Here is a 57,671-nt window from a genome sequence, read left to right as displayed (position 1 = left end):
TGAGCAATTCCATTTTCCCGCACATAGTAGAATAAATCTTCCATTTTGTGTGTGATGGTTGCGATGCTGTTAAACTGCATCATTGCAGAAGAGCCCTTGATGGTGTGCATGATTCGGAAAATTTCGTCAATGCTGTCTGAATCAAAAGAGCTCGCCTGTTCGCAGCGCAAAAGGATTTCATCCAAATGCGTTAAAAGGCCGTTGGTTTCAAACAAGTAAACTTCCAGCATAGATTCCATATTGTTGTCCATTAATAGCCACCGCCTATATTAAAGTTCAAAAGTTCTAAATGAAAATTCAAAATATCATTTCGTCTTTCTCATTTTATATATCGGATTGATTCGCGAATAATTAACTTTTTCCCCACGATTTCAACAATTTTAATTTTCGAGGTACCCGCATATGGCAGATAATCTAAGAATTACTACCCCAATTCCGGGTGGTGAAAACGTAAACAGGCTAAGTCCATCCAAGCCAACCGAACGCTCGGTGGTGAATCCGGCTTTGGTCCCCCCCGCCAACACCGACAGGCAATCCGGCCAACAAAATAATAATCTGGAGTTTTCTTTTTTGCTGAACCGCAATTCTGTGTTCAGTAAATTTGTGCAGCAGCTTGGAAAAACACCAGATCTATCTCAAAGCCTGGGAAAACTGGCTTTTGAAATTTTTAACCGGGCCAGCCAGACAGAAGCGGGCAGTTCCGTTTCCGAAGCGCTCAAGCAGCTTTCTCAGTCTCTGAACATGGGGCGAGAGGACATTGTGCGCAATCTGTCCTTTCAGGGCAATCACCGCACCCAGTTTAACGGCCCGCTGTTCCAGATGCTTCGCCAGGTTTCCGCTCAATACCCCGAAAGCGGATTCAACGAGCGGGTTTCTCAGTTTTTAAAAGCATTTAATGCTTACACCGGAGCCGAAAGCACAACCCGTGCCGTGATTCACCAGTTGGAGCAGCTCAGCACCCAGATTCCGAATCCCCACAGCGCTCAGCTTCGTCAGCTGACGGAAGAACTGACCGCCGAGCGGCCTTTGGATAATCTGAATCAAAACCTAAAGGTATTGAAAAATAAAATCATTCCTTTTTTAAGCAGATACATTTCTGTCACCAATGATTTTGGAAGGGCCAGAAACACAATTACTTTTCTGGTACACGATCTGGCACGCCTAAATATCAGTTCCCGAGAAGAACTGGCAGAAAAATTTACATCGCTGCTGGATTTCTGTAAATATGATTTGAATTTTTCGCCCCACAAGCTCAATGAAATGACCTCAGTCTTTTTGGAACATATGAGTCAGGCAGAAACTGCGCCTGAAAACAAGCTGTTTGATTCGATCATAAAGCTTTTAACGGAAAACGGAGCAGGAAATTCTCAAAGAAGTCAGGAACTTTATCAAAATACAGTTTCCTCTTTGCTGATGGATAACAGTGTTTACATGCCTTTTCACCACCTGTTCTTGCCGCTGAATTTTCAGGGGAAATTTTTGTTCGGTGAAATCTGGATTGAAAAAGAAGAAAGCAAAACATCGGGCGATGGACGCGCTTCTGACGAAAAAAGCCGGCAAATCATTCTGACCTTTGATATTAAATCAAAAGGATATTTTGAGGCTCTGCTGACCTTATCCGGAAAAAAAATCAGTGTGCTGCTGAATTGTCCGGCTGAATTTTCAGGGGAAACCAAAGAAATCAGCGCAGCAGTTACCGATATTTTTGCCCGCAACGGCCTGGAACCGGAAAAAATTGAACTGACCACCGGAGACGCCCCTTTTGCTACCAGGATCATTTTAAACAAAGTACAGGAAAGAAGGCGTATGATCGATGTCTCAGTATAATCAAAAGCAACATGCGGCAGCGCTTCGTTATTCCACGGATTCCGGACGCGCACCCGTGGTGGTTGCTTCGGGCGCAGGCTATACCGCCCAGAAAATCATCGAAATCGCCCAGCAAAGCAACGTTCCCGTTTATCAGGACGATGCTTTGGCCTCTTTGCTTTCTCAACTGGACGCAGGAACGGAAATTCCACCGGAATTGTATCAGGCAGTGGCAGATTTATATTTGTATTTTTTAAATTATGGAGAAAAATCACCGGAAGACTCTGAAGCCGCTTTGGCTGCCGGAACTGCCCAAAATATTTCTCTTCCTGAATTTTCAGAAAGCACAGAGGATAAATAACGTTTTTTTCTGTAAAAATCTTAAATTTTCTTTCTGGTATACCGATATATATACTGAATAGACCAATGTTTGATACTCGGTCTTTTCCTTGTGATACAAATTAACCGCCGCTACGGCAGCGGAAGAAGTGGTGGAATCAAATGAATAATACTTCAAATCTGATTTCTTCCCAGGAAGAAGAGAAACTTGTAAAATCAAATCAAGCTGAAAAATATCTGACCTTATATATTGACGGTCAGATTTTCGCCATCCCCAGCGGACAGGTGGTGGAAATTGTGCGTATTCAGAACATCACACTGATGCCAAAGCTTCCCCCCTATGTCAAAGGGGTGATCAATTTGCGCGGAAAAATTGTCCCGCTGATTGATCTTCGCCTGAAACTGTCAAAACCCGCTTTGGAGTACAACGACCAAACCAGCATTGTGGTAACCCAAGTGGACGATGCTGTTATCGGCCTGATTGTGGACAGCGTGGATGACGTTACGGACATTTCAGCCGCTGACGTGAACGAAACGCCCTCTTTGGGACGGGAAAAGAACAACGATTTTGTCACCGGTATTGTCACCCTTGCCAAAGGCCCGGCCTTGTTGCTGAACCTTAACAAAATCCTGACGGAAAACGAAGATTACCAGCAGCTGGAAAGAAAATCGCAGCCGGAAGAAGACAAAGGATAAAAAAATTGGGAACCGATAACTTCTATGTGGCTTAACCAAAACATATGAATCTTTAGCTCACCGGCTTAGCACAAACCATCCCACATAACAACCATATTGAAAGGGTGACATAGATGGAAGATACCATTGATACCATTGATTTTTTAGAAGAAGACAATCAGGAAATCGAAGGGAAATATCTGACCTTCTGGCTCGAAAGCCAGCTGTTCGGCGTTCCGATTTCTGATGTTGTACAAATTATTGGGATGCAGGAAATCACACCTGTGCCCGATTCCCCAGCTTATGCCAAAGGGGTCATCAATCTGCGCGGGAACATCATTCCCCTAATTGATATTCGGCTTCGTTTTGGCAAACCCAGCTTGGAATATGGCGAACGCACCTGCATCATCGTGACCAAACTGGAAGAAAACTATATCGGTTTCCTGGTGGATTCCGTGAACGAAGTGTCTGTAATTGAAGACGAAAACATCTCTGCGCCGCCCGTAGTTGTTTCCGGCCATAGTGCAAATGCGTACCTGACCGGTGTAGGAAAGCTGCATGACAAGGTCGTTCTTCTGGTCGATCCAAAAAAAATATTAAACAATGAAGAAATGCAACAGGTTACGCAAGCGCTTGATCATTTGTAAGCAATGATGTGGACAGATGCCAATCATTGCCTGTGATACCTATGGAGGAGAAAAGAAAACATGCTGAAAAAACATTCTTATGCTACAATTAAAGCCGAACTGCTGGCCATCACTTTGGGCACAGCGCTGTTCTGTTTCTTGATGGGCGTTCTTTGCGCCGTTTTATTTGCCAAGCAACTGGTCATTCCGGCCATATTGGTTTTGGTTGTTTCGGCGGCCATTGTTATCACACTTGTCTGGAAAATCGCAACTATGATTCAGAATGCAGTCAGTATGATGAAAGATTCGATGAGCGGGCTGGCACAAGGAAATTTTGATGTTTATATCGACTATGATTCCAACACTGAGGTGGGGGAAATTTGCCGATTGATAAATGACACAACTCTTGCTTTAAAGACAAACATTCAAAGCATTTCCAAAGTACTTGATACCATTGCCAGCGGTAAAATCAACATTGTCGATCATCATGAATATTCGGGTGACTTTGCACGTATCAAAAAATCCATGAATTCCCTGACCCAGATTTTGGTCAATAACGTCACCTCAATTTCCCGTTCCTCCAATGAAGTGTCCAACGGCTCTGAACAGGTGGCCAGCGCCTCTCAGGCTTTGGCGCAGGGAGCTACCGAACAGGCCAGCTCTATTCAGGAATTGTCCGCTACTATTCTGGATGTTTCAGAGCAGGTCAAGCAGAACGCTACCGATGCTTCTGAAGCAAACAGTGCTTCGGCCATAGCGCAGGAGAAAATGCATAGCGTTGCACTGGAAATGAAACGTATGCTGGACGCTATGGCGGATATCTCAAAGTCATCTAACCAAATTAATAACATCATCAAAACCATTGATGACATTGCACGGCAAACCAACATTCTGGCTTTGAATGCAGCTGTTGAGGCAGCAAGAGCCGGCGCGGCGGGCAAAGGCTTTGCCGTGGTTGCCGAAGAAGTCCGGAATCTGGCCAGCAAAAGTGCAGAAGCTGCGAAAAACACCACGAGCCTGATCGAAGGTTCTATCACGGCAGTAGAAAAAGGGAAAAACATTGCAGACCTGACCGCAAAAACCATGCGCGAAGTTTTAGATGCCAACAGCAAATCCACCGAACTGGTAAACCGCATTGCAGCTGCTTCTGATGCGCAGGCCACAGCCATTAGCCAAATCAGCCTTGGTGTGGATCAAATCTCTTCTGTGGTACAGACAAACTCCGCCACTGCGGAGCAAAGCGCTGCTTCCAGCCGAGAAATGGCAGATCATGCAGGGGAATTACAGCGTTTGGTGGAATACTTCTCTTTAGATGAAGTGGCAGCCGAATAAATTGTAACCAAAACAAAGAAAAACACAGCGGGGAGCTCAGATCCCTGCTGTGTTTTTCTATTGCAAATTTACTTATTCAATGACTGGATCATCCTCTTCTTCGGGTGATTCCAAATCATCCGTTGCAATGTTACAAGCATTTTCGATTACCAAAGATAAATTCTCTCTGCCATAATACAAGTCCAAAACTTGATCCGGTGCGCTGAGAAGCCGCACCAGCGGGCGCAAGGGGTGACAGTCGTTTTGGCCCACCACAATGGCAATTTCCCCATTGCTTAGCTTAACACAGGAGCCCACCGGATAGGGCGAAACCTTTTTTAAAAAAGCTTCGACAATGTGAACATCAAAAGCCGTGCCGCTGCCCCCCATTATGTATTCCAAAACCTCTGTGGGAGAAGAGGGCTTTCGATATGGCCTTACAGACGTAAGCGCATCATAAACATCTGCCACTGCAATAATCCGGCCAAACAGAGGAATCTGTTCCCCCCTAAGCCCATTGGGGTAACCAGAGCCATCATATTTTTCATGATGGGTCAAAATACCCGCACAAACTGTTTTATTGGCCAGCTTATGTTTCAAAAAAAACTCAGCCCCTTTATAAGGATGCTGTTTTACTACTTCGTATTCTTCCGGGGTAAGTTTTTCGGGCTTTGCAATGATTTCAATGGGAATTGACATTTTCCCAATATCATGCAGCAATGCACAAAGGCCCAAATCGTACAGTTCTTTGGTTTTTAGCCCCATGGACAGACCAATGGCAATGGCAAGGATAGACACTCCTAAAGAATGATTATAGGTATAGTCATCATAAATTTTTAAATTTGCGATGCTCAGTTCTATATTTTTATTGTGCTTTAAAGCAGTAACCAGTTTTTTAGAGATATTAAGCGTTTGATTAATGTGGCTGATATTAATATTTTGAGCATTTTTATCGAACATGTCAAAGACATTTTCAAGGTTCGATATGGCCTCTTCCTTTAACTCCCGTTTAATGGGAGAAGGGGGCTGCGGCAGCCTTTGTGTCCCCTGTTTTTCATCGGAATGGATATATGCCCCTAACACCTGCAGTTCGCTAAGCTTTTGAATGTACGCGCTGGTCAGAATCTGCCCGGAACGCAACATGGCGACTTTACAAGTCTTGTAATCATATAAATATACGTCCCGATCCAGCTTCATACCTTCTTTCAGCTGATCGATTGGAACAAAATTCATGTGCTTCCTTTCCTTCTTGCTATAATAGCTTTAAGCAATAGTACAACAAAACCTATTTATCTAGTTTACAATATTAATACTGGAAATGCAATTGTTATTTCAGCAAAATCCTGCAGCAGATTCCATATATTTTACTAACTTTTTTTCTAAAATGAACGATATATAAATTAAATAGACTTATTAGGTGATCAGGAGGATTCATTATGTCTTATTTATCGACGAATTCCAGCACTTCCTCTTCGTCTGCTTACGCAACCGCATCTGCTTCTAAACGCATGAGCGGCCTGATGTCCGGTTTGGATACGGACGAGCTGGTCAAACAGTTTACCATAGGCCTGCAGAATAAAATTGATTCTCAGCTTCAGAAAAAACAAGTTGCTTCTTGGCAGCAAGAGGCTTACCAAAGTGTTATTAAAGCGGTATCGGAGTTTCAAACCAAATATTTTAACTCCACAACCAGCTCAAGCAGCATCTTAAATGCCAGCTTTTTTAACACCACATCGATTATCAATAATTCCCCCTATGTAAACGTCAGCGGATCCGCTGCTGCGGCAAAGAACATGAAGATCTCTTCGGTCAACCACTTGGCCAAACAGTCTTCGTTTTTGTCGAACCATAAGGTGTCTAACCAAAAAATTCAAACGGGAGAAGTCAAAGCCGAGTGGGAAAAAAGCACCGTTACCGGCGCCGCTCTTTCGTTTTCTTTTGAAGGCAAGGACTATACCCTGACTGTGGGAAAAGACGGCGGCACCACAACCCTTGATAAAGTCACCGAGCAATTGAACGAACAATTAACAGAATTGGGACTAAAGGATAAAGTCAGCTTTGAACTATCCTCCGATCAAACCTCTGTTACGCTCAAAAGTATCGGGGACAGTTCTGGTTCCAGCATAAAGGTCAGCGGTGGTTCAGAAGCTTTGCTGAAATCTTTGGGAATTGCCAAAGATGCTTCCGGAACAGAGATTACCGGAACCACAGATGCAACCGCTCTGTACACAAATACAAACTTGGATGAAAGTTTGGCAGGTTCCACTTTGACATTTAATTTAAATGGGCTTTCCCGAACAGTTTCGTTCAACGAAACCGAACGCAGCTTATATGACACACCCGAAAAGCTGGCTAATTTTCTTCAAACTAAGTTAAATTCCAGTTATGGCTTTACCAGTGAAACACCGGAAAAATCAATTAAAGTTTCGAACGATAACGGAAAGCTGTCTTTTCAGGTGGTTGGTTCCGATGGCAAAACCAGTACCGATACCGATACCTTCACAATCGTTTCCTCCAGCAAAAGCGGTGTGCTGGGAATTAACGGTGCGCTGAAGGTTTATGCCGGGGAATCCAATCGGCTCAACACCAATAAAACACTGAAAGACATCGCTGTAAACCTGTCTGACAGCGGCTTAACCCCTTCCGCACCTAAAGATCCCGAGAATCCCCCGGCTTCCAGTGTCTATCGGATTGAAGTCAACGGCAAGGAATTCGAGTTTGAAGAAACAGAATCCATTGACTCCATTCTGAAAAAAATCAATAATGATCCGGAAGCGAACGTGACCATTACTTATTCCAATACACTGGATACCTTCCAAGTGGTGGCCAAAACAGGCGGCGCAAGCAGCAAAGTAAATATTGTGGACAAAGACGGCGGCACCTTGGCCAAAGCCTTGTTTGGCAGCAGCAACATTGATGTGCAAAACGGTCAGGATGCTGAAATTATGGTTAGCTTGGCCGATGGCCTGCCTGCACAGAAAATTACCAGAAGCAGCAACAATTTCACACTGGATGGTGTGGACTTTGAGCTTTTGAAAACTACCCCCACAAAAAACGCAGACGGTACGGATTTTGAGCCGATTACCTTTACCCCTCAGAATAAAACAGATGATTTGGTTACTAAAATCAAAGATTTTATTGAGGATTATAATAATATTTTAACTACTGTTAACACCTTCATTGATGAGAAAAAGCCCACAGACGGAAAATATTTGCCGTTGACAGATGCACAAAAGGCTGATATGAGCGAAAGCCAAATCGCCTCTTGGGAAAAGAAAGCAAAGCAGGGCCTTTTATTCAATGATTCCCTTCTGAACAGTTTTGCCTTGGATTGGCGCCATGCGATGACCGATCAAGTCGCTTCCCTCAGCTCTGCTTTATATGAAATCGGCATTGCGTCCACCAAATACAGCGAAAAAGGAAAACTGACCATTGACGAGGATAAATTAAAAAAAGCACTCAATGAAAATCCCGAAAAGGTCGCTTCCCTGTTTACCGGCTCAGACGGAATTGCCACACGAATGCAAGATGTCATGACCAAATATACCAAAGACAGTTTGGTTAATACCGGACTTTTGATCACAAAAGCCGGCAGTACCACCAGCGCGGTGGATCAAAGTGATTTGGCAAAAAAAATGAGGGATTATGACACTCAGGTGAAAGAACTAAAAGTTCGTTTAAGTTCTCAACAAGAAATATATTATAACAAATTTACAGCTTTGGAGAAGTATATTTCTCAAATGAATACTCAGGCCAGCTTTTTCACTTCCTTTACTTCCACCTGATGATTAAAGCCGAGGTGTATCATGCAAAGTAATGCTATTCTTCAGTATAAACAGCAATCCATATCCACTATGTCACGCGGGGAACAATTGGTTCTTTTGTTTGACGAGGTTTTAAAGAACCTGCATTATGGATCCATGCTGCTCAAACAACAAGATTTTGAAAATTCCGATAAATGCACAACCAAATGTAAAAATATTTTTCAATATCTTTCTTCTGTTTTGGATCATAAATATTCCATTTCTAAAGAATTATATGATTTATATTATTTTTGCAATCAGCAAATCATCCGTGCAGAAATTCGCCGAGATGCTCAACTTCTGGATGATCTGGTCCCCTTGGTAAAGGAAATGCGTGAAACCTGGGTACAGGCAGAAAAGCTAATCCACATGAAAAAATAAGGGCTTACAGAAAAGATGGGAGAATATCATGTTGACAAAAGACATTTTGGAATGTCTGGAGCAAAAAAGAATTCTGATGGAACAAATTTTAAATATTACCAAGCAGATGGAAGTACAGGCCATGGAGGAATCCATCCACTTGGGCGATTTGCTGGATCAGCGGGGCCTTTTGATGCAAAGAGTCGATAAATGCAACCTGTTGATTCAATCCCGGCTGGAAGAACAAAACCCACAGGATCAAGAGCGGGTTCGCGCTGTGCTGGCACAGCAGATTCCCGAAGAAAATTGCACCCCTGATGAACGGCATGCAATGCTTTTGTCTTTAGAAATCACCCGTTTGTTTGATCAGGCCGCAGCCTTAAACCGTTCTGCGCTTGATCTGCTGCATGTACAATATGAGGATGTCAAAAAAAATCTGGCGGATTCAAAAGAACCAGGGAATCAAAACAATATGTTCTCCTTTCGGTAGAGAAGTAAAAACCAAGCAAGGCATGAAACCCTCATGCCTTGTTTTTCATTTGCAAAACGTGTAAAATGATAGGAATATAATTGACAACATAAAGAAAGGATGTCGGAAATCTAACATGATTTTTGATATGCATATTCATATTTTTCCGGATTTTTTAGCGAAAAAAGCTCTTTCCGGAATCGGTGAAACCAGTCATTTGCCGCCTGTAACCAATGCCACTCTTGCTGATACCCGCAAAAAACTAAAAGACTGGGGAATTTCTGGCGCAGCGGTAATGAATATTGCCACCAATCCTTCCCAGCAACAAAAAGTAAATAATTGGGCAGCAGAAATGCAGGATGACTTTTTTTATTGCTTTGGCTCTGTTCATCCGGACGCACCGGACGCTGTGGAAGAACTGGAGCGAATTAAAAAGATGGGACTACATGGTATAAAGCTTCATCCCGATTACCAGAATTATTTTGTAGACGACAAAAAGATGGATCCGCTTTATGAGGCCATGCAGGCTCTTGAACTTCCGGTGACCATTCACGCAGGGTGGGATCCGGTTTCTCCCGATACCGTGCATACTCCGCCAAAAAATCTGGCGAAAATCGCACGCAGATTCCCCCATCTTTCCATCATTGCAGCGCATTTGGGCGGAATGGAAACCTGTGAGGAAGCCGAAGAACATCTTCTTGGCCTTGAAAATGTGTATCTGGATGTATCGATGTCCTATCTGTTCTGCGAACTGGAACAGGCAAAACGGATGGTTTTAAAGCACGGCACCGATCGTGTGCTGTTTGCCAGCGACTGCCCCTGGAGCCTGCCCGCAGATCAAATTGACTTTATGAATAGAATGAATTTACCTGACCATATTATGGAGGACATTAACTGGCGAAATGCCCACCGTTTGCTGGGCCTGACCGAAAAAAAGCCGGGTGAAGCATTGGAATCGCCGTATTAAAAATTCTTTAAGGAGTTTTTCCAATGAAACATATTTTAGTGACCGGAGGAGCCGGATTTATCGGAAGCCATACCTGTGTGGAGCTGCTGCAAAACGATTATTCTGTTATCATTGTGGATAATTTTATTAATTCTTCGCCGGAAGTATTGGATTCCATTCACCGCATCACAAAAAAAGACTTTGCTTTTTATCAATGCGACCTGCTGGATGAAGACAATTTGAGCCGGGTTTTTCAAGAACATTCCATTGATGCGATCATCCATTTTGCCGGACTCAAAGCCGTTGGCGAAAGTGTCCGCCAACCCATTCGCTACTATTTCAACAATGTATCCGGCACATTAAATCTGCTGCGGCAAATGGAACAGCATGGGGTCAATCGGCTGGTATTCAGCTCCTCTGCCACGGTATACGGCGAAAATAACCCAATCCCCTATCGTGAAGATATGCCCACCGGGCAAACCACGAATCCCTATGGCACCACAAAGGCGATGATTGAGCAGATTTTACAGGATCAGTGCAAATGCAATTCCCAATGGGGTGTGATGCTTTTGCGTTACTTTAATCCCATCGGCGCCCACCCCAGCGGCCTGATTGGTGAAAACCCCAATGGGATTCCCAACAATCTGATGCCTTATATTACACAGGTGGCCACAGGAAAACTGCCTTATCTGAACGTCTTTGGGAATGATTATTCCACGTCAGACGGCACCGGAGTGCGGGACTATATCCATGTCTGCGATCTGGCTCGGGGACATGTAAAAGCGGTAGAATCTCTTTTTGACGAAGGTGGAACCAAAATTTACAATTTAGGAACCGGCCGCGGAAGCTCTGTATTAGAAGTGGTCAAAACCTTTGAACAGCAATCGGGAGTCCCTATCCCCTATCAGTTTGCGCCCAGACGCGCCGGGGATCTGGCGGAATATTACGCTGATGCTTCCAAAGCAGAACGGGAACTGAACTGGCAAGCCGAATATAGCCTTGCTGATATGTGCCGTGACTCTTGGAACTTCATTCAAAAGCAAACCCCAAATACCACCGGGGAGTGATCGGCATGATAGAACACCGTATTTCGCACAGTTGTGAAGGAATGGACTGGAACGCGCTGACAGAGTTAATCCGAACAGCCGGTTTAGCTTGCCAAACACCGCAGATTTATCAAAAAGCGTTTCATAACAGCTATGCCGTTGTCTTTTTATGGGAAAAAGAAAAACTAATCGGCTGCGGCCGTGCCTTGTCAGACGGCACAGTTCAAACGGCTATTTATGACATTGCACTGCTTCCCGAATATCAAGGCTTTGGTCTGGGACGAACAATTGTAGAAGAATTAATTCGGCAAACACCCGGCTGCAACTTCATTTTGTATGCTGCTCCCAGAAAAGAGTCTTTTTATCAAAAATTGGGATTCAGCCGCCTAAAAACCGGAATGGGATTATTTGTAAATCCCGACAACCTGAGACACCGAGGAATGCTGGAATAAAGGCCATCCCGCACAAGTGCGGCGATGATCCGTTCATGAAAGAACCCATCCAATGCGTTAAGCAAAGGATGGGTTCTTTCATGAAAATATTGGAAAATCAGTCACAGACCACCATCGAAGATTGTTAGATAGCATCTTAAAGCGAAACATGAGGTGAGTCCAATGGGATTATGATAGGGTGAAAAGTTCCCCTTTCATGTAAGTGTTGGTGACAACTGTTGTGCAGATAGCAAACTGAATTTCAGGTGGGTGTACAGTGAAAACAAACAACAAAAAACGCAATGCCGTTATCGCTTTGATTACTGCTGTCTTATTGGTTTTGTCTTGGGGTGTCTTTCAATACCGGCAAATGTCAAATGTAACATTTCAAATTTTTTATCCGGAGGACACTTTTCCAAGCAGGCAATTCCAAAATGTTTTAAAAGACAGTCTTTTCGACCGGAGTGCTACCGAATTTTCTGAATTTTTAAGCCGGTTGCAGTTTCTCCCCGGTGACGATAAATTTTATGAGATGGATTTGGATTATAATAACCATATTGATATTACAGTGGACGACAACTCTGAGTATTTGGTAAATGATTATTTCGTATTCGAAAAGCCCAGCCGATACATTATTGTTGACGTGCAGGAAACTTACCCGGATCGATATGCCGTGGCAGAGGGAGATCAATACGATTATCTTCACCAAAAGCTGTCAGAAGGACGGGAAAAGTTGGGCATCCCAAGCGTAACGAGTCAACAGTGATCCGCTTTTTGAAAGTTTCTTCTTTGAAACGGCAAAATCTCATGATACATTTCAATTCATTCACAGCGAGGGGAATTCACAAGTTCCCTCTCACCATGAATAATCGAACCATCCCCGTATAAGTGCGGGGATGGTTCTTTTTTTACTTCTGGAACTGTTTTACCAATTGGTTTCCGTATACCGCAGCGCCTGTAATCAACACGCCCTGAATGATCGAATTTGCGGAAAGTCCCAGCACACCCACTGCCCCGGCCACTCCAAAGGCCAACAAAATCAGCGGAATATACTTGTCCGGAATTCTTTCAGACCCTTTTATCATTTCACCTAAAATATTCAGCACTGGAATTAAAAGCAATCCTTGTTCGGCAATCAATTCAATAATACTCACACTAACACATCCATTAAGAGGCTGATAAATTTGACCCCCAATGTCATTGTATGCAGCCGATTCGGAATTGGACAAAGTGTGCTTCTATCTGGAAATTTTGTCGTTTTTTTACAGAACCCCCTTATTGTGACAACCTAAATCGAGCACAACGTTTCAGCTTTGAGAAGGTTCTTCGGCGTAACCATATCAGTGGCATCAGACAAAAAAACAGCCCTACCTTCCCCAAGGAAGAACAGGGCTGTTAAGAAATGGAGAATTTCGTTTTGCTGTTAATGGTTTTGATAATACAAAAATCGGCTGATGAGGCCAGCCAACATAGAAAGTGTGGCCATTTCCGTCTGATTCCAGATGCGGTTGACAAGCACATCGTCACAGCCGATAAAACCACGGAACCCCTGTTGATCATATAAAGCGCTGTGCAGCGTAGAAAGTGCGGTTGGATTATGCAACCGAAAAGATTCATCTTCCCCCAACTCTTGGGTGTCGCAGCAACAGAACAAACCACATTCATCAAAGCGCTGATTGTGAAAACCAATTTGCTCATAAGGAACACTCTGCACCCGGCTGCTGATCTGTTCCACATGGTCTGCACACCATTCACAAGTAATGGTGCATCTGCCCCGATCGGGTGAACTTTCTGCTAAATACACCCGGCTGACCCTCAGAATTCTGCCAATCAGCTGCAACAATGAGTCCATGTGGCTGGATTTTTTACCTGCTCGAAGAAGCTCTTCTGTCGCTTGAAAAACCAATTGAGAATCCACGCGAAAATTTTGAGACATATCCTGATGGATTGCACTGATCTGCTCTTTATCCTCTTCCATCCCAAACTCAATCGTTTCAGAATGAAATACTACACTGTTTTTTCCCTGACGTTTAGAAACATACAGTGCTCTATCGGCTTTATGAAACAGTTCCTCATAAGTCGAGCCGTCTTCCGGGGCTACCGAAACCCCTACACTGGCGCTGAGCAAATGCCCCACATTAGAAAGAATCTCTGCCTGGCGGAATACCCGACAGACCTCTTGGGCCTTTTTTCGAATCGCGTTCCGATCCTGTTCCCCGCGCAAAAAAACCAAAAACTCATCGCCGCCGATGCGCCCTACCACACCCGCATTTGAAAACTTCTCCATTAAAATCCGAGAAATTTCAATCAGAACCGCATCGCCGCACAAATGGCCGAAGGTGTCGTTAATTTCTTTAAAATTATCCACATCAATGACCAGCAAAGCATGGTTACATTCTGTTTCATAAGACAAATATTGCCGAACCAGCATTTCGGTCATCGTTTTATTATAAAGCTTAGTAAAAGGATCTCTTTGCGCCCGATCCACCAACTCAAGCATATCCTGCTTCTGACGGTTTATATTAACTGCTTTGCCCACTACCCGTTCCGTTTGTCCGCCGTCGTTTGTAATGACAGCACCAATCAGATGATACCAGTAATACCGGCCGTCGTCGTGCAAAAAACGCAGGATGGTATTGGTAATTTTCACATGGTTCCTCAGATTTTGGATCACATGAAGAAAGATGGGAACATCCTTTTCATAGATTCTCTTTTCGATTATGGCTTTTTTGCTATATTCCGTTATCACAGACGACTGCCCGGTAACACTGCCATAATAATCCGACAAGTGAAGGGTATCAGTACCAACTTCATAGTCAAACACAAGGTCTTCCAAGATGCTTTCCTGCACAATATCCCGCTGGTCTTCCTTCACCTCATGCATAATCATCCGGTACACGGTGCTGTCTGTCAAAACCATTTGAATTTCATATTCCTGATCTGTTTGACCCGTCACCGATAAATTTGCCGTAATCCAAGTCACTGAACCATCTTTGCGCCGAATTTTATATTCATCTGTTACAGAATTTTGAATGCCCTGAGAAAGCCAATCTTGAATTTTGAAAAATAATTTTTGATGGTTCTCTACAAACACCGTACAAATACCCATGGATGACCGAGGCAGCTGCAAATATTCTTCTTTGCTATAGCCAAATAGACGGTAGTACCCTTCGGAAGCATCCTGAAGAACAAATCTTTTTTGATCGAAAGTGACCACTGATACTCCGCCGGCTATCACATCCATCAGTGCATCCAACCGCCGCCGCGAAGATTTCCACATGCGGCATTGAGTAACACCCTCTGTAATATCCAAAACCGTGCAGGACAAAGAGTGCTTTTCCCCAACCACACCATATTCCAATACCCAAAGAACCCGGCTGTCTCGCGTAATAACACGATATTTGGCATGAAAATAACCGGAGGATGCAACCTGCTCTTCCACAGAAGAGCGCAGCAGCTTCCGATCCTCCGGATGCACTAACTTATAATAATCTCTTTGGAACCGATCTTCCAGCTCCTGCAAGGAATACCCAAATAAAGACAAGCAGGAATCGCTGATTTCTAATATTTTTGAACAGAATCTTTTATTTCCCGTTTCTTTTCGAACCATTACGAAACATTGGTTCCAATTGTCAGAGAGTGGAGGACGCAGCGTCAAGCCATTGATTTTGTCTTTTTGCCCATAGACCATAAAAGACCGTCTCCCTGCACTTTGCCATTTTCACGGCTGCCAAAGTATATGATAATACTTAGAATTATAACTGATATCACTTTTAAATACAAGTTTCTCTCTTTTACGCAAGAGAAAAAAATCGGATTTTATTCCCAAATGTTTCGTTCATTCTGTACAATATGGATAAAAAGAATAGAACTATTCCTAAATTTATTCTACTTTTTGGTCTTTCTCTCTTTTCGCAATTCTGGAGCGGTAAAAGAAGAAACCGCCAACCAAAAAGATAACAATCAATACAACTAACGTAACGTGAGCATACAGATCAATATAATCTGCAACTTTTTCCCAAGAGGCCCCCGCAAAAGCCCCTAAATACACCAAAACCATATTCCACAAAAAAGTTCCCGCTGTGGTATACATCAGAAAAATCCCCATAGACATCTTTGTCATTCCGGCAGGAATAGAAATCAGGCTGCGAATAATGGGAATAAATCGACAGAAAAATACGGTTAACCGGCCTTTAGTCTCGAACCATTTCGCTGCGCGCTCCACATCTTGACGCTTAAAATGAAGAATTTTGCCTAACCGGCCATCCAGCCAGCCTTCAATTCGTTCCGGCGGAAAAAAACGCCCAACACTGTATAAAATCAATGCACCGATTACCGCACCCACTGTGGATGCCACAATCACTCCCCACACCTTCATATCCGTATAGGTGGTCAAAAAACCACCAAACGTCAATATCACCTCAGAAGGAATTGGCGGAAACACATTTTCAATTGCTATTAGCAGCATTATTCCAATATATCCAAACTGATCCATGACTTGAATAATCCATTCCTGCATGTAAACTTCGCTCCTTTGATAAATCCCTGTACTCCAGTTTTTTGAATAACAAATGGTCATAAGAAACAGGCGCAGCCGTTTTTCACGGCTACGCCGTTCTATTATTATAACAGAAACCTTGTGGACGTACATGACAGGAATATGAATTTTCCCGTCATTCTTCCTTTATTTGCCCTCATTACTGGAAGATTCCGGCACAGACAATTCCTCTTGGCTCTCTTCTGCCTCGCCGGTGGGATCCGGCATGATGATAGGGGGCACACTCATCACTTCTTCTTCTGTGATGCCCTTTTCGTCTAATTTCAGTGCTGTTTCCTGACGAAGCAAGGCATAAAAAACAGAGAACAGCGGAACCCCCAGCAAAATGCCGCCAATGCCGAACAAGTTGCCACAAATTAAAATCGCCAGCATCACCCAAAGCCCAGGCAAGCCAATAGAGCTCCCCACCACGCGCGGATAGATGACATTCCCTTCAAACTGCTGCAATAAAATCAGAAAAATCAAGAACCACAGGCTGTAAATCGGATCAATCATCAACAGAACAAAAGCACCCACTGCACCGCCCAAATAAGCCCCTAGAATAGGAACCAAGCTGGTAATGGAAATCACAACACTGATCAAAATGGCATAAGGCAGCCCCATAACCATCATACCAATGTAGCAAAGGGTACCGATGATTACCGCTTCGGTCATTTGGCCGGTAACAAAGCCTTTAAAAATTCGATTTGCCAAAGAGCCCACCGCAACAATCTTCTGCACCCTTTCTTTGGGGAAAAACGCATAGAGAACACGGCGGATATTACGAAGCAAACGTTCTTTTCCAAACAAAAGATAAATGGAAAAAATAATGCTCAAAATAAAAGAAATTACCCCAGAAGCCACACTAATCGTGACAGAAACCAAAGATCCCGCCAGGTCACTGACCGTTTTGGTTACCCTTTCCAAAGGCTTTGTCCAGTCAATTTTAAATAGATCCTGTGTGCTGGCATCCTGATTAAAACGGTTGACTATTTCGGTAATCCAATTGGAAAATTGCTTGATATAGCTGGGAAGATTGTCCGAAAAAAAGTGAAGAGAACTGATAAATTCTGGCACAATAAAGACAATAATAACGTTCAAAAACAGTGACAAAACAGAAAAGGCCAGCAAAATACTAATGCCCCGCCGGATTTTCAGCCAAAACTTCCAGCCTTTTTTATTCAGTGGTGCAAATATCTTTTCTTCAAAGATCCGAACCAGAATATTGAGCACATAAGCAATACAAATTCCCACCAAAAATGGTCCAAACACAGCCAACACATAAGAAACCAAGGACGATACATGATCCAAATGGAACAATGCAAAAATTAACCCCACTGTAAACAAAATAATAAACAGAAGCTTTCTGCGAATCATTTTCCAAAGTTTGGGATCCGATAAAATTTCTTCCCAATTCATACTCTTTACCGCACAACCTTTCTCAGAATAGGAACCATACCCTTAGAACGGAGAAGCCTGTAATGCCGACATCCGCATCAATCGCGGCAGCGCCAACTATAGTTCCATGTTCTTTTGAGCGGGACAAGTGCCACCCGCAACGGCAAACCGATTCCTTATTTTTCCATGCTAACGTAATTACTGTAAAAAGTCAATGAAAACGCCCGGTCACCTTTGGCCATATTAAAAATAGCATGACCCATTTTGTGCCCGGATATTTCTCATCGGAACGTTTTTTCGATTTATTATATGAAAGAATAAAAGCACCGCAGCAGTATTCTTTACTGCCGCGGTGCTGCGCTGATTATTCCTGCCGGATGGCAGTCAGCGCACTGATTTTTACCGCCCGGTTTGCTGGGGAAAAACCGGAAACCAAACCCACCATTGTAGAAAACACCAACGCACCCAGAGCCAGCCAGACAGGAATCACCGAAATCTGTCCGCCGCCCCCCATTCCCATCAGGCCGCCCCCACCCGCAGCCAGTGTGTTGATAATTAACGACAACAAATAGCTAAAGGCAATTCCGGCGACTCCTCCCATAAATCCAATGAGTCCTGCTTCCATCAGGAATATGGTGCGGATATTGCCAATGACACAGCCAAGCACCTTCATCACACCAATTTCTCTGGTGCGTTCATAAATAGACATGATCATCGTGTTGGTAATACCCAGCGCCGCCACCAACAGCGATATGGCACCAAGTCCGCCCAAAATCATCTGAATGGTACGGGTCTGTTGTTCCAAAGGTTCTCGGATGTTGTCCATGCTATAGGTTTTAAAGCCCAAATCCTCAATTGCTTTCTGAACAGTCTCCACCGACTTAATGTCCTGAACTTTTACGGTAACGCTTTCATACTGAAACTTTTTATTCTTATCTACTTTAATATTATTGAGCTTGTTATACTCTTCCATCAACGTTTTTAAATATTTCACATCCATAAAAACGCTGTAACCGGGCGATGGATTTTTACTCCAATCCTGTGCCATAACGCCCATGCCTTTCAGCTTAATGGGCTTTACCACCTTTTTATTATTCTCTTCATTCTTTTTTAAAATCAATTCCAGTTTATCTTTTAAGGGATTGACATAAGGATCTGGAATATTGCCATTGGCATCCGGTTCCGCGAACACCATATTATTGTCCCGCTTTTTGCTGTTATAAAATTGATACAAGGCATCCTCGCCAAACAGAACGGTGGTTTCATCAATGATTCCCTGGGGCAGTTCCCCTTCTTTCATCTCATAACCGAACTCCACAAGCGAATCCATATAAACGCCGGTGATCTGCCCGCCGTAAACATACTTTCCGCTGCGGAGCTCAAACGCGGAATAATCACCCTGATACGTGGGAGTCAGGGCAACCACACCGGACAGCTCCTTAATTTTAGATAACATGGCGTCATCCAAGAGCTCTGCCTCTGGATTAGGACTGTAGTTTTCAATCTGAATGACTGTTAAATCGCCCATGCTCTGCATCATGTCATCCATGGTTTGCTTAATTCCAATGCCAAAAGACAACATCACCACAATCGCACAGGTACCAATCACCACACCTGCCACCGTCAGCAGAGTTCGCACCTTGCGTTTGAACAGATTGCCCAGGCACATGGATATCATATCTCTCCATTTCATGGCTGTTCCCCATTTATCTCCTGCTGTTCTTCTGTTTTTTCCGGAATTTCATCGTCATAGTCGTCTTCTTTCTCTAAAAGAGCCTGGCGTTTAGCGGCTCTTTTGCGCCGCACGATGACAAAAGTGGTAATTCCGACGCCCAAAACAACCACTATAATCAAAGCTGTGGCCCAAATCGGAAAACCGCCGGACGATTCTTCCGGCACAGGCATCCCCGGCTCCAATCCGGGGCCATCCGTATCCACATAGGCAGGCGACACCTCGCAGGAAAACTCTTTCACAATGGTTTGGGTATCTCCATTGGGATCTTCATAGGTAATGGTCGCTTTTCCTTGAAGCATTCCTTCTTCCAAAGGAGTCAAAGTCGTGTCAAAGCTGTCAGAAGAACCGGACTCTACGTTACCGATATAAGCATTCATTTCCGGCGCGGTAAAGTTTCCTTCCAACAGTACCGAAAGATTATAAACGGTACTTTTGCCTTTATTCACATAATTAATATTGAGCTGCCCTTCTGTCCCCATGGGGACAGGCCCGGGAACCTCTACATTCGTGACCTCAAAACGATCGGGCTGAGTCAACGGAATTGAGATGGTTTCGGTGGCAGAAAGCTGCTCATGTTTGCTGTCTGAGGCAGATTCATAATCAAATTTCACATCTATGCCATAAGATTTTGGCTTGGCATCGGCCTTGGGGTAAAGCTCAATGGTTTTTTCCACAGCAGCCCCCGCCCCCAACTTAGAGATAAAAAAGGTATTAGAGGAACTGGCCGGTGTAAATACGCCGCCGGTATCCTGATCCGCCGTGGAGGTGATGGTGATTTTCAGGTTCTGAATCGCAGTGCCTGTGTTAGCGTTCTTAAATTTCAGAGCCAAAGGGAACGCTTTGCCGCCAGTTACGGACGTTCCGCCAAAACTGTAGTTTTCAATAATAATGATGGGTTTTCCGCCGCTGGAATCTCCCGTTCCGGTTACCGCCACAAACGCTTTGGTGGTTACCGGCTCCGGAACTTCATCGGAAGAAAGATTCACCCCAACCGAATAATTTCCCGTTTCCATTTTAGAAGCGGCCTGCATGGTAAACGAAACCGTAGCCGTAGCACCGGGAGCTAGGCTGGTTACCGATTTTCGATCCAGCGAGCCGATTACGGTCAAACCTTCGGTAGTGAGTCCGTCCAAAGCAGCATTCACATTATGATAGGTCTGGCTGCTGGTATTTTTCAGAACCAAATCCATGCGAAAGGTACTGCCGGAATACACATTGGAACGATCGAGCTTATACGATTCAATCATCACGCGGCCTTTGCCCTGAGCACTGTTTTCCACTTGAATATAAGCCGTTAGCTTCGTGCTGTTAATTGTCAGTACAATGGGGTAAATTCCTGCCGCAACCGAGGGATCCACCTTCAGCGGAAGATTCAGGTATTTTTTCTCCCCTGCCACAAAGTTCATGGTGAAGATAGAACCGGCAGAAGTCAGCGTAATTTTGGTTTCAGTCGGCATTGTAACTTCAATTTGAGCGTCTTGCATTGAGCTTCCGCTGATTAACGGAATCTGCACCGAACCGGTGCTGCCAGAAGCAATGGAAGGCGTAGAGCTGTTTTCGTCCACACGAATCGTATTATCTGCGGAACCTTCCCCGGGAATTAGTGTTTTGCGGATAGTGATTTTGTTTTTGGTGTCAATTTTATTTTTATAATTGGAATCCGAATAAGGATCCGAATAATATGTAATGACAAATTGCAGAACACCCGGCCCCGGCCCAACATAAGTCAGATAATTTTCTGGGATATAAAGGTTATAATATAAACCTTCGTCTTTTTTCTTAGAATCATCATCATCGTTAGAAAAATTATCAGAATTTGTGTCGATCTTAAACTCGTTTTGTTTTATGCGAACCGCGCCGTTGGGGCTGGTGACTTTAATAACAGCACTGTTGGCACCGTTAATCTTTGTATCATTATGATGAAACCGGATATTTGCTTCAAAAGAATTTCCTGCCTGAATTGGAGACGGCTGAACGGTTGCAGACAAAATTTGCGGATCTGCCACAGTAACGCTGTCTGCCGCGAAAACCGGAATGGGAAAAGACTGAAACAGCAGCGCTGTTATCAGCGTCAGCGCCGCTGTGAATGATCCGATTTTTTGCAAGTGCTTCATGATACCTTTCCTCCTGCCAATGCCGCTTTCTCCGGCTGGCTTTGCTGTGCCGCCGGAACAATCGACTGATTGATACAATCCCCTTTTACATTACCATCCACAACGGTAACAATTCGATCCGCATAGCGGGCAATATCCTTGTCGTGGGTGACCAAAATTAAAGTTTCGTTGTGTTTTCTTGCCATTCCCACCATAATCTCCATAACCTCTTTGGTCGTTTTCGTGTCCAGATTTCCTGTGGGTTCGTCGGCAAAAATAATTTTTGGATGCGCCACAAAAGCGCGGGCAATTCCAACCCGCTGCTGCTGCCCGCCGCTCATTTGAGTCGGCTTGTGCAAAAGCCGCTCCCCAAGGCTTACCGCGCGCAGCATTTTAACTGCCTCGCGGTTTCGCTCCTCTTTATTCATTCCACGGAACATCAAGGGCATTGCCACGTTTTCCACTGCGGTTAAAGTCGGCATCAGGTTATAAGACTGAAACACAAACCCAACGTTCTTTTGCCGGAACAAGGCCAAATCCTTTTCGGAAAGAGCCGTCACATCAACACCGTCTATCATTACCCGGCCTTTTGAAGGTTTTTCCAGTCCCGCCATGATATTCAGCAAAGTGGATTTTCCGGAACCGGAAGTCCCCAGAATACAGCATATTTCACCGGATTCCACAGAAAGGTTAATGCGATTGAGCGCCACCACCTTTTCCTGGTCAATCCGGTAAACCTTGCGAAGATTCTCCACATGAATCAGGGCCATGGTTTTCTCCTTTTTCCTTTAATATATAGCAAAATAATTTCCAAAATTATCTTTTTAGACATTATATCAATTTGGAAATAATCTAATTTTCTTTTTAAGAAAATAAATTTACAGTTCCGATGACAAATCGGAAACAAATTTGACATTTTTGGTAAAATTAAGTAGGTTAAATGTTAATTTATATAAACATGGGCAAAATCCTCAGTTTTGTTCCACAAACCTTTTAGAAATTGCCCATATAAATATTAACATTGTTTTAAAATACAAAAAAATATCTTGTTTTTTATAATAAAAGAATATATACTTGTTAAAATAAAATCCATTGAAAAGGAGCATACCGCTTATGGCATTACGATTTGCCACTCCAGATGATGCGCAGCAGCTTTTGGCTATTTATGCGCCCTATATTGTGAATACTACCATTACTTTTGAATATGAGGTTCCCAGTGTAGAAGAGTTTACTCAACGAATTCGAACGATTACCCAAAAGCATCCGTATTTGATTTATGAAGAAGACGGAGTCATTCACGGATACGCTTATGCATCACCTCATATGACCCGAGCGGCATACCAGTGGGATGTTGAACTTTCAATCTATACCGATGAAAGGCACCACCGCAAGGGCACCGGCACCACTTTGTACCGCGCACTGATAGCCCTGTTGAAAGAACAGGGCTATTTTAACCTTTATGCGCTGGTCACTTTGCCCAATGACCGCAGCATGGGATTTCACCGTTCCATGGGGTTTCAGGAAATCGGCGTATATCCCCACACCGGGTATAAACTGGGCCGATGGTGTGATATGTCTATAATGGCACTGTTCCCCCAGCCGGATCTGATTGTTCCGGCCCCCACGAAATCCATACATGATTTGTCGGCCGACAAAGTGCAGCAGATTTTTTCCGTTACGCAGCGGCAGCCGCTTCTTTCACGCTGACCGGAACTGTTTTGATTCCGCCGTCGGCAGTGGTAACCAAAAGTGTAGCATAGCCGGTGCCCAGATAAGTAACCCGGTATTTTGCACCGCGCGGATCATTGGCATTGACCAGTTCTACCTTAGCAACAGCCGGATTAGAGCTGGTCACAGTAATGGCCGTGCCCCCCACATAGGGCTTTACCAAAAATTCGGAATAAACTCCTGTTTTTCCGGAAAGGGAACTGACATCCAGCACAGCCCCTTTCATTACCGCGGTATGGTACATACGATATTCAGACCAGTTAAAGGCCCCTTCAAACTGGGTGTTAACCGCTACATAACCGGCAGAATCCCAGGAATAATGCTGATTGATTTCATTCATAATTCCCTTGTCACTCTGCATCAGCGCATAGGTTTGCACCACACCGGGTCGATCGGGAATCGGGTCATCCCAGGTTACATCCACATGGTACCAATTTCCTTCGTAACGAACCAGGTTCCAGGTATGGTTCATTGCTGTGCTTTGCACCACAATGCTGGGAACGCCCAGCTTTTGCATCATCAGCTGAAAAGCTGCTGTATAGCCCTGGCATACCGCCACTTTATTCACCAGCGCACCGTATGCTGTAAAAGAGTCATGCGGGGCGTTGTTATTCGTTACGCGGGTATCATAAGAGCAGTTTAGCACCAGATAGTCGTGAACCGCTACAATCTTTTGCAGTTCAGACATGTCTTTGGTGATAATGGAAGAAAGAGCTGCTTGGGCTGCCTGTTCAATTTGCATAGAACGGGCGGCTACTTCCGGTTGGGTAAAATTATATTTGGGCCATAAAGCATAGATGATATCCTGAGAATCCACTGTATACTCATAGGCCACAGCACTGGAGATTTGGGGATAATTCGTAAAAGTCGTAAAATTCAGGATGCGAAGCAACTGGTCTTTCGTAATCTGGTATTGCAAAAGGGGCAGCTTGCTTTCTCCATTGATAAGCGCCTGAGCGATTGCAGCTTCTGCCTCCTTTTCATTCTGGCCCATTGCCAAAACAGACGGCTTTACCGCAGTGGATACCGCCTGAGCGGAGGTGCTTTGCTGATAGTCTGGGAACGCAAGTGTTTCTCTATGTAAAGAAGGGCCTTGCTGCGCTCCTGCCATAGTCGCCATACTTCCAATCAGCGATAAAGAAAGCACAAAACTGCAAATTCTTTTTTTCCAAGAGTTCCGATTGATAAAAACCACATCCTTTCTGTTTCCTTCTTTTTATTGTAACAGATTAAAGCGCCTGATTAATATCAAAGATGTAAATTTTTCTAATTTTTAAAAATTGTAAGAATTTGTATGTTATAATAAGCCAACGCCGAAAATGAGATTTTTCTCGTATAAAATGAAAACGGCTTCATTTTTTACACTTGTCAGCACAAGTCAGGGAGGATACCCGCACATGCTTGGAACCATAGTCAACACCGCAGCCATTGTTTTAGGAGGAATCCTTGGCATGGTATTTCAAAAATGTTTCAATCCTCAAATAGAACAAAGCCTTTATAAAGTATTGGGCATTTGTGTCTTTATTTTGGGTCTGAACGGCGTCATCAGCTCAATGTTTATCATACAGGATAATCGGATTTCCAGCAGCGGAGAACTGCTTTTGGTGGTCAGCCTGGTGCTGGGAGCCGTAGCGGGAGAGATGTTGAAAATTGAGGACAAGCTGCAATCCCTGAGCAAAGCAGTGGAATCCAAACTGCGAATTTCTGGTTTTTCCAGCGGATTTGTGGCCGCCTCTATCCTTTTTTGTGTGGGAGCCATGGCCATTGTTGGCGCCATTAATGACGGGCTGCGGGGAAACAGCAGCACACTATATGTCAAAAGCATGCTGGATGGCGTTTCTTCTATTATTTTGGCCTCAACTTTGGGAATTGGCGTTATTTTCAGCGCAATTCCTGTGCTGCTGTATCAGGGGAGCCTTTCTCTTTTTGCCGCTTGGATCGGCCCGGCTCTAACCGATACACTTCTAAATCAAATTTGTATGGTTGGCTATGCCATCGTCATGTGCATTGGAATTAACTTGCTGGGAATCGTAAAAATCAAAACGGCGAATCTTTTGCCTGCTATTTTAATTCCCATTCTATATCATTGGCTCACGATTTTAATTTTAAAATGAAGAATGAAAATATGAAAACAGCCGGTTCCCTTTTGGGAACCGGCTGTTTTTTGTGTAAAAAACTTTCACTCCAATTTCGCATAACCCGCAGTAACGGTTTGATTCTTTCCCCGCTTTTTTGCCTCATATAAAGCGGCATCTGCGCGATTAAAAATACTGCTGCTCTCATCACCAAATTGGTATTCGGCAATTCCGCCGCTAAAGGTGATTCGTTTCATTCCAATTCGGGAAAAGCTGTTATCAGCAAAATGTCTTCTTAGCTGTTCAATCCGCTCGTAAGCCTGTTCCTGAGACATATTGCGAAAAATAATTCCAAACTCCTCGCCCCCATAACGAGCTACCAATTCCCTGCTTGGGGAAAATACCAGTCCCATCATATCAGACAGCCCCTCAAGCACCTGATTCCCGGTGGAATGGCCATAAGTATCGTTAATGGATTTAAAGTCATCGATATCCAGAATTGCGATAGAAAATACTTCGTCACTGTCCTCTGCCTTATTGACACATTCATTCAGTTTATCGAAAAACGTATGTTGATTGTAGAGGTTTGTTAAAGGATCCATTTTAATTTTCTGGTCTAAAATCAATTGAGTTTGGTAACTGGAAAACAGGTTTTCTCTTTTTTCCATAATATAGGTCACCATTAAATCACTTAAAATCAGGCTTGCAAAAAACAATAGATAACTGACCGCAATATTGTTTGTCCAGTAAAGATGGCCGGGAACCAAAGCAAAAGAATGCAGCGCACATACCGTCATAAAAAACAAACTGACTACCGCGCTGATTAGCATTCGTTTTCTGCTGGCAAAAAGTGTAGAAAGCAGAACCGGAAGTATAAAGGCCGTTAAAGCGCTGACTAAAGTATAATGAAACCAAGCCGTTACAGTGCACAACAAAATCGCCGTTAGAATCACACTGTCGCATTTCAGCGATTCCCGAATATTTGTCCGGAACTGAATCACAAAATTCAACAACAGAAATCCAAAATTCAGAAGAACAGGATACAAAAACCGACTGCGGATATAAAAAAACTTTTCTGCACCTGTAAATTCCCCCGAAAGCTGAAAGACAGAATAAGTGATTAACTCCAGCAAAGTGATGAACAGCGCCAGAATTACAAGAATTTGGGTGATTCGTTTTCTCCACCTAGCCTGTTCCAGGTCTGGCATTTTAATCCGCAACTTTATCACTTCTCAGTCGAAATTTTAACAATATTATAGCATATGGAATGTAATAATAATAGATGTTCTTGTCAGTTTTTGTCTTTCAATCTATCATTTTTGCGAATAAAACCACCTAAAATCTTCTTTGAGTTTCGTGGCCTTCCCACAAGAAAACGTGAATAATTCGTATTTCTATGTTACTTTGTTCGATTTTACGTCTTAGCAGAACCTAAACTTTCCAGCGCCGCCAACAAAGAATTGTCAATATGCCGGGTCAATATTTGATTCACCTTTTGTTTATCTGCTGTTAGAATCGCTTGAATAATTTGTAAGTGCTCTTTTGTCGTATTTTGGCGAGGATGGTTTCGTTTTTTCATTAGGCTGTATAGCGCCACCCGGTACTGCACTTGCATCAGTTCGCGATAAAATCGGAAAAGATGTTCATTATTTGCACAGGAGATTAAAAACAAATGAAAAGAAATGTCCATTTCATAATATTCCGGATCGCTCAGACTGTCGCAACAAGTGAATTTCTCTTGGTATTCCAGCAGTTTTTCTCGATCAATCACATGCATATATTGCAGAATCACCTGCACATCCAACAATTTACGCAGCTGATACAATTCCATGATATCCTGTTCTGTAATCTGACTGGCACACATGCCCTGCCTGGGAAAAATATGAACCAGCCTTTCATGTTCCAAACGGATGAGGGCCTCCCTAACCGGAGTTCTTCCTATATCCAGTTCATCTGCCATCCTTTTTTCATAAATCGCCTGACCGGGAAGATATTCACAGTTTAAGATACTTTTTTTAATGTGTTGATATGCAACATCGGTCAGGCTGATTTTTTGTTCCTTCTGTTCCGCCATTTGAACTCTCCCCTCTTTCCTAGTTATTGTACCATGACAAAAAAAGGGAATCAATCCATTCGTTTTTTTGGCTAAATTAGCCATTTTGGAATAAATTTCCAGAAACAGAAGTGCAAAAATAGAATGAAGTAAAATTGCTTTTTGATGAGTATAAATAAAAAAATCCATTCTTTATCCGAACTAAAAAGAAAAGAATTCTCTCTCATAATAAAAAATTTAAGCAAATCAAAAGAAAATTTCCAGTTTACGGAATCAGCATTTGGTTATTCTAAAGAAATAAGAATTTTTTCAAAATATTCGATCATTCAATTTTGTTCTGTTATAAATGGAATGAAAACTGATTTTTCGCATCCTTCAAATAAAAAATGAATGGTATTGTTCTCTAGTTTCTAGATACACTTTTCCATTTTCAGAGTAAAATACAAAGAACTTTCTTTATAAACGAATTTATCTTTTTCCCCTGACATTGACAAAATTCCAAAAATATCAACAATTTTCAATTCTTCAATTATTGCGCAGTGCTCTTCAATGTGTTATACTATGGTTATTTTGAGGAAAGGCGGGACTCTCTATGCTGATAACCGTCGATATCGGCAATTCCCATATCACTTTGGGCGGTTACGAACAGGATGAGCTGGTTTTTGTTTCCAGCATGCTGACCACCCCTTATCGTACAGAGGATCAATATGCAGTGGAACTGTGGCAAATCATGAATCTGTACCGAAAAGATCCGAAAGACATTCACGGAGCAATCATTTCTTCTGTGGTTCCTGAATTGAATTCGCCCATGCAAAAAGCATTTTTAAAAATTTCCGGTATTCAGCCTTTGCTGTTGGGACCGGGCCTGAAAACCGGCTTAAACATTTTAATTGATAATCCGGCACAGTTGGGGTCTGATTTAGTGGCGGCAGCTGTGGCGGCCATTGCCAAATACCCTTTGCCCTGCGTGATTTTTGATTTGGGTACGGCAACCACGGTCAATTTTATTGATCAAAAGGGGAACTTTCTTGGCGGCATGATCAGCGCCGGCGTGGGAACCATGCTGCACGCACTGACCACGCGAACCGCTTTGCTGCCCCACATCAGTTTAGAAAATCCAAGTCATTATATCGGCAAAAACACCATTCATTCGATGCAGTCCGGCCTACTCTATGGCACGGCCGCCATGCTGGATGGTTTAGCCACACGATTCGCCAAAGAACTGCATGAACCGCCAACATTAATCGCCACCGGCGGGTTTTCAGAACTGGTGGTTCAAAACTGCGCCAGTCCCTTTCATCTGGACAAGCACCTGCTGCTGGATGGATTAAAGCTGATCTATGAAAAGAACACAGCTGCCCAAAAAAATCTTCGGTCAAAACAGGGCTGACTTCCCTGATTTTGATAAATCTAATGTGTTGCGCTGCATCCTAAGGAGCAGCAGCAAGGAGGAAACATGAAATCAAATAAAAGAATTTTATTTTTGGCACAATTTTCAATGCTGTTGGCAATTGAGATGGTAGTTTGTTTTACTCCGCTGGGTTCTTTGCCCATTGGCCCTTTGGTCGCTACCCTATCCGGTGTGCCGGTAATTATCACCGCCATTATGCTGGGCACAAAAGCAGGTGCTGCCATGGGCTTTTTCTTTGGCCTGTTCAGCTTTTTGGTGAATACTTTTACTCCGAATCCCTCTTCTTTTGTTTTTACGCCGTTCTACAGCATCGGAGATGTTCAGGGGAATTTTTGGAGCCTTGCCATTTGCTTTATCCCGCGAATTCTGATTGGTGTAGTGGCCGGCGTTACTTTCCAGGCTTTGATTCGCAAGCTGGAAGGGAAAAAGAGTGCGAAAGTGGTTCCCTATGCCGTCAGCGGCGCATTGGCAAGCATCCTTCACACCCTTTTGGTATTGGGCGGTATTTATGTGTTCTTTGGTCAGGCTTATGCAGCCGCATTCGGCCTGAGCTATGAGCTTTTGCTGGGTGCTTTAGGAATGGTAATTGCTACCAACGGCCTTTTGGAAGCAGTCATCAGTGCAGTAACAGCAGCGGCTGTATGCTATCCCCTGCGCCGGTATAGCATGCCCGCAGTTCCCAAAGCAACATAACTCTTTTTTAACAGAACAATAAGTCCCAGTCAGAACATTTTCTGACTGGGCAATTTTAAAACGTTTTGTGTTTTTTAAGCAGTAAAACAAATCAGAAAACGGAATCAGATCAAAACAGGGGGAAACTCCTGTGATTGATAAATCTTAGATTGCGTTGCATCCTAAAAGGAGCAGCAGCAAGGAGGAAACATGAAAACAAATAAAAGGATTTTATTTCTGGCGCAATTTTCGATGTTGTTGGCGATTGAACTTGTGGTGTGCTTTACCCCGTTGGGCTCTTTGCCAATCGGCCCTTTGGTCGCGACCCTGTCCGGTGTGCCGGTGATTATCACCGCCATTATGCTGGGCACGAAAGCCGGCGCATCCATGGGGTTTGTCTTTGGACTATCCAGTTTTTTGAAAAACACCTTTATGCCCCCATCGCCCGCTGCCTTTGTATTTACGCCTTTTTACAGCATCGGCGACATCAGCGGAAATCTATGGAGCCTTGTCATTTGCTTTGTGCCCCGCATTTTGGTGGGCGTGACAGCCGGAATCGTATTTCAGCTGTTAAGCCGACATCTGGAGGGCAAAAAGAGCGCTAAGGTCATTCCTTTCGCAGTCAGCGGCGTTTTGGCAAGCCTGACCAATACCATTTTGGTGCTGGGCGGCATTTATGTATTTTTCGGGCGAACCTATGCAGCGGCATTCGGAATGAGCTATGAGCTGTTGCTGGGTGCATTGGGCGCAGTGATTGCAACCAACGGCCTGCTGGAAGCCGTGATTGGCGGAGTAGCAGCTGCAGCGGTTTGCTATCCCCTTCGCAGATACAGTGTTTTGCCCACTCGCAACATGCAACATAATCGCATGTAATTGAAATAGATCAACAGCCTCAGTCAGAAACACTTCTGACTGAGGCTGTTTTTGCATTTTATCTTTATTGAGCCCGAAATGTCAGGCAGCTGGTTTCGCCTTTTCGGGAAGCCCCGCTGCCCCCAATGCAAACATTGCTGGCCGCACAGTCGCCGCCCGCATTATAGCTACAGTTTTGAACCTGACACCCTATGGGCATTACCTCATTGGGGACGGAACAGGTACCCACCGCATTGGAAAAAGAAGCCTGCTGCATAGAAACATAAGAGGAACAGCAAGTTTGTTCGTTATCAAAGGCCATCGCCCCTGAAACCTGAATGTTGGGAAGACAACAGAATTGATTGGAATTGTTGGCACAAGAATTTACATGACATTCCAGTTTAGCCATAAGCGCAACACCTCATTATAAATTGATGATGTTAGTATTCGCCGCTAAAAAATCCTTATGCGCTTCTTTAGATTTTTACAAAGCAAATCGAAACCTTCTTTGTTCCTCCATTCATGAAACGAATCGAGATTTTCAGGAAAAATTCATTTCAAAAATCCACTGAAAAAGGTGACAAAAAAGGCACAAGAGTGAACCTCCTGTGCCCTTTTTATAAAAATATTTTTTATAGCAGTCAAAAAATATCAATGCTCTTCATCAGCTTTTAGCTCCCCTGCGTCAAAAAGCGATTTTCCGTTACATCAAACAGTCCGCTGTCTGTCAGCCGAAGCTCCGGAATGACACACAAGGACAGAAAAGATAAATTCTGAAAAGGATCTAAATCTGACGGAACCCCCATTTGGCGGCAAAGCTCTGCCATATTCCGCTGGGCAGAGATCACATCCAAAGATTCGTCCTCAGTGAACAGCCCGGCAACTGTCAGCGGCAAAGTTTGCAGCACCTTCCCGCCGGAGCAGACCGCATAGCCGCCCTGGCACTCCCGCAGAGCGTTAATGGCACAAAGGATATCCTCATCGTTATCCCCTATCACAATTAAATTGTGGGAATCATGGGCAATGGTAGACGCCACCGCACCGTTTTTCAGGCCAAAACCTTTGACAACACCCACAGCCAGCTGACCGGAACCACTGTGCCGCTGCACCACCACCGCTTTGAGCAACTCCCCTTGCGGCTCAAACACTCCGTTTGTGCCGGGTAAGGGAAGCCATTCCTTTTTGGTGATGATTTCCCCGGGAATTAAAGTCATAACCGGGAATTTATCTTGTGCTTTTAACATCAGGCGCTGCGGATCAATGTTCGGCACATGAACGCTATGGGTCAGTTCCGCTTCCGCCGAAAAGGCAGGGGCAGTACACGGCACTTCTTCTGCTAAAATACCATCCTTATAAACCCCAGCAATCCGGAATTCCTCCAGATTATCCAGCACCACCAAATCTGCCCGGCAGCCGGGCGCCACGGCCCCCAAATCCGAAAGGCCGTAAAACTGGGCCGGCTGTATGGTGGCACAGCAAATCGCTGTAATGGGATCCAGCCCCAAGGCAACCGACTTGCGAATATTATGATCGATATGCCCCTGACGCTGAACATCATTTAAGTGAAGATCATCCGTGCAGAAAACAAATCGATCAAAAGGCAAGCCGTCTTTCAATGCACCGGATACAATTGCCTCAAGATTTCGGGCAGCAGAGCCTTCTCGAACCTGAACCAAAAATCCGTCTTGTACTCGTTCCAAGGCTTCTTCATAAGTAGCGCACTCGTGGTCGGTTTGAATTCCAGCCAGACGGTATGCTTGCAATTCCTTGCCTTTGACAGCGGGAGCATGGCCATCGATGACTCCATCCCGCATCAAATCCAGCTTTTCATAAAGCCCTTCATTGCCGCCCAGAACACCGGAATAGTCCATTACTTCTCCCAGCCCCAGCACACGGGGGTGCCCGCACAGCCGCCGCATCTGCGCTGCATCATATGTGGCACCGTTATGCTCTTCACTATTAATCGGCACACAGGAAGGAAGCATGAAATACACATTCACCGGCACGCCCTCGCTGGCGCGCAGCATGTAATTCATCCCACGCTCTCCCGCCACGTTTACAATCTCGTGGGGATCCGCGAAAATGGTCGTGGTGCCACAGGCCAGAATCCGCTGGGCAAACAGCCTTGGCGATGTCATAGAGGACTCAATATGCACATGGGCATCAATCAAACCGGGGCACACATACCGACCCAACAAATCCACTTCTTTTTTCCCTTGCAGGGTTCCCACCCCGACAACCACACCATCCTGTATCGCAATATCTGCCGGACGAATTCGTTTGGTGAACACATCCACTACTTGTGCATTTTTCAGAACCAGCTCTGGCAGTTCTGTTTGCAGGGTGTAGGGAATCAACTCTTTTTTGCTGCGCATAAACGCTTGCCCCCCTTTGCTACCATCTATGAACAAAATCTTTTATCCATGATAGCACAGCCACCCTGCTTTGACAAGCAAATATTTCCTATCCATCCGCCTTCTATCCGGAGCTTAAAACACCATTTTATTCAGCCATCAAATTGCAGATTTGGTTGGAAAAAGCCACGGGATCTTCAATGGGGAGGCCCTCAATTAACAAGGCCTGAGTATACAGCAGCTGAGTATATTCCGAAAGTTTTTCCGGATTGCTTTGCTGAAGCTTTTTCAATACATTAAACACCGGATGGCTCGGGTTCAGTTCCAACACCCGCTGGGCCTGAACCTTTTCTGCATTGGGCATAGCATTGAGCACCTTTTCCATTTCCAAAGAAATGGCGCCTTCGCTGGACAGGCAAACCGGGTGAGATTTCAGCCGCTGAGATACAATCACAGATTTTACTTTTCCGTCCAATGCTTTCTGAACAGATTCCAGCAAATCTTTGTATTCTTCTTTCTGCTGTTCTGCCGCTTTCTTTTCTTCTTCGGTTTCCAACCCCAAATCATCAGAAGATACATTCTTAAACTCATGTTCTTCATAAGCGTGCAGCATCCGAAGGGCAAACTCATCCACCTGATCGGTCAGGTAAAGCATTTCCAGCCCTTTTTCGCGCAGCAGTTCTGTCTGGGGCAGCTGCTCGATGCGATTTACACTTTCACCGCTGACAAAATAGATATCCTTTTGATCTTCCTTCATGCGGCTGACATACTCTTTTAGGGTCACCGGCTTTTTCTCGCTGGAGGAATAGAATAAAAGCAAATCCTGAAGCAATTCTTTATGCTGACCAAAATCAGAATAGATGCCATACTTTAATTGCAGGCCGAAGCTGGAGAAAAACTTCTCATAGTTTTCGCGGTCATTCTTCAGCATCAGTTCCAGTTCCGATTTAATCTTCTTTTCTAGGCGTCCTTCAATCAGCTTGAGCTGACGGTCATGCTGCAGCATTTCTCGGGAAATGTTCAGGGAAAGATCCTGAGAATCCACCAATCCGCGCACAAAGCTGAAATAATCTGGCAGCAGATCCGCACATTTCTCCATGATCATAACCCCGTTGGAATACAGCTGCAAACCTTTTTCATATTCCTTGGTATAGTAATCATAAGGGGCCTTGGCCGGAATAAACAATAAAGCATTATAAGTGGAAACGCCTTCGGTGCTGGTGTGAATTACCTTGAGCGGCGCTTCATAGTCATAAAATTTCTCCCGATAAAACTGCTCGTATTCCTCTTGGGTAATTTCATTCTTATTTTTGCGCCAAATGGGAACCATGCTGTTCAGCGTTTCTTCTTCCCGATATGTTTCCCGTTCTTCATCGCTGCCTTCTTTTAGGCGGCTTTTTTCCACTTCCATTAAAATAGGATAACGGATATAGTCGGAATACTTCTTCACAATGCTGCGAATCCGATGCTCTTCCAAAAATTCCTCATAGCTTTCTTCTTCGCTGGAGGGCTTAATGGAAAGCACAATTTTGGTGCCGTGATTCTCTTTTTCACAGGCACCGATGGTATACCCTTCTACCCCTTTAGACTGCCAGCACCAAGCCTCATCGCTGCCATAGGCGCGGCTTTCCACCGTTACGCAGTCGCTGACCATAAAGGCGGAATAAAAGCCCACACCAAACTGGCCGATGATTTCAATTTCATCGGTTTTCTCCAAATCCTTTTTAAAGTTCAGCGAACCGCTTTTTGCAATCACGCCCAGGTTATTTTCCAGCTCTTCCTTTGTCATGCCGCAGCCATTGTCCTCAATGGTTAATGTGCGGGCCTGCTTGTCCGGTATAATGCGAATGAAGAAATCATCCCGATTGAGCCCGGTGTCCCCATCCTGCAGCGTCTTATAATACAGCTTATCAATCGCATCGCTGGAGTTCGACAACAGCTCCCTCAAAAAGATTTCACGATGCGTGTAAATGGAATGAATCATCAATTCCAGCAAGCGTTTCGATTCCGCTTTAAATTGCTTCATAACGATTTTCCTTTCCAACAAAAAATAAATTTAGCACTCTGACATTCAAAGTGCTAAATTTATAGTAATACAAAAATCTAAAAAAAACAAGTATAAAATGTAAATTTTACCGGTCTTTCCGCACCGGGGAATCATCGTGATCCACCACGATAATTGGCTGGCAGTCGGGTTCCAATGTTTTAAGCTGCTCGGTCAAATACGCTTTCAGTTCTTCATCGCTCCACTGAAAGCGATAAGGCGCCACCACATCAAAAATCACGCGGGAATCCTGCGGTTTCCACACCGCCTGAAAATCGTGCATGGTGATTTCGCCCGGGATACCGCGAAGCAGTTCTTCCACAAAAATTTTCAGCCGATTGGTGCGCACATCATCCGTCACCACCGGATCCAGATGAATCACCAAGTGAATATTCAAATCCTGTAAAAAATCCCGTTCAATTTGATCAATGATTTCATGGCTTTCCACAATATTTCGTTCGGCGCACACCTCGCAGTGAACCGAAGCAAAGCACCGGCCCGGGCCATAATTATGGATATTTAAATCATGCAGGCCGATAATTCCCGGATAAGCAAGGATTTTTTCATAAATTTCTTCTACCATTTCCTTGCTGGGGGCAAGGCCCAGCAGCGGATTGGCGGTTTCCACCACCAGACGGAATCCGGCAATTAAAATAAAAATCGCCACGCCAAGCCCCAGCCAGCCGTCCAGCATCCAGCCGGTAAAATGCGAAACAACCAGACCCAGCAGCACGGCAGCGGTGGAAAGTGCATCGTTGCGGCTGTCTTGCGCACTGGCCAGCAGCGCAGTGGAATCGATTTTTCGACTGATTTTTAAATAAAAAAGGCATTGCCACAATTTTAGAAATACCGACACAATCAAAGCCACCAGCAAAGCGGTTCCAAATTCTGTTGCCTGGGGATTGAGAATTTTCCCCACAGAGGTTTGCGCCAGCTGAAAGCCCACCATGATAACCAAAAAAGAAACCACCATACCGGTGATATATTCAATTCGCGCGTGTCCATAGGGGTGCTCTGCGTCTGCAGGCTTTGCAGAAAGATGAAACCCAAGCAGCGTCACCAGTGAAGAAGCGGAATCCGTCAGGTTGTTAAAAGCATCTGCCATAACGGCAATGCTGTGAAAAAGCAAACCCACCAGCAATTTGATGCCGAACAGCAAAAGGTTGGTGGCAACCCCCACCCATCCTGCCAACTTTCCATACCGTTCCCGCACCTGTGGGCGGTTAGACTGCTCACTGTCAGAAACAAACAAGCGGATCAGCAGTTTTGTCATTGGGTTCTCCTTTCTTCCGGGTCAAGATTCAGAAAACAGGCTGTTTCCTTTCGAGTCAATGGCTACAATTAACGGAAAATCCTTCAGCTCCAGTTTTTTAACCGACTCGCAGCCCAAATCTTCAAAAGCCACTACTTCAAGCGATTGAACGCTTTGGGCGGCCAAAGCACCGGCGCCGCCAATGGCACACAAATAAACGCCGCCATTGCGGCGGATGGCGTCTACTACCTCTTTTGAGCGATTTCCTTTGCCTATCATCCCGGCTAACCCCATGTCCATCAAGCGGGGCGAAAAAGGATCCATTCGGCCGGAAGTAGTGGGGCCGCAGGAACCGATGGCCATCCCCTCGGGCGTGGGTGTGGGGCCTGCATAATAAATAACTGCGCCTTCCACAACAAAAGGCAGCGGTTTGTTTTCTTCTATCTGCTCAAAAATGCGTTTGTGAGCGGCGTCACGAGCCGTATATACTGTGCCGGAAAGCAAAACCGAATCCCCGGCTTTTAATGTTGCCGCCTGTTCTTTTAAATTCTTTGTATGCAGTTTGATTCGCTCCAAAATCATTTCTCTCCTTTATTTTATGTTCCGAATATGTAGAAACTCCGTAAATATCACTGATTTTTTGAAATAATTTTTTTACTTCCAGTAAAAAAGCTGATTTTTTAGAAATCCCTTTGTTTCCTGCTGAAAAAAGCTGCGTCCTCTTTAAAATCATGATACAATAAAATCATTACAGGGAACAGAAAGGACTGCGATTATGGAAAAACCAGAAAAGCTGATTGTCTTTGATTTGGACGGCACCCTGCACCGCACCGACGCATTTGCAGTGAAAGTACATCAAATCGTGCAGGCCGAAATGGAATATCCGGTTCAGACTGCGGAACAAATCCGTTCCACTTTCGGCGCGCCTTCCAGCGAATATTTACCGGCCCTTCTGCCCGGTTCGGACAAAGAAACCCAAAGACGTTATGTACACCGGATCATTCAAGTGGAAAACGAATATCTGCATTTGGCAGAAGCCTATGAAGGCTGCACCGAGATGCTGGCGCAAATGCGGCTGGACGGCTGGGTGACAGCCGTATGTTCTAATTCTTCCACCCGGTATATCAGTGCTATTTTAAGCGCACTCCAGCTGGAACAGCTGATTGATGTAATCCAGCCTTTAGACGCTGATGCCGGGCACAAGGGCGTCAGCCTTGCGCGGCTTTTAAAAAAGGTTCAGCCTCAAAAAGCACTGATGGTAGGCGATACCATCTTTGATCTAAATGCCGCCCGGGAAAACAACCTTCCCTTTATCGGGTGCCTGTATGGATTCCGTCCCGCCGAAATGGCAGCAGCCGACCGCAAAGTCAGCTCGGTGTCAGAAATTCCCGCGGCAGCAAAAGAGCTTTTATTTTCGTAAAAACCTCAATTATGACACAAATGGGAGCCCATAAAAGGCTCCCTTGTTTTTTGTTCGGATATTGCAGTCGCAATCCGTTACAGCATATTCTTTTTTCGAAGAAAATATGCCGCAATCCCCATGCATCCCATCGCAACCACCACCGGGAACCAAAACTCCGGAACCGGCAGCCCGGTCACGTTCATTCCATACAAGCTGGAAATAACGGTGGGAATGGAAATAATCAGCGTAATCGAGGCCAACACTTTCATCACAATATTCAGGTTATTCGAAATGATAGAAGCGAAGGCATCCATCGTGCCGGACATAATATTCAAATGAATATTGGCCATTTCAATGGCCTGTTTGACTTCAATCAGAACATCCTCCAGCAAATCCTGATCTTCCTCATACAAACGTATGGTACGGCCACGCATGATTTTTTCAATGGTAATCTCATTGGCCTTTAAAGAGGAAGAAAAATAAACGAGAGATTTTTCAATATTCAGCAGCTGGAATAGCTCTGCATTTTTCATAGACTTTCGCAGCTCGGTTTCCACCTGCATGCTAATTTTATCAATTTGCTTTAAATATTGCAGATAGCGAGTGGCCACCCGCAGCATAATATTCAGAATAAACCGGGTTTTCAGGTTGGTTTGAACCCCTCTGACCACACCCTCGGTAAACTCATTTAAAACAGAGTTTTCCCGGGTCATTACGGTAATAACATTTTTCTCTGTCATGATAATGCCCAGTGGTGTGGTGATATACACCAGTCCATTTTCTGTTTTTTCCACACTGGGAATATCGATAATAATCAGGGTATTGCCATCTTCGGAATCGATGTGAGAGGATTCCTCTTCGTCCATGGCCGCCCGGAAGAAATCCGGTTCAATCGAAAAATCGCGAATCAGCCCATTAATTTCTTCATCCCGTGGCGCCACACAATGAATCCAGCACCCGGGTTCATATTCTGCAATGGATTGTATCTTGCCTTCGATCGTTTTATAATAGGACAACATTTGCACTCAACTCCTTAGCCGCGCGCAAATACTCCTCTGCAATAAAATACAAAGGCAGCACCGCACGCTGAATTTTCGTATGGGATTATCGCCCAAAGGGTCCGCTTTCACGATGCCGCCTCCTTTTTTAAAAAATTCGTTTTGATTCGACCCAACAGTAATTATAGCACAATAAAGCGAGATTGCAAGAGAAATCGGGGTATTTCGGACAGCCTTGCCCAAATTTCAGCCAATTCGGCCTTTTCAGGGCTTTTTTGCCCGAATTCCCTTAAATTTAAGTAAAAATACCGAATTACATTTCTGTCACAAAGCTGTATCCATGCTTTTCAAATCCCAAAGATTCATAAAACTTATGGGCTCGATCCCGCTTCACATTGCTGGACAAAGCCACTTTATAGCACCCTGCTTTTTTGCCCTGTTCCAAAGCAAAACGCATCATCTTTTCGCCCACAGAATGGCCGCGGCATTCCGCTTTTACCACCACGTCTTCAATGACACCGGCAAAATCGCCGGTCAGGCTTGGCAAAATGGCCAAAGTGAAAGTGCCCGCGATTTGATTTTCGTATTCTGCCACAAACACTTTATAATATGGATACCCCGCCATTTGTTCAAAGATTCGTTCCGATTGCTCCAGCGGAACCATATCCAACCCATGAAAATCCGGCTGCTGATAGAGTGCCCGAATTTGCTCTAAATCTTCCCGTTTTGCCTCACGAATCATTACCTGCATCTTTTTCCTCCTACTCAAATGCGGAAAAGGTCTGGCGGCACACCAAAGTGGTTCTGCCGCTTAATATAACCAGAAAAAGCAGGACAGAGAAATTCTGACTCTGTCCTGCCCAATTCTAAAATAACAGCTTACCGGTTAAAAATGGACATGATATCCGTAAAGGTATCGTCTTCATCCAGCCCCGTCATCTTTTGGGACTGCTGAGGTGCAGCTCCGCCGGCAGCAGAAGCAGGTGCACCAGCCGTTTTTGCAGCAGGAGCAGCCGCAGCCGGAGAGCCGTCATGGGTAGCAAATCCGGTGGCAATCACCGTGACACTCATTTCGTCTTCCATAGACTCATCGAAGGCAGTACCCCAAATAATATTTGCTTCCTCATGTGCCTGTTCCTGAATCATAGAGGCAGCTGTTTCAATTTCATCCAGACCGATGTCCGGCGAAGAGGTTATGTTGATGATAACACCCTTGGCCCCGCTGATAGAGGTTTCCAGCAAGGGGCTGGAAATTGCCATACTGGCGGCCAACTGTGCTTTTTCTTTTCCGGATGCACGTCCAACACCCATATGTGCATATCCTGCATCTTTCATTACTGCACAGATATCTGCAAAATCCAAATTCACCAGACCCGGCAGTTTAATCAGGTCAGAAATACTCTGCACACCCTGACGCAGAACATCATCGGCAATGGTAAATGCATTAAGCAAAGTAATTCTTTGCTCGCTGACCAGCTTCAGGCGTTCGTTTGGAATCACAACCAACGAATCCACATGCTCACGCAAAGCAGAAATTCCGCCTTCGGCCTGTTCCATACGGCGCTTTCCTTCAAAAGTGAAAGGCTTTGTTACAATACCGATGGTAAGAACCCCCATGTCACGGGCAATTTCTGCCACAATGGGAGCCGCGCCGGTACCGGTGCCGCCGCCCATACCGGCGGTAATAAACACCATATCACTTCCGCGCAGGACTGCCGCAATTGCCTCTCGGCTTTCCTCACCGGATTTTTGCCCGATTTCCGGCTTAGAACCGGCACCCTTACCGTGGGTAATCTTATCGCCTATTTGGATTTTTTGCATGGCTTTGGAACGGAACAAGGCCTGCTTGTCCGTATTGATCGTAATAAACTCGACGCCCTGCACTCCCGAGACGACCATGCGGTCAACCGCATTTCCGCCGCCACCGCCAACACCAATCACTTTTATTTGCACGATGTTGTCTTCATTGTCAATTTCAAAAGGCATCTGCTGCATCCTCCTGTCTTTTATGTAGAAAAAAGAAATGATAAAAATCGAAAGAAAAATTTTAAAACAAGCCCCGCCAAATTGCATGTCGGGCTGAAATATCCCATTGATTTTCTATACCTATATAATTTAACACCTTTCGGGAAAAATTTCAATAACTTGTCCTTTATTCACAGAAAATTAAGGGTCTTATTTATGATTCCTTAGAAAATATTGGAAATTTGCTCTCAAGCCGCCGATGAAACCGCCGAAGCCGGCGAACTTTGGGCAGAACCCGCCTTGCTTTGCGCCGGATTGGATATCACTCCGTTTGGATCAAAATACGCCCTGTCGTCCTCTTTTGCGCTGCCCAAATTCAGTACTCCCTTTTCCTCTTTTCCAATATTATCCTCTCCATTCTCATTTTTTCCTTCCAATATCGTTTTTCCAAACCGTATTTTATAATCCAAGTCTGCCGAGGTTCCCAAATTCAAAATAATTCGTTTGTCATATTCTATTAAAATACGGTATGGATTGCTGATATCAATTTTGGTAACCGATGCAAAGGAGTTGTTTTTTATGGAAACGATCAGCTGCTGATACAATTCCTGAGAAACAGCATCCTGATAAACAACCGGTTTGCCCGGCGATGCGGATTTGAGGGCTAGTCCCACAATCAGCGTGCCGTTTTCCGGCGGCTGCTCCACAAGCTCCAGCATCTTGCCGGAGCCTGTCAGCAGTACATAGCCGTTTTCAGTTTCCACAGCGCCGTCTACAGTCGCCGCTTCCACCTGAATGGATATTTTCGCCGGAAGTTTGCGGGATACCTTAACCGCCCCGATATAAGGAAGCTTTTGAGAAATCCCTGTCTCGGCCTGCTTCGTCTTTGTCAAAAACAGGTTTTCTCCGGTTTGAATCCCACTGGCCTTCACAATCTCTTCCTGTGAATAGCGCGAGGTACCGGTAACCTGTATGGAATTAATTTGAAACAGAACAGTTAGGGAAAGCGTTACAGCAAAACCCAGCACAATTAAAAACAAAAGCGCATAAAAAATCCGCAGTTTTTGTTTTCGTCGTCTTTGTCGAACGCGGGAAGCACGAGCGCTCTCTGCATGGCGCGCTCTTTTTTCCTGCTGCCCCACATCGGGCGTTGGCTGTTTTTTCCTGTCCATCCTTTGCAACCTCCGGGTGATTTTTCGGCCAATCTCAGTTTACTCGATCCGTTTAATGGATGCTCCTACCGCGGCAAGGCTTTGCTCCATGTTTTCATAACCCCTGTCAATGTGTTTCAATCCATCCACCTGGGTAATTCCTTCTGCCGCAAGTCCAGCAACAACCAACGCGGCCCCTCCACGAAGATCCGGCGACTCTACCGGAGCACCCGACAAGCGGGGAACCCCTTGAACCACAGCCACCCGTCCTTCCACTTTGATGTTGGCGCCCAGACGAAGCAGCTCCCCCACATGTTTATAGCGGCTCTCAAAAATATTTTCTACAAACACGCTGGTGCCGTCTGCCAATGCAGTCATGGCCATAACGGGCGCCTGCGCATCCGTGGGAAACCCGGGATACGGCATGGTACGCACGCTTCTGACCGGAGACAACCGCTGGGGGGCGGTTATTTTAAGCTGATCTTCACAGAACATTAATCCACAGCCGCTTTCCTCAAAAACAGGAATCATCGGCTCTAAATGCCGGGCATCGATCCGGCTGATTAAAAGGCTGCTGCCTGTAACAGCCGCTGCCGCCATATAAGTAGCTGCCGCAATGCGATCTGGAATCACCCAATGCTCACAGCCAGACAGTTTCGGAACCCCTTCAATGACAATGGTGCTTTCGCCTGCCCCGCGAATCTTTGCACCGCAGGCATTTAAGAAGTCTGCCAAATCACAAATTTCAGGCTCTCTGGCAGCGTTTGTAATCACAGTGGTTCCCTTGGCGCAGGCCGCGGCAATCATCACATTTTCCGTTGCCCCTACACTAGGGAAAGAAAATCCGATTTTTGCCCCTTTCAGCCCGCCGCGTACGTTGCAGTCCAGGCATCCGTGATCCTCTTCAATCTCCATTCCCATCCGGCGCAGCGCCGCCAAATGCAGATCAATCGGGCGGGGGCCCAATTCACAGCCACCGGGGAACGAAAGCTTGGCGCGCCCGGTGCGGGCCACAATCGCGCCTAAAAACACAATGGAGGAACGCATCTCTCTCATCAGATAGTCAGGAATATCGCTGTGGCAGATGCCGGAAGAGTCAATCGTTACATCTCCGCCGCTGCGGCTGACCCGGCATCCCAGATACCTTAATATTTTCGCACAGGTTTCCACATCTGACAAAACAGGGCAGTTATGTAACACTGTTTCTGTGCTACAGAGCATGGACGCCGCCAAAATGGGCAGAGTGCTGTTTTTTGCTCCATGGACAAGAATTTCCCCCTGTAACCTTTTGTGTCCTTCTATTAAAAATTTTGCCACATCAAACACCCTTTCTTGCCTATTGTGCTTTGCTATATTATGCAAAAGCAACTAGGGTGTGTGACAGGGTATGATCACTTCAAATTCACTGTTTCGCGCATGATTTTATAAATTCTTTCGTTCGCGTCAAGAATTGCCATTCTTTTTGCGTTTTTTCCAAGTTCATTTACTCCGCCCGGGGCGGAAAACGCACGCTCTACCTTATTCACAAGTGCCTGACCGGACAAATCTTTTTCTTCCAGCAAAAGTGCTGCGCGGCGGCGCACCAAAGCCATCGCGTTGTGATATTGATGGTTTTCTGCCACATTGGGCGAAGGAATCAAAATAGACGCCTTCCCCTGAGCCTGAAGTTCACTAAGGGTAATAGCTCCGGCCCTGCATATGACAAGATCCGCCGCAGCCATACACTCCGGCATATTTTTAATGTATTCTTTTAATTGAATATTTTTTGCTTTTTCTATGTTCAGACCTTTTTCTTTTAAAAGATCCGGCAGCCACCCACCATTTTGTCCATACCCGTGGATATGCTGATACTTTTGGTTTTTTGCGCTGGAAAGCAAAAGTTCGACTATGGATTCATTGATGCTTCTGGCGCCCAAGCTACCCCCAAAAGATAAAATCAGCGGACGGTCGTCCAACCCCAACGCGCGGCGGGCACGCTCTCGGTCTGCCCTTAAAATTTCTTGCCGCACCGGGTTCCCCGTCACCTTATATGGAACACTGGGGTCCAGATACCTCTTGGCATCTTCTATCGCCAGCATCGCCATGTTGGCTTTTTTGGCCAGCATCTTATTGGTAACACCGGGATATGCGTTTTGCTCATGAATCAAAGCGGGAATCCCCATGCGGATGGCTTCTCGAATCACCGGACCGCTCACGTAACCGCCGGTTCCAATACAGATGTCCGGCGAGAATTCCCGAATCAGCCTTTTCGATTCACCGCTGGCGCTGATGACTCGCGCCACGGTCTTAATATTTCGCATGATGGCTTTTGGGGTCAGTTTTCGCTGAAACCCAGAAATGGTGATGCTTTGAAACGAGAATCCCGCCTCGGGCACCAGCCGTTCCTCCATTCCCCCTTTTGCACCGACATATAATATTTCGGCATCCGGCTCCTGCTCGCGCAAGTAACCCGCAATTGCCAAAGCCGGATTGATATGTCCGGCTGTTCCTCCCCCTGCAAATAAAACTTTCATAGACGCCCCCTAAGTTTTCTCAATGGCAGAAGTTCGGGATATGGATAACACCACACCCATTTGTGCCAGCAGCAAAACCAGCGATGTGCCCCCGTAACTAAAAAACGGTAGGCTGATTCCCGTATTAGGAATGGTGTTGGTAATAACCGCGATATTTAAAACCACTTGCAGACCTACCTGTAAAGTAAGCCCAATGCCTAACAGCATTCCAAATTTATCTTTGGCCTTCAGCGAAATCGTAACTCCGCGCCAAACCAGCAAAGCAAACAGAATCACAATAATCAGCGCCCCGATAAAGCCAAGCTCTTCACAGACAATGGCAAAGATAAAATCATTCTGTGGTTCCGGCAAATACAAATACTTTTGCCGGGACTGCCCGAGCCCCAGCCCCAAAAGGCCGCCGGAACCGATTGCATATAAAGACTGGCGGGTCTGCCAGGTTTTTGCCATCAGTTCCTTATTCGTAGTAAACGGATCCAGCCAGGCAACCACGCGGTCACTGGCATACCCTAATTCCGATGCAAACAGCACCAAATAGGCAATGCCGGCTACCGCCACGCCAAAGGCCGCACCAAACCAGCGCAGGGGAACACCGCCGATAAACAGCATCATTCCCGCCAAGGCAATAATGATAACCGCCGCGGAAATGTGAGGCTCCCGAATCAGCAGAATCACGGTAATACTTAAAAGAATAATATAAGGAAGCACCCCATAACGAGCCGTATCCATTCTTTTAAAATTAATCGAAATTAAATGTGCAAAGCACAAAGTCATGGCAAATTTTGAGATTTCGGAGGGCTGGAACCCAAACGGCCCCAAGCTAATCCAGCGATGCACATCCTTAACCGCCGGCAAAAACAGTACTATTACCAAAAGGAAATAACTGACCAGCAGCAAAGGAATTGCCAGCTTATGCAAATGATGATAGTCAAAATAAGAAATTAAAAGCATGATTGTAACACCCATTACGGCAAAAACCGCCTGCCGGGTGATAAAATAATAGCTGTTTCCATAGTTGTAATAGGCATAAGCATAGCTGGAAGAAAACAGCATAACAAGGCCGATAACCAACAGCACCAACACCAAAAATAAAAACGGCATATCCAGGCCGGAACGGATCGAAAAGATCCGAAATTTCTTTTTTACCCGTTTGGTAAGAGGCGCGATATTAGAATGACGCGGCTCTGCCTTTTCCTGCGAGCGGGGTTTGCGGGCCGCCTGCGACCGCGACGCCGGGTGTTTGTTCATTTCTCCGGGCATCGTACACCCCCTCCTTTTCCATGGAATACATCTTAACATACCGATCCGTCCACAATCTGTCAAAGTATGCCGACTGATATTTTACAATCCGGCACTTCTTACAGACCATTCATAACACTATAGAGAGCCAAGGCGCCCCCAATGGCTGTCACCAGTGAGAAAATCAAACAAATTTTTATTTCGCTCCATCCGCACATTTCAAAGTGATGATGAATGGGGCTCATTTTAAACAGCCGTTTGCCGTGGGTCGCTTTAAAATAGCTGACCTGAAGTACGACGGAGAAAATTTCACATAAATACACAAAACCGATGGGCAAAAGCAAAATCGGCAGATTCAGGCCAAAAGCCAACGCACACACCATTCCGCCCAAAAACAGGGAACCGGTGTCGCCCATAAAAACCTTTGCCGGATTAAAATTCCACAAAAGGAACCCCAGGCACCCTCCTGCCAAAGCCCCTGCCACAATTCCGATTCCGTTAAGTGACAAGAAGCCGGAAATCACCAAAAAAGAAAGTCCGGCAAAAAAAGTAACCGAGGCGTTCAGGCCGTCAATTCCATCGGTAAAATTAACCGCATTGACAACGCCCACAATAATCAACAGGGCCAAAATCCAGTATAAAAGGCCGAAATCCACACTGCCAAGAAACGGAATAATGGTAGAAGAACCGGAACCGGACAGATATAAAGTAGCCAGATAAGCACCGGCAGCCAAAAACTGCAACACCAGCTTTTGCCGTGCAGTAAGCCCCAGATTGCGCTTTTTCACGACTTTGATATAGTCGTCAAAAAATCCGATGGCACCAAAGGCCAAAGCCATGACCAAGCCGCCGTAAATCCGGGCTTTCATGGTGAATGGCTCCAGCAGCGTATTCGCTGTTCCGTTTCTGAAATAATAGACCGGCACAAACACCAGAATCGCCACGGTAATTCCCAAAATAAACATAATGCCGCCCATGGTGGGGGTGCCTTGTTTCTTTTTATGCCATTTCGGTCCATCTTCCAGAATCGTCTGCCCAAAGTGCAGCTTACGCAAAAACGGAATCAGCCATTTTCCGGATAACCCGGTAATTACGAATGCCGTCAGTGCCGCTGCCCCAATTTCTATCCCTGCCATCTGTTGTTCCACCTTTTTGTATATTCTTTTATTTTCTCCCGCGCGTCAGCCATAATACCGGTTCACCGGTATTTCTGTCATCTGATTCAAGGTATCCACAATCCGCGCAAAAGGCACCCCGCAGCAAAGAGCCGTCAGTGCCGCTAAAAGTGCCGGCCGAATGGATTCCTGGCATCCAATGACTACCCGGCCAATCACCCCGCCGCTGGTTAGTTCAAACACCACGCCCTCCGGTGTGTGGCGGATGTTCCCCGCAAACACGTCGGCGCCTGAATCATTGGCCGAATAACTGACTGTTTGTGCAAAGAAATCGCCGCAGAATTCACATAACGCTTCATATTCCACCGCACAATATTGAAATGCACCAGCCAAGTGTCGAAAATTCTCAATGTGATTTTCTGCCAGCAGCAAATATTCCAATCCAGAGCTGCATTGCGGAATCTGGGCGGGCTGGATTAACAAAAAATCACAGCCCTCATAATTACCACTATCGTGGGACACCTGATATCCACATCTTGTAAAAATCTGTGTCAGGATATGCGTCGCTTCCAAGTCGTCAATTGCCAAAAGCCGAACCGGCTTTGCCTGTACATAGGGTTTCCACTGTTCCATGACAAGCCTCCTTGACCGATTACTGCACCTGATCCAGTTCAATAAAGCCAACGTTGACCACGGTGCCCGGAGCTACCTTTGTTCCCGCCGCAATACTTTGGGAATGCGACTGTGCTTTTCCGCCCGTTAGAGCCGCACCGGAAACGGTAATGTTAATTCCTGCCTCTGCCGCCACACTGTTCGCTTTGGACAGTGTCAAACCGGTCAGAGCCGGAACTGTTACCTGCTTCGATTCACTTTCTGCATCTGTCATTAATACCACTGTGCCGTTCTGCGGAATACTCTTGCCTGCCTCCGGTATCTGGCGCAGCACAGTGTCGCCTTTGCCGTATGCCTTTTGACTCAACTGCAACTTCTGCAATTCCGCTTTGGCCGCATCTATCTTTTTACCGGTCACATCAGGAGTATTCACATCGAGTTTTTCCATTTCAGCTTCGGTAAACTTTCTTTCCACGCCCAGATAAGGAAGAATCTCTTCCATCATTTTGCCGAAAACAGGGCCGGCCACGGCGCCGCCGTAATAGCTGTCGCCCTGTGGTTCATCAAAGAAAACCAGAATGGCAACCTGAGGATTATCCGCTGGGGCGAACCCGCAATAAGAAGCAATGTATTCCATCTTTTTCTTGCCGCCGGCAATGTATTCCGCCACCTTTTCTGAGGTACCGGTTTTGCCCGCCACACGATAACCGGGCAAATATCCGTTTTTCGCGGTACCCGTGGTAGCGTTCATATGCAAAATTTCGCTCATTCGTTTTGAAACATCTTCTGAAATTACCTGGCGCTTCACCTTTGTGTCGGTGGATCGTACGATGTTCCCGTCACTGTCCAGCACCTGACTGACCACATGGGGCTGCACCAGATATCCGCCGTTTGCCACCGCTGCTGCGGCGGTAATCATCTGAATGGGCGTGATACTAAAGTTTTGTCCAAAGGACTCTGTGGCCAATTCCACCGGATTCAGCTGGCTGGCGGTATAATAAAGGCTGCCCGCCTCACCGGGAAGATCGATGCCGGTTTTTTCTGTCAGGCCAAAAGCTGCGAAATATTTAAAGAAGCGTTCTGCCCCCAGCATTTCACCAATCCGGATAAACACCGGGTTACAGGAATTCAGCAGCCCTTTGGTAAAGGTTTCGCTGCCGTGCCCGCCGTGCTTCCAGCATCGAATGGTGGTGCCGGATACAACTGCGGCGCCGTTGCAGAAAAACGTGGTATTTTCGTTAATCAGCCCCTCTTCCATTCCCATGGAGCCGGTAACCATCTTAAATACGGATCCGGGATAGTAAGTATCACTGACCGCTTTGTTTCTCCATTGAGCCTGCTGCGCCGCAATTTTCGCGTCCGCTTTAGCCTGTTTTATTTTCTTTCCTTCTTCGGTTGTATTGTCCCCGTCAGGCATGTTGGCTATCCGGGCGGCCTCTGCCGGATCGGTAATAATCAGCGGAAAGTTCGGGTTAAAATCCCCTTTAACCGCCAGGCCCAAAATGGCACCGGTATTCACATCCATTGCCACTGCCGTGGCGCGGTTGTTTACTTTGTTGTTCACAACCCCTTCTTCCAAATACTTTTCAAGAAAATGCTGCACAATCTCGTCAATGGTCAAAACCAGACTATAACCGTTCTGTGCTTCTACTTTCTGCTCATATTGGAAGGGCATATCTGTCCCAATGGCATTTTTTGCGGTAACCAGACGGCCGGCCGTGCCGGTTAATTCTTTATCATAATAGGCCTCTAAACCAGAAAGCCCCTGATTATCGGTTCCGGTAAAGCCCAAAAGACCTGCCGCAAACGATTCAAAGGGATAATATCGTTTATAATCCTCAATCAGGCGAATTCCGTTGCCAATTTTATTTTCTTCTTTAAATTTCAGGATAGAATCCTTTACTTCTGTTTCTACTTTGCGCTTGAGCACATCATAATAGCTTTTTTTCTGGGTTTTTTTAAGAATTTCTTCTTTATCCATATCCAATATTTCAGACAACCCCTGCGCAACCTTCTCGCGCTGGCTGTCCTCAGTTAGATAAGCCGGTTCCAGCACAACTGTCCAAACCGTAGCGCTTTTGGCCAATTCCCGCATATTTCGGTCATAAATGGTTCCCCGCATGGCCGGTATGGCGGTATCTTTCATCTGCTGTTCCACTGCCCGCTGCTGAAGGCTTTCTCCCTCCACCAGCTGAAGCTTGACCAGACTGAAGATAATGGCGCCGAAGCCCACCACCAAAAATATGGCCAGCAAAACCAAGGTTCTGCGCCACATCCGTATGGTTGTTCCTTTTGCCATAAGCAATCCCTCGCATTCCACGGATCTATCATCCTGCTATAAAAACGAGAGTTAAGATATTCTCTCAACTCTCGGCTTCCATTCCCAGCCTTGTTACAGACCAGTATTCATACTTATTTGTAAGCCGTCACAATTATGACAGCAGGTTTTGCAGTGAATTCCAAAGGGAACTCCACCAATTCCCTGCAGCGTTCTTATCCAGAACCTGTCCTTTGTCCCCCGGGGAAAGCTTGATGCATTCCACCTGGCTGTAGCTAATTTTGCGCATCCCAAGCTGATCCTTGGCATACACCTCTGTCGCCTGCAAAGACAAACGGGAATCTGATCGCATTTTCAGCTGCGTATGTACACTTTGTTGTTCCTCCATCTGTTTGGTGGCGGAATTTACCTGTTCGGTCAATTCTGTCAACTGAACCTGACCATAGACCAAGGTGCCGACCAGCGAAACCAAAACAGCCATAAAGCAGAAAGTAGCGAGCAACCGCAGCGGCTGCCGTTTTGGCCGGCGATTTTCTTCCAGTTTTTTGGCCGGCAGTTCAATTACGTTGCTTTGTCTTTTAGGCAGCTCTTTTTTCTGCGGTTCAAACAATGAAAAATCGTATGCTGTATTCTGCTTGGACATTCGCCGGTGCCACTCCTTCCTGATCTTCCCGTTTTATTATTCAGTATCCTTTAATTTTACACAAACCCGAAGCCGCGCGCTGCGGCTGCGGGGATTTTCTTCTAATTCCTGGTCAGAGGGGGACAACCCCTTCTTATAGACCAGTTCTGCTCTGGGTGTTTTTCCGCAGACACACACCGGGAAATCCGGTGGACAAGTGCAGCCTGAGCTCCACTGCGCCATTCTGCGCTTTACCAGCCTGTCTTCCAGCGAATGAAAGGTGATAATTGCCAAACGCCCCCCTGTGTTTAAAAGAGAGAAAGCCGCATCCAAACCTTCACTGAGCCGATCCAGTTCACCGTTTACTTGAATCCGCAGCGCCTGAAAGGTTTTGCGGGCCGGGTGCCCCGGCTCTCTGCGCACTTTTGCCGGAACCGATTGACGGACAATTTCCGCCAGCTGCAAGGTGGTTGTAATCGGGGATTCTACCCGTGCTTTTTCAATCCCTTTTGCGATTCTAACCGCATTTTTATCTTCCCCATACTGGCTGATGATTCTGGCAAGTTCCTGCCATGTCATGGTATTGACTAAATCTGCCGCGCTGGTTCCCTGCTGACTCATGCGCATGTCCAGCGGTGCATCCTGATGATAAGAAAAACCGCGCTCGGCTGTGTCCAGCTGATGAGAGGATACCCCGATATCCATTAGCACACCGTCCGCTTTCTGGATGCCGCATTCCTCTGCCAGTGAAATCATCTGGGAAAAGTTCCCCCGGCGCACCAGCGCATTGGAATACTCTTTAAGCCGCTCGGTTACCACAGCTACCGCATCGGGATCTTGATCGATCGAAAGCAGCATGCCGGAAGTCAGTTGTTTTACAATTGCCAAAGAATGTCCGCCGCCGCCGGCAGTACCGTCAATATAAATGCCGTCTGGCCTGATATTCAGGGAACGAATGGTTTCCTGAAACAAAACTGGTATATGTTCAAAGTTCACAGACCGTCACCGCCTTATAATTCGAGCAAATCCATCGCTTCCGCGATGCTTTCTTCTGTCAGGCCGGAATTAAATTCTGCCCAACGGGCCGCATCCCAAATTTCTGCCCGGCTGGAAGCGCCGATTACCGCCACATCCTTTTGGATTTGTGCGTAATCCCGCAGCTGCTGGGGAATCAGGACTCTGCCCTGCTTGTCCGGCTCAACCTCTGCCGCGCCGGAAAAGAAAAAGCGCTGAAGGCCCCTTGATTTGGAAATTGGCATTTGCCGGATCTTTTCCTGCAAACGGGCCCATTCCTCGTCAGAAAGGACAAAAAGGCAGCCGTCCAAACCCTTTGTGATGTAAAACCGTTCGCCTAAATCCTCACGGAATTTAGCAGGTATAATCACACGGCCTTTTGGATCAATATTATGTTGGTATTCTCCAATCAACATAACGGCTTGTTCGGGAAAAGCATATGGCAATCCACTTTATGCTACTTCCCTCCACCTTTCACCACTTTTGAATAAATTATAGCGGATTAGAGTTAAAAAAGCAATACGTTTTTTCAGTGCCATTTCTTACAATATTTACTAATTGCCAGAAATTTCGCTAATTCCCGACACTTATTAATAATAATATCCATTTTTAATTATAGGCAAAAGAGTGCATCCACGCTTTATCTTCTTCGATCTTGCTGGAAAGGAAATTCAAAATCATTCCGTTAAATTATTTTTTGTTCGATAAAACAGCAGACTATCTGTCAAAAAACCAGTATAATAAGTCGAAAGTGCTTCTTTGATAATTAATTCTCTTCTACTTCATAAATGAATAGAGGAAAAAACGCATGAGACAAACTCATTTCAGCTTTTTCCTAACCCCACCACAAAACAAAGAAAGGAAGCGGCACTATGGCAAAAGCAGCACACCTCTTGCTCCTTTTGGCAATGACCTTCAATCTTTTTTCTTATTCTTCCGAACCAGATTCTTTCGAAAGCCTGTCAGCGGCAAGCTATCCTTACCCTTATTACGATATGGATCGATCCCGTACCATTGATCCCCTCTTGGCGTTCTGTCCAGAAACACTGGCAGAATTAGAAAAACATTCTAAAATCATCGTGCAAGGCCAACTGACAGATGACGCCCAGCAAAGATCGGCTGGGCTGAGTAAACGTTCTATTCCCCATTTTCAGTACACTGTTTCCTCCTTAAAGATTTCAAAAGTATGGAAGGGTTCCTTCCGCACAGAAGATACCCTCAAACTTTGTGAACCCTATTACATAAAAGAAACCCAGGGAGCGGAACAATTGGTGATCACCTCAAATTACATGCCTTCTGAAATCGGCAAAGAGTATCTCTTTTTTCTGAATGACATGCAATTGGGTGATGAGACTGTCTATGCCCCTACCATCTATGAGAACGGTCGGTATCCCCTCACACTGGAACAGGCCGGTCATCAAGAAATCATCCGTTCCCCCGGCGTGGAGGCTCTCTCGAACCAAGAGCTGAATCTGGCGGATCGCGACGCTTCTGTTTATCGTTCTATTTACAAAGAGGTCCTTCAAAAGTATTATGGACGGTAAGAAAATCACGGCACAGGGATCCCGATAAAACATAAAAATCCCACCCGCCACGGCAATGCCGCAACGGGTGGGATTTTTATGTTGACTCAATTTACACCATGTTCTATTCCGAAAGCTTGTCCCGTAAACCTTTTAGTATCACCTTCTCCCTTCGTGAAACCTGAACCTGCGTCATTCCCAGAGCATCTGCAGTCTGCTGCTGGGTTTGACTTTTAAAATACCGATACACAATAATGCTGCGATCTTTGGGTTCTAATTCCCGAATCACCTGCTGAAGAGATAAAATCTCCGAAATTTTTTCGTCCGGAGCATCCACAGGCACATCAATTTGTCCCCCGCCCTCATCGTCAGAAGCCGTTAAGGAAAGTGGGTGCTGCCCGGCGTTGACCGCCTGAGCCGCTTCGGTAATTTCCACGCCCAAAACCGCCGCCAACTCCCCAATGGTGGGGGTACGCCCGTGTTCTTTGCTGAATTCCGCAGTGGCTCGGGTCGCCTTGAGGGAAAGTTCTTTTAAGGACCGCCCTACCTTTACGCTGCCCCCGTCGCGGAACAGACGGCGCATTTCCCCCAATATGACCGGCACCGCATAGGTGGAAAAGCGCAGGCCGCGCTCTTCCTCAAAATGATCCACCGCCTTGACCAGCCCCATACATCCAGCCTGGAACAGATCTTCGTATTCCACGCCCCGGGATTTAAATCGCTTGGCACAAGCATGCACCAGACCGATGTTTTCGCTGATCATGCGATCCCGGTCAGCCATTTGAGGCCCTTCTGCGGGCCAGCCTCTTCTTCAGTGTAACAGTGGTACCCTTTTTTACTCTGGACAGCACCCCAACGGAATCCATAAAGCTTTCCATCACCGCAAAGCCCAGCCCGGCCCGCTCTTCCCCCTCTGCTGTTGTAAACAAAGGCTCACGGGCTTTTTCCACGTCCTCAATTCCGCACCCTTTGTCTCGAATTCGGATTTGTATGCTGCCGTCTTCATACAGCTTTGCCGATATGTAAATCGTGCCCAGCATATCGCGGTACGCATGCACAATACAATTCGTCACCGCCTCCGAAACCGCTGTTTTGATATCGGATAGCTCATCGATGGTTGGATCCAGCTGCGCCACAAACGCCGCGACGACCGCCCTTGCAAAGCCCTCGTTGGCGGAGCAGCTGAGGAAAGAAATGTTCATTTCATTCATCGGCTTCACGGTATACCACTCCTTTTTCAAATTTTACAAGCTTGTCCAGCCCCGCCATGGAAACAACCTTTTCCACCTTGGGGGGCAAATTAGCGATGGTTACAGAGCCGCCCAGCACCTGCATCAGTCGATAGCGCCCCATAATCAACCCCACGCCGGAGCTATCCATAAACTGCACTTTAGAAAAATCCAGAATCAAGTCCTTTGGTTTTGTTTTTCCCGCCGTTTCGTCGATGGATTCCCGAATTGCCTTGGCCGTATGGTGATCAATTTCTCCGCTGAGCAAGGCGGTCAGCGTCCCTTCTTTTAGAATTAGCCTGACATCATTCATTCCTCTTCCTCCCGGATGATAATTTGGTTATGCAATTGTTCCCTGTTAGTTTTTTCCATATGAACGTATTTATGCAATCAATTCTAAAAAATTTGACAAAATAATACCTTTTGCAAAGAAATAGGAAAGAAAATTCGCAGTAAAAAGCAATGATTCCATCCTGCTTATCCATAAAAAACACAACTGAAAAATAAAAAAATCCTCTATCCTATAGAATAGAGGATTTTTGGTAAAATTTTACTCGAATTATGCGGACGGGCTTTGAGATTGCAAAATTTCTATGGCAATAGGTCTTACCTGCGCCGCCAAATAAAGAGAACCGCACACAACCACTGCACCCTCGTCCCCTGCATGGGCCAACGCCATTTCTACCGCCTGGCGCGGCGTATCGGCAGCCTGGGCAGAAGCCCCAAGGCCCTTCCACAAGTCCGCTAAGGCAGGGGCATCCATAGCCCGGGGATTATCGGGGGTCAGCGTATACACTTGATCAAACAAGCCTTTTAAATGCCCGATAGCTGCCGTGGTGTCTTTATCCGCCAGCATCCCCATCACGGCAGTGATTTTCTTTGCCGGCAGATATTGCCGCAAGGCAGCCGCTAAAGCCTCTGTCCCATTGGGGTTATGGGCGCCGTCCAGCAAAAACACCGGTTTTTGAGAAAGAAGTTCCAGCCGGGCGGGAAAATGCACACGGGAAAATCCGTCCGCAATCGCCTCTTGAGAAAGCTGAAAGCCTTTTTCCTGCAAAAACTCCAATGCCGCCAATACCGTAGAAGCATTCTGCACCTGATGTTTCCCAATCAGCGGCATCTGCATGGGGGTTCCCCGATACTGAAACTGGGTGCCCAACAAGTCGGAAGAAACCGGCTCTAAGGCTTCCGGCTGGCCGAGTTTCAAGCGGTTGTGCCGCTGTTGAGCCGCCTGCCGAATCACCTCCATCGCGCCGGGTTCCTGCCGGGGGAACACCACAGTGTCGCCCCCATCTTTGATAATCCCTGCTTTTTCAAAGGCAATTTGTTCCACCGTATCCCCCAACACCCCGGTATGATCCAGAGAAACCGCCGCAATTACCGAAACCAGCGGCGTTTTAATGATATTGGTGGCGTCAAAGCGACCGCCAAGGCCAACTTCCAGCACCACCACATCACATCCGCTTTGGGCAAACCACTCCATCGCCAGCGCCGTGATGAATTCAAATTCGGTCAAGGGCTCCCCTTCCTGTTCCAGCTGTTTCACCAGCGGAAGAACCTGTTCGGTCAGGCGAGCTAAGTCCTCTTTGGGAATCATTTCTCCGTTTATCTGCATCCGCTCCCGGAATTCCAGAATATACGGGGAGATATAAAGGCCTGTGCGGTATCCCGCGGCCGTCAGCACAGAAGAAAGCAGCGCACAGGTGGAGCCTTTTCCGTTGGTTCCGGCCACATGAACAAAGCGAAGTCTATCCTGGGGATTTCCCATTCGATCCAAAAGCTTTTGAATTCTTTCCAGCCCGGGCTTCATGCCGAACCGAAGCAAAGAGGAGATTTCTTGTAACGCTTCTTGATATGTCATACCGTTGCCCCTTTCCGAATTGAGCGATCCAGAAAAAGAAGCCGCCTGCCGTCAGAACACGCAGGCGGCTTCTTCCCGTCCAGATTTACTTTAAAAGACTTTCCATTGCGGACTTGATACCCGCAACTTTTTCTGCAAGTTTTTCCGCATTTTTGCGGACTCCGTCCACCACGTTTTCAGGCGCTTTGGACAGGAAGGTTTCATTTTTCAGTTTGCTTTCCGCAGAAACCAACTGTTTCTCGGCAGACTCCAGTTCTTTTTGCAGCCTTGCCAGCTCCGCTTTTTTATCCACCAAATCATCGGTGGGAATATACAGCGTAGCAGTGTCTGTGACAATCGTCACAGCATCCGGCAGATTCCAGGAATCCGCAATTTCCACCTCACTGGCATAAGCCAAACGGGTGATAATATCACTGTTCTGGCGGAAGGTATCTGCAGCCTGTCCGGTTACTGCCACCGACAAGTGGGCACGGCGTGACGGCGGCACATTCATTTCAGAACGGCGGTTACGCACCGCACGAATGGCATCCATCACACGGTGCATTTCCTGTCGATCTGCTTCAAAAGCCAAAGCCGCATCGTATTCCGGCCATTTAGACACCATGATGGATTCCCCTTCATGGGGCAAAGACTGCCAGATTTCTTCGGTAATAAAAGGCATAAAGGGGTGCAGCAGTTTTAATGTGTTGGACATGACCCACACCAGCACCTGACGGGCGCTTTGTGCGGTGGCTTCGTCCTCGCCCTGCATACGAATTTTCGCGATTTCAATATACCAGTCGCAAAAATCGTCCCACAAGAAATCGTAAAGCTTTTGAACCGCGATTCCCAGCTCAAACTTCTCCAGATTCTCGGTAATATCCCGGGCAACCTGATGGAAAGTCCCCACAATCCAGCGGTCGGCCTGAGTCAGATGCTCCGGCAGGCAATTTTCCACTTCATGCTCTTCAATATTCATCCGGATAAATCGGGCTGCATTCCAGATTTTATTGGCAAAGTTCCGGCTGGCACTTACCTTGTCATCCGAAAAACGCATGTCATTTCCCGGGCTGTTGCCGGTGGCCAGCGTAAAGCGCAAAGCATCTGCGCCCATCTGCTCAATCACTTCCAGCGGATCAATTCCGTTGCCCAAAGACTTGGACATCTTTCTGCCCTGTGCATCACGCACCAGACCATGAATCAGAACCGTATCAAAGGGAACCTGATCGGTCTGCTCGATGGCAGAAAAAATCATACGAGCCACCCAGAAGAAAATGATGTCATAGCCGGTAACCAGCGTATTGGTGGGATAGAAATATTTCAAATCCTCGGTCTGATCCGGCCACCCCAAAGTGGAGAAAGGCCACAAAGCAGAAGAGAACCAGGTATCCAGCGAGTCCGGATCCTGATGCAGGTGATGGCCGCCGCATTTCGGACAAGCATCCGGATCTTCTTTTGCAACAATGGTATCGCCGCAATCAGCGCAGTACCAGGCAGGAATCCGGTGGCCCCACCACAGCTGGCGGGAAATACACCAGTCACGGATGTTTTCCATCCAGTGATAATAGATTTTTTCAAAGCGTTCGGGAACAAACTGAACCTCGCCTTCCCGTACACGATCGATGGCGGGTTCCGCCAAAGGCTGCATTTTCACAAACCACTGCTTGGACACACGGGGTTCCACCGTGGTGGAGCAACGATAGCAAGAGCCAACATTATGCTTAATGGGTTCCACCTTAATAAGGAATCCCTGTTCTTCCAAATCCTTTACGATTTGTTTTCTGGCTTCCAGCCGATCCAGCCCCTGATAAGCACCGCCGTTTTCATTGATAACGCCGCTTTCATCCATCACATTGATAATGGGCAAATCATGACGCAGACCGACCTCAAAGTCGTTGGGGTCATGAGCAGGAGTAATTTTCACAACGCCTGTTCCGAATTCCGGTTCCACATAGGTATCTGCCACAATGGGAATCTCGCGGCCCACCAACGGCAAAATCAAAGTTTTGCCCACCAGATGGCGGTAACGCTCATCATCGGGATGCACCGCCACAGCGGTATCACCCAGCATGGTTTCGGGCCGGGTGGTGGCCAGCTGAATCTCGCCGGAGCCATCGCTCAACAGATAACGCAGATGCCAGAAATGGCCTTCGT

General features: G+C 45.8%; 54 protein-coding genes (2 of these 54 cut by a window edge). 19 read left to right on the top strand and 35 right to left on the bottom strand.

Annotated features, from left to right (window positions below; genetic code table 11):
- On the bottom strand, positions 1-251 hold the start of the coding sequence (locus C1A02_RS07765) for a chemotaxis protein CheA (RefSeq protein ID WP_101697649.1). Its footprint begins 1,837 nt before the window's first position; 251 of the gene's 2,088 nt are visible here — the first part of the coding sequence; it begins with the start codon at positions 249-251; the stop codon falls past the left edge of the window.
- Between the two features lie 151 nt (positions 252-402).
- Between C1A02_RS07765 and C1A02_RS07760 the strand changes: the two genes are divergently transcribed.
- The 5 genes from C1A02_RS07760 to C1A02_RS07740 all read left to right on the top strand — a co-directional run bounded on the left by C1A02_RS07760 (position 403) and on the right by C1A02_RS07740 (position 4,778).
- Positions 403-1,827, top strand: coding sequence for a hypothetical protein (locus C1A02_RS07760; RefSeq protein ID WP_101697648.1), 1,425 nt, complete (start codon positions 403-405; stop codon positions 1,825-1,827).
- Positions 1,814-2,167 carry an EscU/YscU/HrcU family type III secretion system export apparatus switch protein gene (locus C1A02_RS07755; protein ID WP_101697647.1) on the top strand — a complete coding sequence of 118 codons (354 nt, stop codon included), beginning with the start codon at positions 1,814-1,816 and terminating at the stop codon, positions 2,165-2,167. Before C1A02_RS07760 ends, C1A02_RS07755 begins: the two co-directional genes overlap by 14 nt.
- 140 nt (positions 2,168-2,307) lie before the next feature.
- Complete coding sequence (locus tag C1A02_RS07750; RefSeq protein WP_101697646.1) at positions 2,308-2,841, top strand: chemotaxis protein CheW; 534 nt, start codon at positions 2,308-2,310, stop codon at positions 2,839-2,841.
- A 113-nt stretch (positions 2,842-2,954) separates the two neighbouring features.
- Positions 2,955-3,467: a chemotaxis protein CheW gene (locus tag C1A02_RS07745; RefSeq protein ID WP_101697645.1), complete on the top strand. Its 513-nt coding sequence runs from the start codon at positions 2,955-2,957 to the stop codon at positions 3,465-3,467.
- Between the two features lie 60 nt (positions 3,468-3,527).
- Positions 3,528-4,778: a methyl-accepting chemotaxis protein gene (locus tag C1A02_RS07740; protein WP_101697644.1), complete on the top strand. Its 1,251-nt coding sequence runs from the start codon at positions 3,528-3,530 to the stop codon at positions 4,776-4,778.
- A 72-nt stretch (positions 4,779-4,850) separates the two neighbouring features.
- Here the strand turns inward: C1A02_RS07740 and C1A02_RS07735 are convergent, their stop codons facing one another.
- The gene (locus C1A02_RS07735; protein ID WP_101697643.1) at positions 4,851-5,990 is read right to left on the bottom strand and encodes an HD-GYP domain-containing protein; all 1,140 of its coding nucleotides are present in this window, start codon (positions 5,988-5,990) and stop codon (positions 4,851-4,853) included.
- A gap of 203 nt (positions 5,991-6,193) precedes the next feature.
- Here C1A02_RS07735 and fliD point away from each other — a divergent pair, with 203 nt between their 5' ends.
- From fliD to C1A02_RS07700, 7 genes are all read left to right on the top strand, one after another.
- The gene (fliD, locus tag C1A02_RS07730) at positions 6,194-8,542 is read left to right on the top strand and encodes a flagellar filament capping protein FliD (protein WP_101697642.1); all 2,349 of its coding nucleotides are present in this window, start codon (positions 6,194-6,196) and stop codon (positions 8,540-8,542) included.
- 21 nt (positions 8,543-8,563) lie between these two features.
- A complete protein-coding gene (gene fliS / locus C1A02_RS07725; RefSeq protein ID WP_101697641.1) occupies positions 8,564-8,941 on the top strand; it encodes a flagellar export chaperone FliS in 378 nt (125 codons plus the stop codon).
- 28 nt (positions 8,942-8,969) lie between these two features.
- Positions 8,970-9,410: a hypothetical protein gene (locus tag C1A02_RS07720; protein ID WP_101697640.1), complete on the top strand. Its 441-nt coding sequence runs from the start codon at positions 8,970-8,972 to the stop codon at positions 9,408-9,410.
- Positions 9,411-9,525: 115 nt separating this feature from the next.
- On the top strand, positions 9,526-10,356 hold the full coding sequence (locus C1A02_RS07715; RefSeq protein WP_243577960.1) for an amidohydrolase family protein: 831 nt from the start codon (positions 9,526-9,528) through the stop codon (positions 10,354-10,356).
- Positions 10,357-10,379: 23 nt separating this feature from the next.
- Positions 10,380-11,402, top strand: coding sequence for a UDP-glucose 4-epimerase GalE (gene galE / locus C1A02_RS07710; RefSeq protein ID WP_101697639.1), 1,023 nt, complete (start codon positions 10,380-10,382; stop codon positions 11,400-11,402).
- A gap of 5 nt (positions 11,403-11,407) precedes the next feature.
- The gene (locus C1A02_RS07705; protein ID WP_243577959.1) at positions 11,408-11,833 is read left to right on the top strand and encodes a GNAT family N-acetyltransferase; all 426 of its coding nucleotides are present in this window, start codon (positions 11,408-11,410) and stop codon (positions 11,831-11,833) included.
- Positions 11,834-12,089: 256 nt separating this feature from the next.
- Complete coding sequence (locus tag C1A02_RS07700) at positions 12,090-12,578, top strand: hypothetical protein (protein WP_101697638.1); 489 nt, start codon at positions 12,090-12,092, stop codon at positions 12,576-12,578.
- Between the two features lie 142 nt (positions 12,579-12,720).
- Here the strand turns inward: C1A02_RS07700 and C1A02_RS07695 are convergent, their stop codons facing one another.
- From C1A02_RS07695 to C1A02_RS07665, 7 genes are all read right to left on the bottom strand, one after another.
- Entirely contained in the window at positions 12,721-12,966 is a 246-nt protein-coding gene (locus tag C1A02_RS07695) for a phage holin family protein (RefSeq protein ID WP_101697637.1), read from the bottom strand.
- 269 nt (positions 12,967-13,235) lie between these two features.
- Positions 13,236-15,503 (bottom strand): GGDEF domain-containing protein, encoded by a 2,268-nt coding sequence (locus C1A02_RS07690; RefSeq protein WP_101697636.1) that lies wholly within the window; start codon positions 15,501-15,503, stop codon positions 13,236-13,238.
- Positions 15,504-15,695: 192 nt separating this feature from the next.
- On the bottom strand, positions 15,696-16,331 hold the full coding sequence (locus tag C1A02_RS07685; protein WP_101697635.1) for a DedA family protein: 636 nt from the start codon (positions 16,329-16,331) through the stop codon (positions 15,696-15,698).
- A 165-nt stretch (positions 16,332-16,496) separates the two neighbouring features.
- Positions 16,497-17,768 (bottom strand): AI-2E family transporter, encoded by a 1,272-nt coding sequence (locus C1A02_RS07680; RefSeq protein ID WP_101697634.1) that lies wholly within the window; start codon positions 17,766-17,768, stop codon positions 16,497-16,499.
- A gap of 343 nt (positions 17,769-18,111) precedes the next feature.
- Positions 18,112-19,440 (bottom strand): ABC transporter permease, encoded by a 1,329-nt coding sequence (locus C1A02_RS07675; RefSeq protein ID WP_101697633.1) that lies wholly within the window; start codon positions 19,438-19,440, stop codon positions 18,112-18,114.
- On the bottom strand, positions 19,437-21,596 hold the full coding sequence (locus C1A02_RS07670; protein ID WP_101697632.1) for a COG1361 S-layer family protein: 2,160 nt from the start codon (positions 21,594-21,596) through the stop codon (positions 19,437-19,439). Before C1A02_RS07670 ends, C1A02_RS07675 begins: the two co-directional genes overlap by 4 nt.
- Positions 21,593-22,345 carry an ABC transporter ATP-binding protein gene (locus tag C1A02_RS07665; RefSeq protein ID WP_101697631.1) on the bottom strand — a complete coding sequence of 251 codons (753 nt, stop codon included), beginning with the start codon at positions 22,343-22,345 and terminating at the stop codon, positions 21,593-21,595. Before C1A02_RS07665 ends, C1A02_RS07670 begins: the two co-directional genes overlap by 4 nt.
- Before the next feature lie 343 nt (positions 22,346-22,688).
- Between C1A02_RS07665 and C1A02_RS07660 the strand changes: the two genes are divergently transcribed.
- Complete coding sequence (locus tag C1A02_RS07660) at positions 22,689-23,282, top strand: GNAT family N-acetyltransferase (RefSeq protein ID WP_101697630.1); 594 nt, start codon at positions 22,689-22,691, stop codon at positions 23,280-23,282.
- Here the strand turns inward: C1A02_RS07660 and C1A02_RS07655 are convergent.
- Positions 23,251-24,498, bottom strand: a complete 1,248-nt coding sequence (locus tag C1A02_RS07655; RefSeq protein WP_243577958.1) for a transglutaminase domain-containing protein — start codon at positions 24,496-24,498, stop codon at positions 23,251-23,253. The genes C1A02_RS07660 and C1A02_RS07655 overlap by 32 nt on opposite strands.
- A 202-nt stretch (positions 24,499-24,700) precedes the next feature.
- On the opposite strand from C1A02_RS07655, the gene C1A02_RS07650 reads away from it, so the two are divergent.
- Complete coding sequence (locus C1A02_RS07650; protein ID WP_101697629.1) at positions 24,701-25,417, top strand: DUF554 domain-containing protein; 717 nt, start codon at positions 24,701-24,703, stop codon at positions 25,415-25,417.
- A gap of 65 nt (positions 25,418-25,482) precedes the next feature.
- Here C1A02_RS07650 and C1A02_RS07645 read toward each other — a convergent pair whose 3' ends face one another.
- Together C1A02_RS07645 and C1A02_RS07640 are read right to left on the bottom strand one after the other, a co-directional pair.
- Positions 25,483-26,586: a GGDEF domain-containing protein gene (locus tag C1A02_RS07645; protein ID WP_243577957.1), complete on the bottom strand. Its 1,104-nt coding sequence runs from the start codon at positions 26,584-26,586 to the stop codon at positions 25,483-25,485.
- A 206-nt stretch (positions 26,587-26,792) separates the two neighbouring features.
- The gene (locus C1A02_RS07640) at positions 26,793-27,452 is read right to left on the bottom strand and encodes a GntR family transcriptional regulator (protein ID WP_164997167.1); all 660 of its coding nucleotides are present in this window, start codon (positions 27,450-27,452) and stop codon (positions 26,793-26,795) included.
- A 571-nt stretch (positions 27,453-28,023) separates the two neighbouring features.
- Here C1A02_RS07640 and C1A02_RS07635 point away from each other — a divergent pair.
- The 3 genes from C1A02_RS07635 (at position 28,024) to C1A02_RS07625 (ending at position 30,387) form a co-directional block, all read left to right on the top strand.
- Positions 28,024-28,821, top strand: a complete 798-nt coding sequence (locus tag C1A02_RS07635) for a type III pantothenate kinase (RefSeq protein WP_101697626.1) — start codon at positions 28,024-28,026, stop codon at positions 28,819-28,821.
- Between the two features lie 66 nt (positions 28,822-28,887).
- Positions 28,888-29,535 (top strand): ECF transporter S component, encoded by a 648-nt coding sequence (locus C1A02_RS07630; RefSeq protein WP_101697625.1) that lies wholly within the window; start codon positions 28,888-28,890, stop codon positions 29,533-29,535.
- A 189-nt stretch (positions 29,536-29,724) separates the two neighbouring features.
- Positions 29,725-30,387 carry an ECF transporter S component gene (locus C1A02_RS07625; RefSeq protein ID WP_101697624.1) on the top strand — a complete coding sequence of 221 codons (663 nt, stop codon included), beginning with the start codon at positions 29,725-29,727 and terminating at the stop codon, positions 30,385-30,387.
- Positions 30,388-30,451: 64 nt separating this feature from the next.
- Here C1A02_RS07625 and C1A02_RS07620 read toward each other — a convergent pair whose 3' ends face one another.
- From C1A02_RS07620 to C1A02_RS07600, 5 genes are all read right to left on the bottom strand, one after another.
- Complete coding sequence (locus C1A02_RS07620) at positions 30,452-30,775, bottom strand: DUF1540 domain-containing protein (protein WP_101697623.1); 324 nt, start codon at positions 30,773-30,775, stop codon at positions 30,452-30,454.
- A gap of 262 nt (positions 30,776-31,037) precedes the next feature.
- On the bottom strand, positions 31,038-32,741 hold the full coding sequence (gene ade / locus C1A02_RS07615) for an adenine deaminase (protein ID WP_101697622.1): 1,704 nt from the start codon (positions 32,739-32,741) through the stop codon (positions 31,038-31,040).
- Positions 32,742-32,868: 127 nt separating this feature from the next.
- Positions 32,869-34,752 (bottom strand): molecular chaperone HtpG, encoded by a 1,884-nt coding sequence (gene htpG, locus C1A02_RS07610; RefSeq protein WP_164997187.1) that lies wholly within the window; start codon positions 34,750-34,752, stop codon positions 32,869-32,871.
- 100 nt (positions 34,753-34,852) lie between these two features.
- Positions 34,853-36,037 (bottom strand): cation diffusion facilitator family transporter, encoded by a 1,185-nt coding sequence (locus tag C1A02_RS07605; RefSeq protein WP_101697620.1) that lies wholly within the window; start codon positions 36,035-36,037, stop codon positions 34,853-34,855.
- A 21-nt stretch (positions 36,038-36,058) separates the two neighbouring features.
- On the bottom strand, positions 36,059-36,598 hold the full coding sequence (locus C1A02_RS07600; RefSeq protein WP_370737795.1) for a Fe-S-containing hydro-lyase: 540 nt from the start codon (positions 36,596-36,598) through the stop codon (positions 36,059-36,061).
- A 193-nt stretch (positions 36,599-36,791) separates the two neighbouring features.
- Here C1A02_RS07600 and C1A02_RS07595 point away from each other — a divergent pair, with 193 nt between their 5' ends.
- Positions 36,792-37,436 (top strand): HAD family hydrolase, encoded by a 645-nt coding sequence (locus C1A02_RS07595; protein ID WP_101697619.1) that lies wholly within the window; start codon positions 36,792-36,794, stop codon positions 37,434-37,436.
- A gap of 77 nt (positions 37,437-37,513) precedes the next feature.
- On the opposite strand, the gene C1A02_RS07590 is transcribed toward C1A02_RS07595, so the two are convergent.
- The 13 genes from C1A02_RS07590 to mraZ form a co-directional block, all read right to left on the bottom strand.
- The gene (locus tag C1A02_RS07590) at positions 37,514-38,437 is read right to left on the bottom strand and encodes a magnesium transporter CorA family protein (protein WP_101697618.1); all 924 of its coding nucleotides are present in this window, start codon (positions 38,435-38,437) and stop codon (positions 37,514-37,516) included.
- Positions 38,438-38,729: 292 nt separating this feature from the next.
- Positions 38,730-39,167, bottom strand: a complete 438-nt coding sequence (locus C1A02_RS07585; RefSeq protein ID WP_101697617.1) for a GNAT family N-acetyltransferase — start codon at positions 39,165-39,167, stop codon at positions 38,730-38,732.
- A 128-nt stretch (positions 39,168-39,295) separates the two neighbouring features.
- Complete coding sequence (ftsZ, locus tag C1A02_RS07580; RefSeq protein WP_101697616.1) at positions 39,296-40,402, bottom strand: cell division protein FtsZ; 1,107 nt, start codon at positions 40,400-40,402, stop codon at positions 39,296-39,298.
- Positions 40,403-40,629: 227 nt separating this feature from the next.
- Complete coding sequence (locus tag C1A02_RS07575) at positions 40,630-41,553, bottom strand: cell division protein FtsQ/DivIB (RefSeq protein WP_101697615.1); 924 nt, start codon at positions 41,551-41,553, stop codon at positions 40,630-40,632.
- A gap of 39 nt (positions 41,554-41,592) precedes the next feature.
- Positions 41,593-42,858, bottom strand: coding sequence for a UDP-N-acetylglucosamine 1-carboxyvinyltransferase (murA, locus tag C1A02_RS07570; protein WP_101697614.1), 1,266 nt, complete (start codon positions 42,856-42,858; stop codon positions 41,593-41,595).
- Positions 42,859-42,923: 65 nt separating this feature from the next.
- The gene (murG, locus tag C1A02_RS07565) at positions 42,924-44,045 is read right to left on the bottom strand and encodes an undecaprenyldiphospho-muramoylpentapeptide beta-N-acetylglucosaminyltransferase (RefSeq protein ID WP_101697613.1); all 1,122 of its coding nucleotides are present in this window, start codon (positions 44,043-44,045) and stop codon (positions 42,924-42,926) included.
- Between the two features lie 9 nt (positions 44,046-44,054).
- Positions 44,055-45,146 carry a putative lipid II flippase FtsW gene (gene ftsW, locus C1A02_RS07560; RefSeq protein ID WP_442338929.1) on the bottom strand — a complete coding sequence of 364 codons (1,092 nt, stop codon included), beginning with the start codon at positions 45,144-45,146 and terminating at the stop codon, positions 44,055-44,057.
- Positions 45,147-45,403: 257 nt separating this feature from the next.
- Entirely contained in the window at positions 45,404-46,420 is a 1,017-nt protein-coding gene (gene mraY, locus C1A02_RS07555; RefSeq protein ID WP_101697611.1) for a phospho-N-acetylmuramoyl-pentapeptide-transferase, read from the bottom strand.
- Positions 46,421-46,465: 45 nt separating this feature from the next.
- Positions 46,466-47,032, bottom strand: a complete 567-nt coding sequence (locus C1A02_RS07550) for a hypothetical protein (protein ID WP_101697610.1) — start codon at positions 47,030-47,032, stop codon at positions 46,466-46,468.
- Between the two features lie 19 nt (positions 47,033-47,051).
- Positions 47,052-49,310, bottom strand: a complete 2,259-nt coding sequence (locus tag C1A02_RS07545) for a penicillin-binding transpeptidase domain-containing protein (RefSeq protein WP_101697997.1) — start codon at positions 49,308-49,310, stop codon at positions 47,052-47,054.
- A gap of 133 nt (positions 49,311-49,443) precedes the next feature.
- Positions 49,444-49,932, bottom strand: coding sequence for a hypothetical protein (locus C1A02_RS07540; RefSeq protein WP_101697609.1), 489 nt, complete (start codon positions 49,930-49,932; stop codon positions 49,444-49,446).
- Positions 49,933-49,968: 36 nt separating this feature from the next.
- A complete protein-coding gene (gene rsmH, locus C1A02_RS07535; protein WP_101697608.1) occupies positions 49,969-50,907 on the bottom strand; it encodes a 16S rRNA (cytosine(1402)-N(4))-methyltransferase RsmH in 939 nt (312 codons plus the stop codon).
- Between the two features lie 14 nt (positions 50,908-50,921).
- Positions 50,922-51,341 (bottom strand): division/cell wall cluster transcriptional repressor MraZ, encoded by a 420-nt coding sequence (mraZ, locus tag C1A02_RS07530; RefSeq protein WP_101697996.1) that lies wholly within the window; start codon positions 51,339-51,341, stop codon positions 50,922-50,924.
- A 456-nt stretch (positions 51,342-51,797) separates the two neighbouring features.
- Here mraZ and C1A02_RS07525 point away from each other — a divergent pair, with 456 nt between their 5' ends.
- The gene (locus C1A02_RS07525; RefSeq protein WP_101697607.1) at positions 51,798-52,469 is read left to right on the top strand and encodes a hypothetical protein; all 672 of its coding nucleotides are present in this window, start codon (positions 51,798-51,800) and stop codon (positions 52,467-52,469) included.
- 103 nt (positions 52,470-52,572) lie between these two features.
- On the opposite strand, the gene C1A02_RS07520 is transcribed toward C1A02_RS07525, so the two are convergent.
- From C1A02_RS07520 to C1A02_RS07500, 5 genes are all read right to left on the bottom strand, one after another.
- Positions 52,573-53,229, bottom strand: a complete 657-nt coding sequence (locus C1A02_RS07520) for a sigma-70 family RNA polymerase sigma factor (protein WP_101697606.1) — start codon at positions 53,227-53,229, stop codon at positions 52,573-52,575.
- Entirely contained in the window at positions 53,222-53,668 is a 447-nt protein-coding gene (gene spoIIAB, locus C1A02_RS07515; protein WP_101697605.1) for an anti-sigma F factor, read from the bottom strand. The genes C1A02_RS07520 and spoIIAB overlap by 8 nt, the downstream gene beginning before the upstream one ends.
- On the bottom strand, positions 53,652-53,990 hold the full coding sequence (locus C1A02_RS07510; RefSeq protein ID WP_101697604.1) for an STAS domain-containing protein: 339 nt from the start codon (positions 53,988-53,990) through the stop codon (positions 53,652-53,654). Before C1A02_RS07510 ends, spoIIAB begins: the two co-directional genes overlap by 17 nt.
- Before the next feature lie 246 nt (positions 53,991-54,236).
- A complete protein-coding gene (locus C1A02_RS07505) occupies positions 54,237-55,538 on the bottom strand; it encodes a bifunctional folylpolyglutamate synthase/dihydrofolate synthase (RefSeq protein ID WP_101697603.1) in 1,302 nt (433 codons plus the stop codon).
- An 85-nt stretch (positions 55,539-55,623) separates the two neighbouring features.
- Positions 55,624-57,671: the 3' portion of a valine--tRNA ligase gene (locus tag C1A02_RS07500; protein WP_101697602.1), read on the bottom strand. The gene runs 586 nt beyond the window's last position; the window shows 2,048 of its 2,634 coding nt (coding positions 587-2,634); its start codon lies beyond the right edge, outside the window; it ends in the stop codon at positions 55,624-55,626.

It is taken from the genome of Clostridium minihomine (assembly GCF_900240385.1).
Lineage (GTDB): Bacteria > Bacillota > Clostridia > Oscillospirales > Acutalibacteraceae > Faecalispora > Faecalispora minihomine.
The sequence above is the reverse complement of the archived record's forward strand: the minus strand, read 5'-3'. Positions and strand labels throughout refer to the sequence as shown.

Excerpts from the sequence above, each read along its gene's own strand:
- C1A02_RS07630 (WP_101697625.1), top strand. The coding sequence starts at position 28,888 with ATGAAATCAAATAAAAGAATTTTATTTTTGGCACAATTTTCAATGCTG.
- C1A02_RS07745 (WP_101697645.1), top strand. The coding sequence starts at position 2,955 with ATGGAAGATACCATTGATACCATTGATTTTTTAGAAGAAGACAATCAG.
- C1A02_RS07620 (WP_101697623.1), bottom strand. The coding sequence starts at position 30,775 with ATGGCTAAACTGGAATGTCATGTAAATTCTTGTGCCAACAATTCCAAT.
- C1A02_RS07685 (WP_101697635.1), bottom strand. The coding sequence starts at position 16,331 with ATGCAGGAATGGATTATTCAAGTCATGGATCAGTTTGGATATATTGGA.
- C1A02_RS07645 (WP_243577957.1), bottom strand. The coding sequence starts at position 26,586 with ATGCCAGACCTGGAACAGGCTAGGTGGAGAAAACGAATCACCCAAATT.
- ftsW (WP_442338929.1), bottom strand. The coding sequence starts at position 45,146 with ATGCCGTTTTTATTTTTGGTGTTGGTGCTGTTGGTTATCGGCCTTGTT.
- C1A02_RS07605 (WP_101697620.1), bottom strand. The coding sequence starts at position 36,037 with ATGACAAAACTGCTGATCCGCTTGTTTGTTTCTGACAGTGAGCAGTCT.
- mraZ (WP_101697996.1), bottom strand. The coding sequence starts at position 51,341 with ATGTTGATTGGAGAATACCAACATAATATTGATCCAAAAGGCCGTGTG.
- fliD (WP_101697642.1), top strand. The coding sequence starts at position 6,194 with ATGTCTTATTTATCGACGAATTCCAGCACTTCCTCTTCGTCTGCTTAC.
- C1A02_RS07740 (WP_101697644.1), top strand. The coding sequence starts at position 3,528 with ATGCTGAAAAAACATTCTTATGCTACAATTAAAGCCGAACTGCTGGCC.
- ftsZ (WP_101697616.1), bottom strand. The coding sequence starts at position 40,402 with ATGCCTTTTGAAATTGACAATGAAGACAACATCGTGCAAATAAAAGTG.
- C1A02_RS07520 (WP_101697606.1), bottom strand. The coding sequence starts at position 53,229 with ATGGCTGACCGGGATCGCATGATCAGCGAAAACATCGGTCTGGTGCAT.
- galE (WP_101697639.1), top strand. The coding sequence starts at position 10,380 with ATGAAACATATTTTAGTGACCGGAGGAGCCGGATTTATCGGAAGCCAT.
- C1A02_RS07585 (WP_101697617.1), bottom strand. The coding sequence starts at position 39,167 with ATGCAGGTAATGATTCGTGAGGCAAAACGGGAAGATTTAGAGCAAATT.
- C1A02_RS07510 (WP_101697604.1), bottom strand. The coding sequence starts at position 53,990 with ATGAATGATGTCAGGCTAATTCTAAAAGAAGGGACGCTGACCGCCTTG.
- C1A02_RS07705 (WP_243577959.1), top strand. The coding sequence starts at position 11,408 with ATGATAGAACACCGTATTTCGCACAGTTGTGAAGGAATGGACTGGAAC.
- C1A02_RS07750 (WP_101697646.1), top strand. The coding sequence starts at position 2,308 with ATGAATAATACTTCAAATCTGATTTCTTCCCAGGAAGAAGAGAAACTT.
- C1A02_RS07720 (WP_101697640.1), top strand. The coding sequence starts at position 8,970 with ATGTTGACAAAAGACATTTTGGAATGTCTGGAGCAAAAAAGAATTCTG.
- C1A02_RS07735 (WP_101697643.1), bottom strand. The coding sequence starts at position 5,990 with ATGAATTTTGTTCCAATCGATCAGCTGAAAGAAGGTATGAAGCTGGAT.
- C1A02_RS07590 (WP_101697618.1), bottom strand. The coding sequence starts at position 38,437 with ATGTTGTCCTATTATAAAACGATCGAAGGCAAGATACAATCCATTGCA.
- murG (WP_101697613.1), bottom strand. The coding sequence starts at position 44,045 with ATGAAAGTTTTATTTGCAGGGGGAGGAACAGCCGGACATATCAATCCG.
- mraY (WP_101697611.1), bottom strand. The coding sequence starts at position 46,420 with ATGGCAGGGATAGAAATTGGGGCAGCGGCACTGACGGCATTCGTAATT.
- ade (WP_101697622.1), bottom strand. The coding sequence starts at position 32,741 with ATGCGCAGCAAAAAAGAGTTGATTCCCTACACCCTGCAAACAGAACTG.
- C1A02_RS07690 (WP_101697636.1), bottom strand. The coding sequence starts at position 15,503 with ATGGTCTATGGGCAAAAAGACAAAATCAATGGCTTGACGCTGCGTCCT.
- C1A02_RS07675 (WP_101697633.1), bottom strand. The coding sequence starts at position 19,440 with ATGAAATGGAGAGATATGATATCCATGTGCCTGGGCAATCTGTTCAAA.
- C1A02_RS07665 (WP_101697631.1), bottom strand. The coding sequence starts at position 22,345 with ATGGCCCTGATTCATGTGGAGAATCTTCGCAAGGTTTACCGGATTGAC.
- C1A02_RS07550 (WP_101697610.1), bottom strand. The coding sequence starts at position 47,032 with ATGGAACAGTGGAAACCCTATGTACAGGCAAAGCCGGTTCGGCTTTTG.
- C1A02_RS07525 (WP_101697607.1), top strand. The coding sequence starts at position 51,798 with ATGGCAAAAGCAGCACACCTCTTGCTCCTTTTGGCAATGACCTTCAAT.
- C1A02_RS07715 (WP_243577960.1), top strand. The coding sequence starts at position 9,526 with ATGATTTTTGATATGCATATTCATATTTTTCCGGATTTTTTAGCGAAA.
- C1A02_RS07600 (WP_370737795.1), bottom strand. The coding sequence starts at position 36,598 with ATGATTTTGGAGCGAATCAAACTGCATACAAAGAATTTAAAAGAACAG.
- C1A02_RS07660 (WP_101697630.1), top strand. The coding sequence starts at position 22,689 with ATGGCATTACGATTTGCCACTCCAGATGATGCGCAGCAGCTTTTGGCT.
- C1A02_RS07760 (WP_101697648.1), top strand. The coding sequence starts at position 403 with ATGGCAGATAATCTAAGAATTACTACCCCAATTCCGGGTGGTGAAAAC.
- C1A02_RS07640 (WP_164997167.1), bottom strand. The coding sequence starts at position 27,452 with ATGGCGGAACAGAAGGAACAAAAAATCAGCCTGACCGATGTTGCATAT.
- C1A02_RS07650 (WP_101697629.1), top strand. The coding sequence starts at position 24,701 with ATGCTTGGAACCATAGTCAACACCGCAGCCATTGTTTTAGGAGGAATC.
- C1A02_RS07670 (WP_101697632.1), bottom strand. The coding sequence starts at position 21,596 with ATGAAGCACTTGCAAAAAATCGGATCATTCACAGCGGCGCTGACGCTG.
- C1A02_RS07625 (WP_101697624.1), top strand. The coding sequence starts at position 29,725 with ATGAAAACAAATAAAAGGATTTTATTTCTGGCGCAATTTTCGATGTTG.
- C1A02_RS07755 (WP_101697647.1), top strand. The coding sequence starts at position 1,814 with ATGTCTCAGTATAATCAAAAGCAACATGCGGCAGCGCTTCGTTATTCC.
- C1A02_RS07635 (WP_101697626.1), top strand. The coding sequence starts at position 28,024 with ATGCTGATAACCGTCGATATCGGCAATTCCCATATCACTTTGGGCGGT.
- C1A02_RS07575 (WP_101697615.1), bottom strand. The coding sequence starts at position 41,553 with ATGGACAGGAAAAAACAGCCAACGCCCGATGTGGGGCAGCAGGAAAAA.
- C1A02_RS07545 (WP_101697997.1), bottom strand. The coding sequence starts at position 49,310 with ATGGCAAAAGGAACAACCATACGGATGTGGCGCAGAACCTTGGTTTTG.
- fliS (WP_101697641.1), top strand. The coding sequence starts at position 8,564 with ATGCAAAGTAATGCTATTCTTCAGTATAAACAGCAATCCATATCCACT.
- C1A02_RS07540 (WP_101697609.1), bottom strand. The coding sequence starts at position 49,932 with ATGTCCAAGCAGAATACAGCATACGATTTTTCATTGTTTGAACCGCAG.
- C1A02_RS07680 (WP_101697634.1), bottom strand. The coding sequence starts at position 17,768 with ATGAATTGGGAAGAAATTTTATCGGATCCCAAACTTTGGAAAATGATT.
- C1A02_RS07595 (WP_101697619.1), top strand. The coding sequence starts at position 36,792 with ATGGAAAAACCAGAAAAGCTGATTGTCTTTGATTTGGACGGCACCCTG.
- C1A02_RS07505 (WP_101697603.1), bottom strand. The coding sequence starts at position 55,538 with ATGACATATCAAGAAGCGTTACAAGAAATCTCCTCTTTGCTTCGGTTC.